Origin of the sequence: Brevibacillus sp. AF8 (assembly GCF_021270385.1) — a bacterium.
GTDB lineage: Bacteria > Bacillota > Bacilli > Brevibacillales > Brevibacillaceae > Brevibacillus.
The window spans coordinates 1-57,671 of record NZ_JAGQDN010000013.1; the positions used below are offsets into that span (position 1 = coordinate 1).

At 48.8% G+C, this 57,671-nt stretch carries 55 protein-coding genes (1 of these 55 running past the window's edge); 47 read left to right on the forward strand and 8 right to left on the reverse strand.

What is annotated here, in order from left to right:
- The first annotated feature begins 459 nt into the window (after positions 1–459).
- The 4 genes from KB186_RS17040 (at position 460) to KB186_RS17055 (ending at position 2,603) form a co-directional block, all read left to right on the forward strand.
- Positions 460–1,128, forward strand: coding sequence for an MBL fold metallo-hydrolase (locus KB186_RS17040; protein ID WP_232774040.1), 669 nt, complete (start codon positions 460–462; stop codon positions 1,126–1,128).
- 237 nt (positions 1,129–1,365) lie between these two features.
- Positions 1,366–1,788 (forward strand): DoxX family protein, encoded by a 423-nt coding sequence (locus KB186_RS17045; protein WP_232774041.1) that lies wholly within the window; start codon positions 1,366–1,368, stop codon positions 1,786–1,788.
- Between the two features lie 66 nt (positions 1,789–1,854).
- A complete protein-coding gene (locus KB186_RS17050; protein WP_173609851.1) occupies positions 1,855–2,184 on the forward strand; it encodes an ArsR/SmtB family transcription factor in 330 nt (109 codons plus the stop codon).
- Positions 2,181–2,603: an SRPBCC family protein gene (locus KB186_RS17055; protein WP_173609852.1), complete on the forward strand. Its 423-nt coding sequence runs from the start codon at positions 2,181–2,183 to the stop codon at positions 2,601–2,603. Before KB186_RS17050 ends, KB186_RS17055 begins: the two co-directional genes overlap by 4 nt.
- 73 nt (positions 2,604–2,676) lie before the next feature.
- Here KB186_RS17055 and KB186_RS17060 read toward each other — a convergent pair whose 3' ends face one another.
- Both KB186_RS17060 and KB186_RS17065 read right to left on the reverse strand, forming a co-directional pair.
- Entirely contained in the window at positions 2,677–3,954 is a 1,278-nt protein-coding gene (locus tag KB186_RS17060) for an erythromycin esterase family protein (protein ID WP_232774042.1), read from the reverse strand.
- 181 nt (positions 3,955–4,135) lie between these two features.
- Entirely contained in the window at positions 4,136–4,714 is a 579-nt protein-coding gene (locus tag KB186_RS17065) for a GNAT family N-acetyltransferase (RefSeq protein ID WP_173609854.1), read from the reverse strand.
- A 117-nt stretch (positions 4,715–4,831) separates the two neighbouring features.
- Between KB186_RS17065 and pdxR (KB186_RS17070) the strand changes: the two genes are divergently transcribed.
- The 8 genes from pdxR (KB186_RS17070) (at position 4,832) to KB186_RS17105 (ending at position 12,694) form a co-directional block, all read left to right on the forward strand.
- Entirely contained in the window at positions 4,832–6,253 is a 1,422-nt protein-coding gene (gene pdxR, locus KB186_RS17070) for a MocR-like pyridoxine biosynthesis transcription factor PdxR (protein ID WP_232774043.1), read from the forward strand.
- A gap of 90 nt (positions 6,254–6,343) precedes the next feature.
- Positions 6,344–6,928, forward strand: a complete 585-nt coding sequence (locus KB186_RS17075) for a TetR/AcrR family transcriptional regulator (RefSeq protein ID WP_173609856.1) — start codon at positions 6,344–6,346, stop codon at positions 6,926–6,928.
- The gene (locus KB186_RS17080) at positions 6,928–7,290 is read left to right on the forward strand and encodes a DMT family transporter (RefSeq protein ID WP_048034755.1); all 363 of its coding nucleotides are present in this window, start codon (positions 6,928–6,930) and stop codon (positions 7,288–7,290) included. The genes KB186_RS17075 and KB186_RS17080 overlap by 1 nt, the downstream gene beginning before the upstream one ends.
- Entirely contained in the window at positions 7,287–7,709 is a 423-nt protein-coding gene (locus KB186_RS17085; RefSeq protein ID WP_173609857.1) for a YvaD family protein, read from the forward strand. The genes KB186_RS17080 and KB186_RS17085 overlap by 4 nt, the downstream gene beginning before the upstream one ends.
- Before the next feature lie 216 nt (positions 7,710–7,925).
- Entirely contained in the window at positions 7,926–8,756 is an 831-nt protein-coding gene (locus KB186_RS17090) for an MIP/aquaporin family protein (RefSeq protein ID WP_173609858.1), read from the forward strand.
- Positions 8,757–8,808: 52 nt separating this feature from the next.
- The gene (glpK, locus tag KB186_RS17095) at positions 8,809–10,308 is read left to right on the forward strand and encodes a glycerol kinase GlpK (protein ID WP_173609859.1); all 1,500 of its coding nucleotides are present in this window, start codon (positions 8,809–8,811) and stop codon (positions 10,306–10,308) included.
- Positions 10,309–10,455: 147 nt separating this feature from the next.
- Positions 10,456–12,126: a glycerol-3-phosphate dehydrogenase/oxidase gene (locus KB186_RS17100; RefSeq protein WP_173609860.1), complete on the forward strand. Its 1,671-nt coding sequence runs from the start codon at positions 10,456–10,458 to the stop codon at positions 12,124–12,126.
- Between the two features lie 13 nt (positions 12,127–12,139).
- The gene (locus tag KB186_RS17105) at positions 12,140–12,694 is read left to right on the forward strand and encodes a glycerol-3-phosphate responsive antiterminator (protein WP_173609861.1); all 555 of its coding nucleotides are present in this window, start codon (positions 12,140–12,142) and stop codon (positions 12,692–12,694) included.
- Between the two features lie 521 nt (positions 12,695–13,215).
- On the opposite strand, the gene pdxR (KB186_RS17110) is transcribed toward KB186_RS17105, so the two are convergent.
- Positions 13,216–14,649: a MocR-like pyridoxine biosynthesis transcription factor PdxR gene (pdxR, locus tag KB186_RS17110; RefSeq protein ID WP_173609862.1), complete on the reverse strand. Its 1,434-nt coding sequence runs from the start codon at positions 14,647–14,649 to the stop codon at positions 13,216–13,218.
- Positions 14,650–14,776: 127 nt separating this feature from the next.
- On the opposite strand from pdxR (KB186_RS17110), the gene KB186_RS17115 reads away from it, so the two are divergent.
- Positions 14,777–15,742: a proline dehydrogenase family protein gene (locus tag KB186_RS17115; protein ID WP_173609863.1), complete on the forward strand. Its 966-nt coding sequence runs from the start codon at positions 14,777–14,779 to the stop codon at positions 15,740–15,742.
- A gap of 43 nt (positions 15,743–15,785) precedes the next feature.
- Here KB186_RS17115 and KB186_RS17120 read toward each other — a convergent pair whose 3' ends face one another.
- Positions 15,786–16,790, reverse strand: coding sequence for a hypothetical protein (locus KB186_RS17120; protein ID WP_173609864.1), 1,005 nt, complete (start codon positions 16,788–16,790; stop codon positions 15,786–15,788).
- A 203-nt stretch (positions 16,791–16,993) separates the two neighbouring features.
- Here KB186_RS17120 and KB186_RS17125 point away from each other — a divergent pair, with 203 nt between their 5' ends.
- From KB186_RS17125 to KB186_RS17160, 8 genes are read left to right on the forward strand one after another with little or no spacing between them, the layout of a single operon-like run.
- Positions 16,994–19,369, forward strand: coding sequence for a DUF7408 domain-containing protein (locus tag KB186_RS17125; protein ID WP_229088170.1), 2,376 nt, complete (start codon positions 16,994–16,996; stop codon positions 19,367–19,369).
- Complete coding sequence (locus tag KB186_RS17130; RefSeq protein ID WP_173609866.1) at positions 19,366–20,292, forward strand: ABC transporter ATP-binding protein; 927 nt, start codon at positions 19,366–19,368, stop codon at positions 20,290–20,292. The genes KB186_RS17125 and KB186_RS17130 overlap by 4 nt, the downstream gene beginning before the upstream one ends.
- Positions 20,289–21,149 (forward strand): ABC transporter permease, encoded by an 861-nt coding sequence (locus KB186_RS17135; protein WP_173609867.1) that lies wholly within the window; start codon positions 20,289–20,291, stop codon positions 21,147–21,149. Before KB186_RS17130 ends, KB186_RS17135 begins: the two co-directional genes overlap by 4 nt.
- 3 nt (positions 21,150–21,152) lie before the next feature.
- Complete coding sequence (locus KB186_RS17140; RefSeq protein WP_173609868.1) at positions 21,153–22,868, forward strand: hypothetical protein; 1,716 nt, start codon at positions 21,153–21,155, stop codon at positions 22,866–22,868.
- 30 nt (positions 22,869–22,898) lie between these two features.
- The gene (locus tag KB186_RS17145; protein ID WP_173609869.1) at positions 22,899–23,882 is read left to right on the forward strand and encodes an AAA family ATPase; all 984 of its coding nucleotides are present in this window, start codon (positions 22,899–22,901) and stop codon (positions 23,880–23,882) included.
- Positions 23,879–24,760, forward strand: coding sequence for a DUF58 domain-containing protein (locus KB186_RS17150; protein ID WP_173609870.1), 882 nt, complete (start codon positions 23,879–23,881; stop codon positions 24,758–24,760). The genes KB186_RS17145 and KB186_RS17150 overlap by 4 nt, the downstream gene beginning before the upstream one ends.
- A 16-nt stretch (positions 24,761–24,776) precedes the next feature.
- Positions 24,777–26,651, forward strand: coding sequence for a vWA domain-containing protein (locus KB186_RS17155; RefSeq protein WP_221867792.1), 1,875 nt, complete (start codon positions 24,777–24,779; stop codon positions 26,649–26,651).
- A complete protein-coding gene (locus KB186_RS17160; protein ID WP_232774044.1) occupies positions 26,641–29,484 on the forward strand; it encodes a VWA domain-containing protein in 2,844 nt (947 codons plus the stop codon). The genes KB186_RS17155 and KB186_RS17160 overlap by 11 nt, the downstream gene beginning before the upstream one ends.
- A gap of 57 nt (positions 29,485–29,541) precedes the next feature.
- Here KB186_RS17160 and KB186_RS17165 read toward each other — a convergent pair whose 3' ends face one another.
- A complete protein-coding gene (locus KB186_RS17165) occupies positions 29,542–31,671 on the reverse strand; it encodes a multicopper oxidase family protein (protein WP_232774045.1) in 2,130 nt (709 codons plus the stop codon).
- A gap of 292 nt (positions 31,672–31,963) precedes the next feature.
- On the opposite strand from KB186_RS17165, the gene KB186_RS17170 reads away from it, so the two are divergent.
- The gene (locus KB186_RS17170) at positions 31,964–32,728 is read left to right on the forward strand and encodes a class I SAM-dependent methyltransferase (protein WP_232774046.1); all 765 of its coding nucleotides are present in this window, start codon (positions 31,964–31,966) and stop codon (positions 32,726–32,728) included.
- Positions 32,729–32,841: 113 nt separating this feature from the next.
- Entirely contained in the window at positions 32,842–34,566 is a 1,725-nt protein-coding gene (locus KB186_RS17175) for a methyl-accepting chemotaxis protein (protein WP_221867795.1), read from the forward strand.
- A 323-nt stretch (positions 34,567–34,889) separates the two neighbouring features.
- On the opposite strand, the gene KB186_RS17180 is transcribed toward KB186_RS17175, so the two are convergent.
- Positions 34,890–36,029: an ABC transporter permease gene (locus tag KB186_RS17180; protein WP_173609876.1), complete on the reverse strand. Its 1,140-nt coding sequence runs from the start codon at positions 36,027–36,029 to the stop codon at positions 34,890–34,892.
- A complete protein-coding gene (locus KB186_RS17185; RefSeq protein WP_173609877.1) occupies positions 36,026–36,769 on the reverse strand; it encodes an ABC transporter ATP-binding protein in 744 nt (247 codons plus the stop codon). The genes KB186_RS17180 and KB186_RS17185 overlap by 4 nt, the downstream gene beginning before the upstream one ends.
- Positions 36,770–36,987: 218 nt before the next feature.
- On the opposite strand from KB186_RS17185, the gene KB186_RS17190 reads away from it, so the two are divergent.
- From KB186_RS17190 to KB186_RS17215, 6 genes are all read left to right on the forward strand, one after another.
- Complete coding sequence (locus KB186_RS17190) at positions 36,988–37,407, forward strand: hypothetical protein (RefSeq protein ID WP_173609878.1); 420 nt, start codon at positions 36,988–36,990, stop codon at positions 37,405–37,407.
- Between the two features lie 109 nt (positions 37,408–37,516).
- Positions 37,517–38,161: a SurA N-terminal domain-containing protein gene (locus KB186_RS17195; RefSeq protein ID WP_173609879.1), complete on the forward strand. Its 645-nt coding sequence runs from the start codon at positions 37,517–37,519 to the stop codon at positions 38,159–38,161.
- A 142-nt stretch (positions 38,162–38,303) separates the two neighbouring features.
- Positions 38,304–39,812: a spore germination protein gene (locus KB186_RS17200; protein ID WP_173609880.1), complete on the forward strand. Its 1,509-nt coding sequence runs from the start codon at positions 38,304–38,306 to the stop codon at positions 39,810–39,812.
- A 35-nt stretch (positions 39,813–39,847) separates the two neighbouring features.
- Entirely contained in the window at positions 39,848–41,029 is a 1,182-nt protein-coding gene (locus KB186_RS17205; RefSeq protein WP_173609881.1) for a Ger(x)C family spore germination protein, read from the forward strand.
- A 28-nt stretch (positions 41,030–41,057) separates the two neighbouring features.
- Positions 41,058–41,285, forward strand: a complete 228-nt coding sequence (locus tag KB186_RS17210; RefSeq protein ID WP_173609882.1) for a hypothetical protein — start codon at positions 41,058–41,060, stop codon at positions 41,283–41,285.
- A gap of 47 nt (positions 41,286–41,332) precedes the next feature.
- Positions 41,333–41,683, forward strand: a complete 351-nt coding sequence (locus tag KB186_RS17215; protein ID WP_173609883.1) for a hypothetical protein — start codon at positions 41,333–41,335, stop codon at positions 41,681–41,683.
- Between the two features lie 55 nt (positions 41,684–41,738).
- Here the strand turns inward: KB186_RS17215 and KB186_RS17220 are convergent, their stop codons facing one another.
- A complete protein-coding gene (locus KB186_RS17220; RefSeq protein ID WP_173609884.1) occupies positions 41,739–42,575 on the reverse strand; it encodes an oxidoreductase in 837 nt (278 codons plus the stop codon).
- Positions 42,576–42,911: 336 nt separating this feature from the next.
- Here KB186_RS17220 and coxB point away from each other — a divergent pair, with 336 nt between their 5' ends.
- The 18 genes from coxB to KB186_RS17310 form a co-directional block, all read left to right on the forward strand.
- Positions 42,912–43,940 (forward strand): cytochrome c oxidase subunit II, encoded by a 1,029-nt coding sequence (gene coxB, locus KB186_RS17225; protein WP_173609885.1) that lies wholly within the window; start codon positions 42,912–42,914, stop codon positions 43,938–43,940.
- 71 nt (positions 43,941–44,011) lie between these two features.
- A complete protein-coding gene (ctaD, locus tag KB186_RS17230) occupies positions 44,012–45,856 on the forward strand; it encodes a cytochrome c oxidase subunit I (RefSeq protein WP_173609886.1) in 1,845 nt (614 codons plus the stop codon).
- Complete coding sequence (locus tag KB186_RS17235) at positions 45,856–46,482, forward strand: cytochrome c oxidase subunit 3 (RefSeq protein WP_173609887.1); 627 nt, start codon at positions 45,856–45,858, stop codon at positions 46,480–46,482. The genes ctaD and KB186_RS17235 overlap by 1 nt, the downstream gene beginning before the upstream one ends.
- A gap of 3 nt (positions 46,483–46,485) precedes the next feature.
- A complete protein-coding gene (locus tag KB186_RS17240; RefSeq protein WP_007723383.1) occupies positions 46,486–46,803 on the forward strand; it encodes a cytochrome C oxidase subunit IV family protein in 318 nt (105 codons plus the stop codon).
- A gap of 361 nt (positions 46,804–47,164) precedes the next feature.
- The gene (locus KB186_RS17245) at positions 47,165–47,749 is read left to right on the forward strand and encodes a TetR/AcrR family transcriptional regulator (protein ID WP_173609888.1); all 585 of its coding nucleotides are present in this window, start codon (positions 47,165–47,167) and stop codon (positions 47,747–47,749) included.
- Between the two features lie 161 nt (positions 47,750–47,910).
- Positions 47,911–48,375 carry a nuclear transport factor 2 family protein gene (locus KB186_RS17250; RefSeq protein ID WP_173609889.1) on the forward strand — a complete coding sequence of 155 codons (465 nt, stop codon included), beginning with the start codon at positions 47,911–47,913 and terminating at the stop codon, positions 48,373–48,375.
- 22 nt (positions 48,376–48,397) lie between these two features.
- Positions 48,398–49,252: an NmrA family NAD(P)-binding protein gene (locus tag KB186_RS17255; RefSeq protein ID WP_173609890.1), complete on the forward strand. Its 855-nt coding sequence runs from the start codon at positions 48,398–48,400 to the stop codon at positions 49,250–49,252.
- Positions 49,253–49,602: 350 nt separating this feature from the next.
- Positions 49,603–49,902 carry an EthD family reductase gene (locus KB186_RS17260; RefSeq protein WP_106785970.1) on the forward strand — a complete coding sequence of 100 codons (300 nt, stop codon included), beginning with the start codon at positions 49,603–49,605 and terminating at the stop codon, positions 49,900–49,902.
- Positions 49,903–49,904: 2 nt separating this feature from the next.
- Entirely contained in the window at positions 49,905–50,366 is a 462-nt protein-coding gene (locus KB186_RS17265) for a PaaI family thioesterase (protein ID WP_173609891.1), read from the forward strand.
- Between the two features lie 92 nt (positions 50,367–50,458).
- Positions 50,459–50,860 carry a PaaI family thioesterase gene (locus KB186_RS17270; protein WP_016741459.1) on the forward strand — a complete coding sequence of 134 codons (402 nt, stop codon included), beginning with the start codon at positions 50,459–50,461 and terminating at the stop codon, positions 50,858–50,860.
- Positions 50,860–51,645, forward strand: coding sequence for an enoyl-CoA hydratase-related protein (locus tag KB186_RS17275; protein ID WP_232774047.1), 786 nt, complete (start codon positions 50,860–50,862; stop codon positions 51,643–51,645). Before KB186_RS17270 ends, KB186_RS17275 begins: the two co-directional genes overlap by 1 nt.
- Positions 51,646–51,701: 56 nt before the next feature.
- Positions 51,702–53,030, forward strand: coding sequence for a phenylacetate--CoA ligase PaaK (paaK, locus tag KB186_RS17280; protein WP_232774048.1), 1,329 nt, complete (start codon positions 51,702–51,704; stop codon positions 53,028–53,030).
- Positions 53,031–53,063: 33 nt separating this feature from the next.
- On the forward strand, positions 53,064–53,837 hold the full coding sequence (locus KB186_RS17285; protein WP_221867804.1) for an enoyl-CoA hydratase-related protein: 774 nt from the start codon (positions 53,064–53,066) through the stop codon (positions 53,835–53,837).
- A gap of 9 nt (positions 53,838–53,846) precedes the next feature.
- Positions 53,847–54,626 (forward strand): enoyl-CoA hydratase-related protein, encoded by a 780-nt coding sequence (locus tag KB186_RS17290; RefSeq protein ID WP_232774049.1) that lies wholly within the window; start codon positions 53,847–53,849, stop codon positions 54,624–54,626.
- A gap of 22 nt (positions 54,627–54,648) precedes the next feature.
- On the forward strand, positions 54,649–55,506 hold the full coding sequence (locus KB186_RS17295) for a 3-hydroxyacyl-CoA dehydrogenase family protein (RefSeq protein WP_173609896.1): 858 nt from the start codon (positions 54,649–54,651) through the stop codon (positions 55,504–55,506).
- Positions 55,490–56,245: a 3-hydroxyacyl-CoA dehydrogenase family protein gene (locus KB186_RS17300; RefSeq protein WP_173609897.1), complete on the forward strand. Its 756-nt coding sequence runs from the start codon at positions 55,490–55,492 to the stop codon at positions 56,243–56,245. The genes KB186_RS17295 and KB186_RS17300 overlap by 17 nt, the downstream gene beginning before the upstream one ends.
- Entirely contained in the window at positions 56,242–57,441 is a 1,200-nt protein-coding gene (locus tag KB186_RS17305) for a thiolase family protein (protein ID WP_232774050.1), read from the forward strand. The genes KB186_RS17300 and KB186_RS17305 overlap by 4 nt, the downstream gene beginning before the upstream one ends.
- 33 nt (positions 57,442–57,474) lie before the next feature.
- Positions 57,475–57,671: the 5' portion of a thiolase family protein gene (locus tag KB186_RS17310; RefSeq protein ID WP_232774051.1), read on the forward strand. 1,003 nt of this gene lie beyond the right edge of the window; 197 of the gene's 1,200 nt are visible here — the first part of the coding sequence; the start codon lies at positions 57,475–57,477; its stop codon lies off the right edge, out of view.

The window sequence follows — 57,671 nt, forward strand, 5'->3', positions numbered from 1 at the left end:
CTGGAACAATACCAAAAAGAAATCCCCCAAAAAGGGGGTTTCTCTTCAGTCTGAAGCCATTCCTTTAAGGAATGGCTTTTTTTTATGATCGGTTCGAAACAAGCACGTTCCCAGTATTCACCGGAAGACTAAAGCGATAAATTCAACGATTCTTTAAACTAACGAGGAGTGGCTTCAGGGCGGCTTCAAGTGCCAATATAGCACCCGAAGAATGACCGTAAGATAAGCCGTACCTCTAGCGGCATCGATCATGGCTTCCATGTCTTCAACTTCATGTTCAAGAGCGTAAGGTATTCGCCTCGCGAGCGCCCGCTGCTTAATCTGACCGAAGTTCGTTTCTTTTGGATTGCTATCTCGAGCACTTTATACAGAAGAGTTTACAGATGTTGACAAAAACGGAACCAACATAATAATATAAAATTACGTAAAAATCAAATTTTACGAATGGTGGTCTGATTAATGAAAATTTCAAACGGAGTAGAAATGCTTCATCTAGATTTTCATGGGAATATCATTCATCCCGTTCTTTTGTGGGATCAAGACATGGCTGTTTTAATAGACACCGGATTCCCAGGACAAATGGAAGATTTACGCGTGGCCATGGAAAAGACAGGGGTACCGTTCAACAAACTAAAAGCTGTGATTTTGACGCATCAGGATGTGGATCATATCGGTAGTCTTCCAGAGATTTTGCAGGAGTATGGGGATCAGGTTCACGTGTATGCACACGAACTAGATAAGCCGTATATTCAAGGGGAATTCCCACTTTTAAAAGACGGGCACCTTGAGAATCCTCCAAAAGGCAGAGTGGACTATACCGTGAGCGACGGTCAGGAACTGCCGTTTTGCGGCGGGATTCGCGTCATCCATACTCCTGGGCATACTCCCGGTCATATCAGCCTGTATGTAAAGCAAAGCAAGACCCTCATTGCCGGTGATTCGATGTACAGTGTAAATGGGTTTCTCGAAGGTATTCATGTCCCGACCACACCAGATATGAATGCAGCTAGACTCTCGTTGAAAAAGTATGTAGACCTCGACATTTCATCTGTGATTTGTTACCACGGGGGACTTAGCACTGGAAATGTGAAGGATAAGCTCGTAGAACTTAGTCAAGGGTTACGTTAACAGGCAGTTATCCAGAATCGAGTGACAATCACCAAGCTCCGGCATGAACGCGCCGGGGCTTTTTAGCATGCAGTCAGGGGACAAATACACTGGCTTTGGTAAAGAACGTTATTGACAGGACACCAAATGGTGTCGTATTATCAAAGTGACACTATTTGGTGTCCAATTAGGAATTAGTCATTGGAAAGTTTGGAATTTGAATAAGTTTCATTTGAAACCATTATGAGGGGGAAACATATGGGTCTAAGTAACGGTGTGGAAACAATCGCGAAAGCAGAAACCAATCCCCGAGGAAAAATGATTGCCTATTGGTCAGTCACATTACTACTCGCAGTAGCTGTTATGCTAAGTGGTATTGGACAGCTGATGCAATTTGGGGGAAACATCGAGTTAGTGACGAATCTTGGTTACCCGCTATACATTTTGACCATTCTCGGGATTTGGAAAGTGCTTGGAGCCATTGCTCTCATCATCCCAGGTTTTCCTCGGCTTAAAGAATGGGTTCACGCTGGTATCTTCTTTTTAATGACTGGTGCGGCTTTATCTCATGCGCTGGCGAACGATTATGGAGCGTACGGGTTTTACATGATCCTTCCGCTTTCATACGCTACGCTGAATATCGCGTCGTGGGCGCTACGTCCGATGAGCCGCAAACTTTAGGGAGGTTACAGAAATTAACGGCTGTCCCCACCATACTACAGAAAATCAGATTTTGGAGGGAGTGTTGTGAGCGAGAACAACCCGTTACGGGATGTGTTTGATGCGATTGCAGATCCAACCAGGCGTAGACTGATTCGCCTGTTAGCAGAGGCAGAGGAGATGCCGCTTCATGAATTAACGGCACAGTTTCAAATGGGGCGTACAGCGGTATCCAAGCATTTGACAATCCTGAAAGAGGCCGGACTGGTACTTGACCGAAAAGTCGGCAGAGAAACGCGATTTAGGCTAAACGCCGCTCCACTTAGAGAAATTCAAGATTGGTTGGCTTTCTATACCCAGTTCTGGAATACGAATATGTTGCGCTTAAACCAATTTTTAGAGGAGGAAGAAGAATGAGTTTAACATTATCCCTGGATTTTCAGTACAAGACATCGATGGAGAAGCTCTGGTCCGCTTTAACCGATGCAAACAAGCTTGCCAAGTGGATGGTTAACATCCATACCGGACAGGCGATGGAAAATAATTTTAAGCCCGTCATCGGACATCACTTTCAGTTTCGCACTCAGCCGACCGAATATTGGGATGGAATTGTTGACGGCGAAGTGCTTATCGTGGAAGAACCACACCGGTTGTCCTATACGTGGTGCAGTGGAGGAGAAAAGCACACGGTCACCTGGACGTTGCAGGATTTAGGGGACGGAAAGGTTAACCTTCATCTCGAACAAACCGGAATCTCAAATGCTCAAGCACTGGGTGGAGCCAAGTATGGCTGGAGCAATTGGTGCGGTCAGCTTGAAAAGGTATTGGAGCAATAATCGCATACCCACAATAAAAGGCAGCCAGTTTCATTGGCTGCCGTAATTTTTTAACCAGGCAAATCTCCACCCGTTAATCCGTTATCATAACCGAAGGAGTAGCCGTTCGCACGAAGATGATCGCATCAAAAGCTTTTGCTGGAACCATCTGCAACGTATACGTCTTCTCCATTTTTCCGTACCATCCACTAAAAACATCACCAATTGCACTGATGGACTGGGCTTTATTCAGATAGGTGTAAAAATCCTGATGCTGCTTTGCTTTGGCAAAATCAAGGAATCCATCCGCCATGTTTGTCTGTGCAAACAGAACAGCCAGCCGATCTTTGCCACTATTTTTTACAGTAAATGCTTTGCGCTCATTGGTAGTGGTGTCCTTTGCAAGGAAGGTGCTTTCGTAGAATTCACTTCCGATTGCGTAATAGTGGTCCCCCATGGCTTTTGCGAGATGTGCCCCCATGCAGGTTGTCATTCCTGCGGTAGTGGAGGTCTTTTCAATGTGTCCATTATGTCCGGCGATGAACATGTTATTGCGACCGTAATGTTTCTTTTCAAAGGATAAAATCCACATTGCTTTGTCCGCCATATAGCGATCACGGGTGTTGCCATAGTTCGTGTTTGTTCCGCGCAATGTGGCGTTTTGCTTGATGGATTCTGCGAAGGCAGTAGCCAGCTCATATTCTTTCGTAGAGCTTTTCGCGATGTAAACAGATTGGTTTTGTTTCATCTGCTCCATCAAGCTTTTTATGTGAGTGAGCGCTTCCTGTACGAGGGCGATCTTTTGATCATACACCGTCTGATCATTCAGATTCGTAAGCAGCTTCTCGTACTTGGTGGCGAGTGTCGGATCAACTTTTTTCAAATAGGAGAATAGCCCGCTTTTGTTATGGTGATAGCGTTGCATGTCAAAGCCATAAAAATGAATTTGATCTTTGGCATCCCGTTGGTCATTAAAGGTGCGCATCCAAGAGAGAAGGGCGGCCATTTCTTCTGTATGGTAAATCGTAAATCCGATGGCTTTTGCGGCATCCTGTGCAGTTCCGCTTCCGCCTAAAATGTATTCATTGACCTTTTGCCCACCGCCAAAATCACCTTCAATGGCAAATACGCGATAACCTTGTTTTTCTACCAAATGCTTAAAAATATCTAGCTTCAGCGTAGTGAATTGCTTGTTGCCATGCGTAGCTTCTCCAAACCCGATGATGGTTTTTGCAGGAAGCTCCATTTTTGAAACAGGGACAAGCGTAGATTGTAAAGACTGTTGCAAGGTGTTGGCTGATGCAGATTGGAAACCCGTCAATACACTCAGCACGATGGACAAGCCTAGGGCGACCAGGAGTTTTCTTTTCATATCAATCTCTCTTTCTTGAAGGGATTACTGGGATACGGGTGGATTTTCTTACCATTTAAATAATTATACTCCTTCCTGGCCATATTTACCTACAGTGAATCCTTTTCTGTGGAGACCAAGCCGAAATGTAAAAACGCACCTGGGTTGGATTATCGGTATCCCCCGGTGCGTTTTTCAATTGCTATTTCAAATACTTCGCCCGATACTCATCTGCCAGCATGGACATGAGAATGGAGTCGTGATAGGCATGGTTGTAATAAAGCGCTTGTCGCTGTACGCCTTCCCGCTGGAAGCCGAGCTTTTCATACGTATGGATGGCGCGTTCGTTAAAGGCGAATACATTTAGCTCGATGCGGTGCAGATTGAGGATGCCAAAACCATAATCGAGCATCAGCAAAAGGGCTTCACTTCCGTAGCCTTTTCCTTGATAGGCACTCTGATCAATAGAAATTCGGATAAAAGCGTTGCGATTATTCGGATCGATATCGCCAATTTGGACGTCGCCAATCACCTGATCATTTTCACGCAGGCAGATCAATAAGAGGACACTGGAAGAGTCCTGGCCTTTGTTTGCGATGTACTGGTGGATTTGCTCACGCGTGAAATGCTTTTGGGTACCGGTCAGCATACGCGTTTCCTTGTTGAACAAGGAGCGGAAGTATAATTCGGTATCTTCTGTGCCAATCGGTCGCAAAAAGACGCGTTCTCCTTCCAAAAAGCGAACCGCTGCATTTGTATTTTCTTGTCGTGACATAGACATAGTCGGTGTCCTCCCTGTTCGTTCAAAACTTCTTTTTCTTAGGATAACGAGCAAGTGTATACTTGAAAATATGCAGTTTTGTAAAAATGAAAAGGACAGATGGAGGGGGAAATCGAGATGCTCTTGACCCCAAACTGGCAGGAAAGCGACAACGAGCCGCAATACGTACAGCTTTATGCTTATTTGAAAAAGGAGATCGTCGCAGGACGCTTGGCGGTGAGTAGCAAACTGCCGTCCGTTCGCAAGCTGGCTGACCTGCTGGGCTTAAGCACAACACCTGTTGAAATGGCATACCAGCAGCTACTGGCGGAAGGTTTTATCCAAAGCAAACCGCGCAGTGGGTACTATGTGGAGAAATTGCCTGATCCTGAGGTGAAGCCGGGTGCTGGTGCGAGCATTCAAGCCGTCCAGCGGCCTATACTGCGTGACGAGCGGGAATACGTCTATGACTTTCATCTCTCCCGCAATGATTTTTCGTTATTTCCAACCTTGATTTGGCGGCGTTTGTACAATGAGACACTTCACATAGAGCAGCAGGAGAATCTTTTTTATGGAGACCCACAAGGCGAGGCTGGACTCAGGAGCCAAATCGCCGACTACTTGCGCAGGTATCGGGGTGTCGCTTGTTCACCGAATCAAGTGGTGATTGGGGCGGACCAGTTTGGCTTGCTGTCCCTGATCTGTCTGATGGTAAAGCCACAGTTCCAACGCATCGGCGTAGAAAATCCGGGGTATTTGCTGTTTGCCAATACGTTTCGCCAGCACGGCTACGACGTGGTGCCGATCTCACTTGAAGAGGACGGAATTAACGTCAGTGACCTTTATGAGTCAGAGGTTCGGTTGGCTGCCGTTTCTTCTGCTCATCAATACCCACGTGGGATGATCATGCCTATATCCAAGCGACTGCAATTGCTCGAATGGGCCAAAAGTGTGGGAGGGTACATCATCGAAGACGATTACGACGGAGAGTTTCGTTACCATGGCAGACCGATTCCGTCCATGCAAGGCTTGCTCCCAGATGCGAGTGTTATTTATATGGGAAGCTTTGCGCAGGTGTTGGCGCCAGCGATGGGCATTTGGTACATGGTCTTGCCAGAATCTCTGCTGGATACGTACTATAGCCTGCTGCGCGAGACACTGCTGGAACCATCCTCATCCCGTCTGCATCAGCGGACGATGGAAGCTTTTATGGAAAAAGGATATTTCGAAAAGCATGTTCGCAAAATGCGCAAGCTGTACCGCAAAAAGCATGATGCGCTGCTGTTGGCTGTGCACAAGCATTTTGGCGAAAGAGCGACAGTCATCGGAGCTGATGCGGGCTTTCATGTCCTGTTGCGGGTACACAGTGAGCGAAGCGAAGAGGAGTTGAAAAAGCTGGCGATTCAGGCAGGCGTGAGAGCCTCGTCGGCATCGTTTACATGGCTGGTACCACCCAATCCCCTGCCAAAAGAGTTTTTCCTCGGCTTCGCGGGCATTCCATTGGAAAAAATCGATCCCGGTATCAAGGCACTGAGCCAAGCGTGGTTTGACGGTTATTGACAAGGCAAGCGTACACCGTTATGCTAAAAGTACGTTTTGGAAAATATGAAAAACAAAATATTTTCCTTGTTTTCGAAAGGGGATAAGAACATGCAGGAGCGAATCCTCCAATGCGCTTATCATGAGATTGAGACCAAGGGCGTCCGTTTCACTATGTCCGATTTAGCTCGGCGCGCAGGTGTTAGCACCAAGACGTTATATACGAGCTTTCCATCCAAAGAAGCCTTGATCACTAAAGTCATTGAAGAAAACATCGAGGATTTGCGTAAAGCAGAAGATCGGATTTTGCATGATCCTGACCTCGATTTGGTAGAAAAAATGCGACAGCTCCTGGCTCTGGTTCCGAACAACTTCTCGCGAACCGACCTGCGCGTGTGGTACGAGCTGAAGCGCTACTATCCCGAGCAATGGAAGCTGATCGACGAGTTCAATCAACAGGAGTGGGAGCATGTTCGGATCATTCTGGAGCAAGGCGTAGAGGAGGGCGTGTTTCGTCGTATCCGGCTCCCGATCTTGATTCAGATGTATACCGGGACGCTCAACCAACTGATTGATCAACAGTTAGCGAACCAGCATCATATGACGATTGGCGATGCACTGGATGCGGTCATCGACATTTTACTAGGCGGTATCGTAGATTCTTCATCTTCAAACAAGGAAGCAGGAGGAACATAATGAGTTGGGTTTATCTATTAATGGCTATTTTACTAGAGGTGGCTGGAACAACATCGATGAAGCTGTCTGACGGACTGAGCAAGCCTGTCCCTAGTGTGATGATGTTTATCTTTTATATTTTGTGCTTCTCGTCGCTGAGCTTGGCGCTCAAGGAAATGGAGGTCGGGACTGCCTATGCTATCTGGTCAGGTCTCGGCACGGCGATCATTGCGGTTATTGGTGTGGTGATCTTCAAGGATGCCTTCACTGTCAAAAAAGTAATTGCTGTCGGACTGATCATCGTGGGCTGTGTGCTGTTGAATCTGGGGGACAGCTCTCACGCACAATCTTCTAAAGATACAGGAGTAGCAGAGGCGAAATGAGTGAGAAAAATGTAAGGACAATGCTAGTGTTCTTCTGGGTCACCGATGTGGCTTTTGTCGTGTACTGGTTCATTACATTTTTGGAGCTTCTCCCTGTAGAATACTTGTATCAGGATTACTACGACCCCAATTTGCTCGCATGGAACCTGTCCTTTTTTCCATTGGATATTTTCATTTCCATCACGGGCTTTGCCAGTCTGTATGCTTATCGCAGAGGGCGGCACATCTGGAAGCCGCTCGCCATGCTGTCACTCGTTTTGACGTCCTGTTCGGGTTTGCAGGCAATCGCTTTTTGGGCGTTCAAGGCAGATTTTGATTGGTCCTGGTGGATTCCGAACCTGTACCTGTTGATTTACCCATTATTCTTTTTGCCGAGCTTGATGCGAGAACTGGCAAAAGTGAAGGAAAGGAATTCTTGACAAATTTTAAGCCGTGGCTATATAGTAGGTCTTAAGTTAATAGCGCTGTGGAGATTGGGAGATCAGCTAATATTTGCAAAATGAGAGCATTCGCTCTTGGGTTGCGGGTATTAGCTTTTTTATTTTCTCTCCAGTCAAACCACAAAGGAGTTGGCGAATTGTAAGCGCTTTACGGAAGTCGGTTTACAATTTTTCCAAAAAGGGGGAGGATGGGGCATGTCCATTTATGTAGGGGAACTGATCGGGACAATGATCTTGATCATTTTGGGGGCAGGTGTTTGCGCCGGACAGAACTTGAAAAAGGCGTATTCCCAAAACGGCGGTTGGATTGTGATTACGCTAGGTTGGGGGCTGGCAGTTGCTTGCGGAGCTTATGCAGTAGGAAGCATTAGCGGAGCGCATCTGAACCCGGCACTTACCATTGCACTGGCTAGCATCGGTCAATTTCCGTGGGAGCAAGTGCCAGGCTATATAGCGGCTCAACTGATTGGGGCGTTTATGGGAGCGACATTCGTCTGGATCTTTTATTACCCGCATTGGCGTGAGACGGATGATGCAGGAGCCAAACTGGGGATATTTGCAACAGGTCCCGCGATTCCCAATACAGTCGCAAATCTCTTCAGCGAAATTTTAGGTACGTTTTTCTTGGTGCTCGGTCTACTGGCGATCGGAGCGAATAAATTTGCAGAAGGACTTAATCCGTTTATTGTTGGTTTCCTGATTGTTGCAATCGGTTTGTCTCTTGGCGGTACTACTGGTTATGCGATTAATCCGGCCCGTGACTTAGGACCTCGTCTCGCCCATGCTCTCTTGCCCATCCACGGCAAAGGAAAGTCCAACTGGCGCTATGCATGGATTCCTGTTGTTGGACCTATCATTGGAGCTGTAAGTGGAGCATTTTTTTACAAATGGACGTTTACAGACCACTCGCTGACAGGTGTAATAGCATTAGCGGCTTTCATGGTGATTGCTATCGTGGTCGGCATGACAACCAAAAAATCAATCGGCAGCAAGGAGCGAATCGCATCCGAAAGTGCGCGTTCCTAGACATACAGGAAAGAATGAATGCGATTCCAAATGAGTGAAGGAGGAAGTTGTCATGGACAATAAATATATGCTTTCCCTCGATCAGGGAACCACGAGCTCTCGCGCTATTTTATTCGATAAATCAGGTGCTATTATCGGCGTTGCCCAGAAGGAATTCACGCAAATCTATCCGAAGCCGGGTTGGGTAGAGCACAATGCCGAGGAAATCTGGGAATCACAGCTGGATGTTTTGAAAGCGGTTTTACTGGAGAATCATGTGAAACCGGAAGAAATCGCAGGAATCGGGATTACCAATCAGCGGGAAACAACCGTGGTATGGGATAAGCACACAGGAAAGCCCATCCACAATGCGATTGTATGGCAAAGCAGACAGTCCATCGATATTTGCAACCAGTTGAAAGAGCAAGGTCATGAGCAAACCGTTCGTGAAAAGACAGGACTGTTGATAGACGCTTACTTTTCTGGCACAAAGGTAAAATGGCTGCTCGATCATGTGGAGGGAGCACGGGAAAGAGCAGAGAAAGGCGACCTCTTGTTTGGAACCATTGATACGTGGCTGATTTGGAAGCTGACCAATGGTCTGGTGCATGTGACCGACTATTCCAATGCTTCACGCACGTTGATGTTTAATATTCATTCCCTAGAGTGGGATGACGAGCTGTTGAGCATGCTGCAAATTCCGAAAGCCATGCTGCCAGCTGTCCGTCCTTCCAGCGAAATGTACGGCTACACAGACGAGAAGCTTTTCGAATTCCAGATTCCGATTGCCGGGATTGCCGGAGACCAGCAGGCTGCGCTGTTTGGGCAGGCGTGCTTTGCGGAAGGGCAGGCCAAAAACACATACGGAACAGGTTGCTTCATGCTGATGAATACCGGAGAAAAGGCAGTTGCATCCAAAAACGGGTTGTTGACAACCATTGCCTGGGGAGTGGATGGCAAGGTAGAGTACGCCCTGGAAGGCAGTATTTTTGTGGCTGGTGCGGCGATTCAATGGCTGCGCGACGGACTCAAGCTGATCGAAAAATCATCGGATTCGGAAAAGCACGCACTCGCTGTTGACAGTACAGATGGTGTTTATATGGTTCCGGCCTTTGTTGGCTTGGGAGCGCCTTATTGGGATATGGAAGCTAGAGGCGCGATCTTCGGCTTGACCCGCGGAACGACGGAAGATCATTTGATTCGGGCAGCGCTGGAGTCTTTGGCTTATCAGACACGGGATGTGCTTGAAGCGATGGAGGCTGATTCCGGCATCAGGCTGCAAAAGCTGGCGGTAGATGGTGGAGCCGTGGCAAACAACTTTTTGATGCAGTTCCAGTCCGACATCCTGAATTCAGAGGTAGAGCGTCCGCGTGTCAATGAAACGACCGCACTGGGAGCAGCTTACCTGGCAGGGCTTGCCGTCGGGTATTGGGGCAGCAAAGAAGATATTGTGAATAACAAAGTGGTGGAGCGCTCCTTCTCACCAGATATGGCAGAGGAAGTGCGCCAAGAGCTGTACGCAGGTTGGAAGCAAGCTGTTACGGCAACGATGGGTTACAAGATTAGGCATTGATTTTTGCATAAAAGAGGTCTAAAGTTAGAGATAAGTTAATCATGCTGTGGAGACTACGGAGACAGCCAGTATCAGAAGGGCAATGACATTGCATTGCTTCTTTTGGATATTGGCTGTCTTTTTCTTTTAGAGAGGATGAGGAGAACGATGAACGATCAACATGCATTATCTTCAAGTCAACGCCAGGCTTGTCTGGATAAAATGGCAAACAAGCAACTCGATCTTTTGGTAATTGGCGGTGGGGTGACAGGAGCGGGTATTGCCCTCGATGCAGCCACGAGAGGTCTTAGCGTTGGACTCGTGGAAAAACAGGACTTCGCTGCGGGCACCAGCAGTCGCTCTACCAAGCTCGTTCATGGAGGATTGCGCTATTTGAAGCAGGGCGATGTGCAGCTGGTGCGGGAAGTAGGCCGGGAGCGAGCTATTTTGTATCGCAATGCGCCACATATCGTCATCCCGGAAAAAATGATTTTGCCAATCGTGAAAAATGGTACCTATGGCAAGTTGGCAACCTCTATTGGTTTATATGTGTACGATGTGTTGGCTGGAGTCGAAAGAAAAGAACGACGCATCATGCTGAACAAGCAGAAAACCGTGGAGGCAGAACCGCTTTTGCGCCGAGATATTCTCAAGGGCGGCGGGCTCTATTTCGAATATCGGACAGATGATGCTAGACTTACCGTTGAGGTCATGAAAACAGCAAGCTCGCACGGAGCGCTCTGTGTGAACTATACTGAAGCCATTGGCTTTATTTATGAGAACGGCAAGGTCATCGGAATTCGCGCGAAGGATTTGCTTACAGGTGCGGAGTACAATCTCCATGCCAAAAAAATCGTCAACGCAGCAGGTCCTTGGGTGGATCAGCTTCGAGAAAAAGACCACTCCTTGTACGGCAAGCGCCTCCACCTGACAAAAGGTGTCCATCTGGTCGTGCCATATAACAGGTTGCCGCTGAAACAGGCCGTTTATTTCGATGTATCCGATGGACGCATGCTGTTTGCCATTCCGCGCAATAACAGTACGTATATCGGTACAACTGACACGAATTACAAAGGTGTACTGGAGCGGCCAACGGTGACGAAAGAAGACATGGAGTATGTATTGAATGCCGCGAACGAGATGTTCCCTTCTGTGAAGCTGACGGAACAGGATGTCAGCTCCAGTTGGGCAGGGCTCAGACCGCTGATCCATGAAGATGGCAAGTCCCCATCCGAACTGTCACGCAAGGACGAGATCTTCTATTCCAAAAGCGGGCTGATTACGATTGCAGGTGGAAAATTGACGGGCTTCCGCAAGATGGCCGAGCGCATTGTCGATGTAGTGGTCAAGCAGTTGACCGAAGAAGAGGGCAGAGCATTTGGAGCTTGTCGGACAGACAAAATCGTCCTCTCTGGCGGAAAATTTGACTCAGCAGCCAAGATTCCTGTATTTGTGAAAGCACAGGCAGAGCGGCTGAGCCAATGGGGAATCACCGAGGAGCAAATCCGCGTTCTGGTTGGGAAATATGGAAGCAACAGTGAGCAAATCGTAACGATGTGCCAGGAGCTTTTGACACAAAATGATCAAAATGTGTCTCCAATCGAAGCACTGTTGAAAGCAGAACTGCGCTACGCTGTAGAGGAAGAAATGGTTATGACCATGAGCGATTTTTTGATTCGTCGCAGTGGCAGACTATTCTTCGAGAGGGATACACTGGAGCCTGTGTATCGAATGGTTGGAGAAGAGCTCGCTCATGAGCTGCAATGGTCGGATGAGAGAAAAGAACATGAAATAAAAGCGTTTGAAGAGGAATATCATCTTGCGAAAACATTTCAATAGGGGTGATTCGTGATTGGCAAACCAGATCAATCAAGTCATACTTCCAGCAGCCCGGACATTAAAAGAATTTGATGAACTCATGGAGAGCTGCTACGAGCGCATTATTTTGCTGAATGCCCATGTAGCGCAAGTAAAGCCACTGGGAAAACGGGCTAGAGCGTTCGGGAAAAAACTGCTGATCCATGCTGATCTCATTGACGGCTTGAAGTCTGATGAATACGCGATGGAGTTTCTTGCGCAAGAAGCACAGCCCGAAGGAATCATCACCACACGGAACAGTGCTATTCTTGCTGCCAAGAAAAAAGGACTCATTTCCATCCAACGACTTTTTCTCATTGATACGATGGCATTAGATAGCAGCCTTACCCAGTTGGAGAGAACCAAGCCGGATTACGTCGAGGTTTTGCCAGGAATCATTCCCCACCTGATCGAAGAAATTACTGAACGAACCAAAATTCCAGTTATCGCTGGAGGATTTATTCGCACGATGGATGATGTTGATCGCGCCATTCAAGCGGGTGCAACTTCTGTAACCACTTCCCGCAGAGAGCTGTGGACGAAATCATAAGGGCACATCAGGGCAGTCAAAAGCCGGTCATTCCTGTTTGTAGGAATACCGGTTTTTTGGTGTTTGTCCGTCAAGAAAATAGGTAGATGACGATGATAGGGGAGATAGGTAGATACCCTTTTATTTGGATAACGGTCAGTAGTCTATGCGGATGAACGTCACCGTGCATATACACATATAGTCAGCAAAAATAAGAGGAAAGAAGGCGGTTGCGTGAATTATCAAAGCTCTCAATGGCAATCCTCGTATTCTTCGCGGGAAGGACATTCTTCTTATTACCCTTGGCAAAGAGATCGGGAACGGCCACCAGGATGGGATCGTGGAGGAGGATGGCAGAGACCTTACCGGAGTTGGGAGTTTGACCACAGACGGAGATGCCCGGATCACTGTCGTTGGTGCCCTCCTGGCTGCTGCAGACGCTTTCGCTAACAGATAAGTAGTAGAATTAGAGCCAAATCTTGAGATGGATTCGAGAGATTTGGCTCTTCTTTTGGGGAATTGAGAAGGAAAGAGGGTGGAAATTATGGAGAATCTGCAAGCATTCTCGTTAAAACAGCCCTAATCCTCTCGACCCCTTCTTCGATCTGTGCTTCATTGGTATTGCCGTATCCGAGAATGATTTTATCTGTATGATTGCCTTTGACAATGGCGTGCTCCTCGACCGGGTAGACACGCACTCCGGCTTGCTCCAGCGCAGCCAGGACGACAGGTGTGAAGTGAACCGTGGGAAAAGCAGCTACGATGTGCAGTCCAGCGGCCTCCCCCCAAATGCGAATGCCATCACCAAAAGCCAGTTGAAGAGCATCAATCAAGCATTGACGGCGTTTTTTGTACAGCTTTTTTACCTGATTCACGTATTTCTCTAGATGCCCCTCCTCGATAAAAACCCCGAGGGCAAGCTGATCAATCGAAGGGGCGTGCAAATCGGATAGCCATTTTGCCTGCTGATAGGAGGCTACCAATGCTTTTGGCAGGACGAGGTATCCCTGGCGCAGTCCGGGAGAAAGGATTTTGCTAAAGGAACCGATGTAGATAACACGCTCCGAGGCAAGTCCCTGAATGGAGCTGATAGGAGCAGTTTCGTAACGAAACTCGCTGTCGTAATCATCCTCGACAATGTAGCAGTCAGCTTCCCGTGCATAACGAATGAGTTGAAGTCTTCGCTGGATGGGCATGGTGCCGCCTAGCGGGAACTGATGGGAAGGCGTGACAAATACGAAGCGGGGGCGATGGGCAGACAATGACGGTAGCTGTTCCATATCCATCCCGTAGGTATCTGTCGGAACAGGCAGTAAACGAGCGCCTGTCCTGGTGAAAATACTTTGGATATCGTGCGTGATCGGGTCCTCGATGACTACGTGACTATCAGGACGCAGAAGCACATTGGCAATCAGGGTGAGCGCCTGAGTAGCCCCGGATGTCATAATGATTTGCTCGGGGTCGCATTGCACGCCGCGCGTTCGATACAAATAGCGACATAAAATCGTGCGCAGCTCCGTACGTCCCTCGGGACGATTATAGCCAAAGACTGACAGCGGTGCTTCCTGACAGACACGCTGGACAGTTTTGCCCCAGAGATTGCGAGGAAAACGCTCCAGAGCAGGAACACCAGAACGAAAATCGATTAGCTTGCTCTCGTCTTCGTTGAAATGCTGGTTCACTTTCGGCAACCCAGCCCCAGCCCCTGTCATCCGGGCGTGCTGTTCCAAATAAATGCCCGAGGCAATGAAATACCCGGAGCCACGTCTGCTCTCGATGTAGCCCTCGGCTAGTAGCTGCTCGTACGCCTCTAGTACCACATTGCGAGAGAGGTGCAGTTCGCTTGCTACTTTTCGGGTAGATGGAAGCTTGAAGCCGGCTGCAAGTTCTCCGCTCAAAATCTTTGTGCGCAATTCAGAATAAATTTGTCTGATTAACGGAATCGGTTTCTCTCGGTCAATGGTTATCCAGAGCAAGCTGTGTGAGCCTCCTTACGCAACTGGTCCTCTCGAAATTGTGGGAAACTGGACCTAATCCATACAAGCGTACCATGGTAGGGTGATAGAAGAGAAGAGATATGCCACTGCCAAAGGAGAGAGAAGGATGACACCAGAAGAGAGAAGAACCGCAGACATTTTGCGTACAATCGCCCGTGATGAACGAATCAAGGAAGCGGTCAGAACATCGCCCTTGCTATATCCGTTGCTTTTGACTGCTGCGAAACGTTATGTGACAGGCGAAACGCGTGCGGATGCAATAAAAATAGCCCAACGCCTGGAAAAATTGGGCTACCGTCTATCAATGGAACACATTGGTGAAAATACGCTGGATTCGCAGATTGTACATGAAGCGCAGCGGGAGTTTCTTGCGCTAACTACGGATTGCTCCCAACTACATACACCAGTCGGAATCTCCTTTGATCTGTCCCATCTCGGCTTGTTACTGGATAAAGAACTGGCGTTTGCCCACGTAGAAGAGTTGGCAGAGCGGGCGAGACATAGCGGTCACTATTTGATGATCAGCATGGAGGAGTCGACGAAAACAGAGGCGATCATTAGCATGTATGAGCGCTTGGCACAGCGACATGAAAATGTGGGCATTACGATTCAAGCACATTTGCACCGCTCGCTGGATGATGTGAAACGGGTGCTCGGACTCCCGGGGAAAATTCGTTTGGTTAAAGGCGCATTCAAGGAACCTCAGGAAATCGCATTGGGGCGTTCAGTGGAGTTGAACGAACGATACCTGGAGCTGGCTGATATGTGTGTACGAGCTGGGCGTGAATGCTCACTCGCTACGCACGACCAAGCGATTGTAGACGCCCTAGATGGTCGAGACTATTTGCATCGACCGAATGTAGAGGTCGAGCTGTTATACGGGGTTCGCCCTGATCTGGCTCATGTTTTGCGAGAAAAAGGGGTTACAGTGCGCTTGTACCTCACATATGGGACAGAGTGGTACTTATACTTGTGTCATCGACTGGCAGAGCATCCGCCTCATGTGCATCAGGCGATAGCCGATATGTTTGATACGTCGAGACTTCAGGATGTAGGGTATGGCATGTCATAGAAGGATTACGAAAAAACGTCAGAGCATGATCCTGACGTTTTTTCTATTTTTCATTCTGTCTTGCCTTCACACAAATTCCCCAGCCAAACTGCTCTTGATTCATGATTTCTGCCCGAACCGTGTTTACCCCTGCGTGGAGGCGAACAGATACTTGGTCGTACTTGCTTCGAATTCGTCCGTCACTCGCTGGTGGATTCCATCTCCACACGCCCTGATGCACTTCCTCTTCATTCACCCAAAGTCGCAGATGATCGCTGAAGCCAAAATGGAGTTGAGTCACAGTCTCATGGGGAACCGTAATCGTGCTTTTGGCTTGTACAGTCATCCCAGGCTTTGCTGGGAAGAGTCGATTGAAATTGAGTGTCCCATTTTCTTCGACGACTGCACTTGTCCAATCTGTCAAGACAACAGACTGATCACTAGCGATGTACGGCTTTGAAATGAGCCATTCCGTTAGATAACCCTCCGCTGCGAGCTGTTGGCGATCCGTCTTGGTAGGCAAGTCATCGGCCGGGACGATTTCTGTTACCGATAGATTCCGAATGTAGGCAGGCAAGTAGTTCCAGAAGCCGATTTTCTCAAGTGAAGTTCCATGCTGTAGATGGGAAATGAACAATTGAGGCGCAGGGTCTTCTCCCAAATATACGGCAGCTTGGTTTGCTTGAACCTCCACAGCAAGCGTCTTCCATTCCCCAATTGTGTAAGACAACGGCTTTTGATACTGAGGGCCATTATAAATTTGCCACGTCATAGACCCATTCATGATCGGATCATACTGAATTTCTTCCGGGGCGAGGTAGATTAGCTCATAATTATGCGAATCTCGTGCACCAAAAACGAGTCCGACAAAGCCTACCTGCTTGGGGATGGCGACTTCCGCTTGCAGTCGAAAGCAGGGATAGGGAACGGCCTGACGCAGGAAAACAGGAGATCCCATCCCCTCCAAGTACAGCGCTTCCCGGTCTCCCCATATACCTTGGCTTGCCTGTGAGTCCCCGAGATCAAATTCATGCAAATCATCTCGCAAATTCCAAGAAAACGTAGACACTTACATTTCACCACTCTTCCTTGTTCATGCCTTTTATGTTTTAGATATGATTTACCACAGGCTGTGAAAAATCCTTTCGCCTTTGTCGATTCATCGATTTCATTTTTAAAAAATTGTAGCTATTTGTCTGGAAATAACGTCAATAACTGTATGAGAAGAAAAGATAGGAATAAAAAAGAATGGTCCGTGGAGGTTTTGAACAAATGAAAACGGCGCAGTGTAAGCGATGGCTCCTGGCCTTCTGTGCGTTCCTCCTGTTGGTAGCAGGTGTTCCTTTAGGATTAACGGGGACAGCCTTGGCAGAGGGAAGCATTCAGCTGGGAGTAACAGTCGGAATTGAAGGAAAGTACAGGGAGATGGGGATGGTTCCCGTTGTGGTCACGGTGAGAAATGGAGGGGCGGATATCGAAGGAGATCTTTATGTCGCCACGGGGGAACGGGGAGACAGTCGCTTCGAAGTTGCCAATTATCAGCCGGTTTCAATTGCAAGCGGAGTGACCAAGCAGGTAACCATTCTCGTTCCTGGATCAGAGCTGGATAGCCGTTCTTTTGTAGCTTTGATGCAAAATAATAAGATCATTGCGCAAACTCCGGTAACAGGCGTTTCATACAGCGAAGATACATTGATGATTGGCGTGCTGGCAGAAAATCCCGACACAGCTAATTTCCTTGGTGTACTGCCGAAAGGCTCCATTCATAACCCAGTCCAGCTCTTGACGATGAAGGCAGACAATATGCCAGTGACAGGTACACAGCTACAGATGCTTAATATGCTCGTGATCAACAATTTTGCTTTGGATTCATTGAATGAACAGCAGATTAAAGCGATTCGGGATTGGACGAATTCTGGCGGGATGATGATTTTAGCCGGAGGAGCGCAGTACAAGAAAGCCGGAGGCGTTTTGAGTGACTTGTCGCCAGTAGAAGTGACTGGAGTGTCGAGCGTACAGACACTTTCCAGTCTAAAAGCGGATAAGACCAACCTGATTGCACTGACATCCCCCTTTACTGTAAGCAATGGGACAGTGAAGGCAGGGAAAGTTCTGTACAGCGAAGGAAATATTCCGCTGATGGTCGTACATAACGTGGGAGCCGGAAAAGTGTTGTATGTCGCCTATGATTTGGCGGCCGAACCAGTAGCCAGTTGGGCTGGAAACAGTCGCTTTTGGGCAGATACATTAGTAAAGGCTTTTGGTTCTTTCATCAACACTTCAAATAGGAGCATGATCGACAACGTATGGCCGCTTCACGATGCTGCTGATCGCGTCCCATCCTTGAAAATTCCGGAGGTTGGCTGGTTCGCAGTATTTTTCGGAATTTATGCCCTGGTTGTCGGGCCAGTTCTTTTCTATATTTTGCGGAGAGGCCGCAAGCAAAGCTACATGTGGGTGATTGTCCCTGCCCTTTCGGTGCTGGCGGGAATCGGAATCTTCTCGATTGGTGCCATCCAGCGGGGGGTGGGTGTAAAGCTGCATCAGGTAGGTTATGTTGAACTGCAAAACAACGGACAGGCGAATGCAGTGAGCGTAACCGCATTATTCGTACCGAGTAATGACGACTATCGATTGACTATAAAGGGAGAGGGCATAACCCAACCCGTCACTGAAGGAGACTATATCGATCAAATTCCGAGAACGTGGATTTCCATACAGCCAGATCAGACCCATATTGATTTCCGCGATGTAGAATTTTGGTCGATGCGCAAGGTTGCGACGGAGCAATCCTTATCGGACGTAGGAAAAATAGAATCGAACCTATCGTATGAAAACGGCGCACTGAAAGGAACCGTGACGAACCATACGAAGTACTCGCTAAGAGACGTGACGATCTCGACAGGAATGCAGGTACAAGAGTTTCCACAGTTGGCGGCTGGCAGCAGTATCGAAGTGAACTTGCCGTTTGCCCCTCAACAACAAGCAAGGCGGAATCAACATCGGATGAATATGGGACATGCGCTGCCGCAGTATATGCAATCGAATGGCAATGAAAGAGAAACGCGTGAGCAACTCATCGTGGAAATGCTGGACATGATGGACAGACGTAGTGGTCCGTCTGAAGTAGTAAAACTCGTGGGCTGGACCGATGCGCAAGTTGCTGAGGCTGTCGTACCAAACGAAAATACGGAGAACAGCAGCATTGCGATGGTCACTTCGACGCTGCAAGTGAATCCATCCAAGGACGGACACATTTATTATCCGACGGGATCATTTGATGTGACGATGTCAGGCAGCTCAGTGCCAGTAGATGACTTCGGAGATGGCTTTAGGCTCCCTGCTGGGGATATTACCTTTGACATCAATTTGAATCAGGAAGGACAGGAGCTTGCCATCAGCAATTTGTATCTGTACACCTGGTCAGAGGACAATACGACATTTGGAAAAGAGGTTTACAACTGGAAGACCAAAGCTTTTGAACCATTTGAAAAAGCATTCATGAACAACGTCATGACAAGCGATAAGACCACTACTTATGTTTCGGGCGACGGCATTGTCCGCATCAAATTTGCCCACCAGTTTGAGGATGATCGCCACATTGGGGTTCCAAGTGTCAGTGTGGAAGGGAAGGTGAGCAAGAAGTGATCCAGATCCAAAATTTGCGCAAGCGCTACGGCAAAATGGAAGCATTAAAAGGACTTTCACTCGAAATTGACAAGGGTACCGTTTTTGGTTTTGTCGGTCCGAACGGAGCAGGAAAATCCACGACGATGTCCATTTTGGCGACTTTATTGGAGCCAACCAGTGGGAAAGCATACGTAGGTGGCTACGAAGTGACCAAGCATCCAAAGGAAGTACGCAAGCTGATCGGCTACATGCCTGACTTTTTTGGTGTCTACGACAATTTGACAGCAGAAGAGTACCTCGATTTTTACGGTGCGAATTACGATATTCCGGCAGCAGAGCGAAAACAAATCATTCCACAGTTACTAGAGCTGGTGAATCTCACGCACAAGCGAGATGCCTTCGTCGACTCGTTGTCGCGGGGGATGAAGCAGCGCCTTGGATTGGCCCGCTCGCTGGTTCACAACCCGGAAGTGCTCATTTTGGACGAACCTGCTTCTGGCTTGGACCCTCGTGCACGCATTGAGCTGCGGGAGATTTTGAAGGAACTGCGGGACATGGGCAAAACGATTATCATTAGCTCGCACATATTACCTGAGCTAGCAGAGATGTGCGACGTCATCGGGATTGTGGAGGAAGGCAATCTGGTTGCCTTTGGACGAGTTGATGAGATTTACTCGAAAATGCAAGAACAGCGGGTATTGCGCATCCGCCTGTTGGATCGGGTTGAGGAAGCAATGACGCGCCTGCGTGAAATGCCCGTCATTACCAGGGTGACACGTGAAGGGAACTGGGTCGTTGCAGGCTTTTCAGGCAATGACGAAGAACAGGTGGAGCTGCTGCGGGAGCTTGCGGTGTCAGGCTATCCTGTTGCCGCGTTTAATGAGGCAGTAGGTGATTTGGAAGAAATCTTCCTGGAAATTACGAAAGGGGTGGGCTCATGAGCGACTTGAGACGATTTCACAACCCTGTCTTGTTCAATGAATGGAAAATGCGGATGCGGACCAATCGGTCACCGTGGATCATCCTGCTCTATTTGCTCGTTTTGGGCGCAATGACGCTCACGATAATTTTCTTTATGACAAATGGTGGCAGCTACTACAACCCGAATGATACACGCGAGCTGTTCATGATGCTGTCTGTGTTTCAGCTCGGGATGATCTGCTTCGTCGTGCCGGGACTGACGGCAGGTGTGATTTCCGGTGAACGCGAACGCCAGACGTTAAGTGTGCTGTTGACCACGAATGTCAGCGCCACACGATTGATTTTAGGCAAATGGCTGGCGTCACTCAGCTTCATGACCTTCCTGGTCATTGCGACCATCCCGCTCTATGCCATCGTCTTTTTGTATGGAGGAATTTCACCTGCACAAGTGATCAAGGTGTTTGGCTTTTACGTCATTACGATGTTTGGTATCGGCAGTATTGGTGTGCTCATGTCCACGCTGATCAAACGGACTGGGATCGCTACGGTTGTCACTTATGCCGTGGTATTCGGATGTGCGATAGGGTCGAGCATACTGGCGGAAATTATCAAAGAGTTCATTCGGTACCAGCGTCGGTCCGGTAGCATGTCATCCGTGCCTATGCCAGACTGGCCACATCTCCTGCATAATTTTAACCCGTTGTTTGCGATGTTGAACATTTTTGAGGAAGGGCCGCAGATCAGGATTGGGAATGTGGACCCGTACGCGGTTTACTGCCTGTTTTTCGGGATTATTACACTGTTCTGCCTGTTACTCTCCATCTATCTCATTCAGCCAGTGAAACCGAGATTTCGCAAAGTAAAAGAGGAGCAATAAGCCATGTTCACCTCGAGAGCGAACGACGAGCTGAAGTCACTGCTTGCACCCATTCGAAAGCAACTGGGCTTGCGTGTATGGATACAGCAGCTAACGGTCTATGGTTTGTGGGGGATGGGGGCGAGTCTGGTGCTTCTTCTCCTTGCCCGCATCTGGCCGATTCCGTTTTACCAATGGATTGTGATCATGCTGCCAGTGCTTGTTGTCATCACAGGTCTGGTGCGTGCGCTTTGGATGCGCCCTACCTGGCTCCAATGTGCACAAGTGGCAGACGGTAATGGTTTGGCCCAGCGAGTTGTCACAGCATGGGAGAATCAGGAGAATCAGTCGATGGTAGCCGGTATGCAGAGGGAAGACGCCCTGCAGCATCTGCGTAAAAATTTGCCGCAAATCGTAGAGAGCGTCCGCATTTGGTCGTTGGTCCAACGAAAGGTGTATGTTACCAGCAGTTTGTTATTGGTGTGCCTGGTGCTGTTTCTTTGGCCGAATCCCCAAGACTTGCGACTGGCCCAGATGGCAGAGGAAAAGAAAGCAATCGCGCAGGTCGAGGAAGAAGTAGAGGCAATCAAGCAGGACGTGAAAAAGAATACAGGCTTAACCGACGCGCAGAAAAAGCAGCTGGACGAAATGCTGGAGCAGGCAAAAAAGGCTCTGGCAAAAGCAGGCGACCCGGCAGAACGTCAAAATGCATTGCGCGCTGCGGAAAAACAATTGGAGAAGGTCAGAGATGCCGAGCAGCGCAAAGAAAAAGCATTGCAAGCACTCCAGCGCAGCTTGGGTAATCAAGAAGGGACACAAGCCTTGGCTGGGGCGATGGAAGCGAAAGATAGACAAGCGATGGCCAAGGCTCTGGCACAAATGGCAAAAGCCATGGAAAGCATGCCGCAAAAAGAGCGGGAAGGGATCGCCCGTGAACTCGCTAGCGCAGCAGAGCAATTGAAAAAAGAGGCAGAGTCTGCCGACTCGAAGGAGCTGGAGGATATCGCCAAACAATTGGCGCAGGCAGCCCAGCAAACAGCCCAAGGACAAGTGCCTCAAGCGATGACTGCGCTCGAGAACAGCCTGATGCAAGCCATGACGGGTATCCAGCAATCTCAGCAAGCCATGCTCGCTGCTATACATGCCGCGTCCTCGCTCAATCAGTCGCAAATGACGCTTGCCAGTGCAGGCGCACAAGCAGGAAATGCTGGAGCGAGTGGGGCTGGGACAGGAACGGCAGCAACAGGACAGGCGACTCCAGCATCTGGGTCATCCGGGAATCAGCCAGGTGCCGCAACTCCGGGAACAGGTGCCAATCCAAATCAAGGGGCGAACCCGGCAAACCAGCCTGGGAATGGAAACAATGGCTCGGGGCAAGGGAATGGCAACGGCAACGGAAATGGCAATGGAAGCGGCAATGGTAATGGCTCTGGCGGTCAAGGAAGCGGTCAAGGCGGCGGGGCCGGGTTAGGAAAAGGCAGACACGAGCTCGTTACCGTTCCGGCAGATCGCATAGGTGGAGAAAACGGACCTGTTGATACAGTCGGAGGCTCACTCGGTTCAGGCCCATCTCAGTCGCAGCAAAGCGGAAACACACAAGTCTCCTCCGGTGGGACGCTGCCGTACGAGGAAGTGTACGGCCAGTATGAGCAATTTGCCCGCGAAAGTATGGAAAAAAGCAGTATTCCCGGCGATTATCAACAGATCGTGAAGGATTATTTCAGCAAAATAGAGCCTTAGATCATTCAACAACAGGAAGGAGACACGGCGATGGCGCAGCAAACGCTAGAGGACTGCTTGCAGCGAGTAGAGCTTGTCAGGCAGGAAATTGGAAAGGTATTGGTAGGACAAAAAGAGGTGGTCGAGCAGCTTCTGTGGGCCGTGTTTGCAGGAGGACATGCGCTTTTGGAAGGCGTACCCGGATTGGGCAAAACGCTCCTTGTTCGGACACTGTCCCAAGCCTTCGAGCTGTCGTTTCAGCGGATTCAGTTCACACCGGACCTGATGCCGACAGACATTACTGGAACGAACATCCTGTTGGTCGACGAGAAGGGGCAGCAGTCCTTCCAATTCCAACATGGGCCGATCTTCGCTCACGTCGTGCTGGCTGACGAAATCAACCGGGCGACGCCAAAGACGCAAAGTGCCCTGTTGGAGGCCATGCAGGAGCGAACCGTTTCAGCCGGCGGAGTGACTCGTCCGCTACCAGAGCCGTTCTTCGTTCTCGCGACACAGAACCCGCTGGAGCAGGAAGGGACATACCCGTTGCCAGAAGCACAAATGGACCGCTTTTTATTGAAGATAGACGTGCCGTACCCGACAGAAGAAGAACTGAAAATGATCGTTCGGCAAACGACTACGAGCCAAGTGATCACCGTGGAAAAAGTGGCTTCAGCCGAACAAATTGCTGACATACAACAGGCCGCACGAGAAGTGCTGGTTGCCGATGCGGTACTTGATTACGCCGTGAAGCTGCTTTTAGCGACGCATCCGGGTCAGCAGGCGATTGCTTCGGTGAACAAATATGTGCGCAACGGTGCGGGTCCACGTGGTGTGCAGGCGATTGTCTCCTTGGCAAAGGTACGTGCGTTATTGGCCGGGCGATACAATCTGGCGTACGAGGACGTGACAGCAGTTGCTCTGCCAGCGTTGCGCCACCGCATTTTCCTCAATTTTGAAGGAGAGGCAAACGGCATCCGACCGGACCGCGTCATCATGGATATTTTGGATGAACTGGGGACGCAGAAGGCATGAATCAACACCTGCTTGATCCATCATGGCTCGCCAGACTGGAGCGAATGCAGATGGCTAGTCGCAAAGCGGTCAGCGGCAGCCAGGCAGGAAAGCGAAGGGCGAGACAGCTGGGCAGTTCCATGGAGTTCGCAGATTTTCGGGCGTATGTCCCCGGTGATGATTTGCGGCAGCTCGATTGGAATGCGTATGCCCGTTCAGGCAAGCTGTTTTTGAAAAAGTACTTGGATGAAACAGAGCTGCATGTGAACTTGTACATCGATTGCAGTCGTTCGATGAGCTACGGGCACCCGAATAAAATGGCCCGTGCTATCGAGATTGCCGCGGCTCTTGGCTATTTGTCCCTGTGCCATCTCGATCATGTGTCGGTCTATGCTTTTGACAGCAGCATTACGGCAGCACTTACCGGTCTGCAAGGAAAGAGCCAGGCGCATCGCCTGCTCAGCTTCCTGTCTTCCCTGCAAGAAGGGGGAGCAGGTGATATACAAACGGCAATGCGCCAGCCCGGTGCTGTGAGCGGCAAAGCTGGTACATCCATCGTGCTGTCGGACTTTTTGTTCGAGTCAGGCTATACGGAAGGCATCGCGTATTTGCAGGCGGCCAGACAAGAGGTCACGCTTGTCCAGGTGCTCTCCAAAGAAGAGCTTGCGCCCGAGTATGCAGGAGAGCTGCGGTTGATCGATTCAGAGACGGGGCAGGCAAAAGAAGTATCCCTGACCAGCCTTTTGATGGAAGAGTACCACAAGAGCTTGCGAGATTATCAACAACAACTGTCCGCGTTTGCTTATGGAAGAGGGATCGCCTTCGTGTCTGTAGAGGCGGAACAATCGCTGGAATCGATTGTCTTCCATGTCTTTCGTCAGGCCGGCTTGATTCGCTAGAGAGGAGAGAGACAACATGCAGTGGATGGGTTTGGGCAACTTGTGGTTTGCGCTGATGATCCCGGCCATCATCGTCCTCTACCTGCTCAAGCGAAAAGTAGAGGATCGTGTCATACCAAGTACACTCCTGTGGCAGCGCACGTTGCAAAACTGGGAAGCGGTGAAACCATGGGAAAGGCTGCGGCGCAACCTGCTTTTGCTGCTGCAACTGCTCGCTGCGTGCTTGCTCGTGCTGGCTTTGGTACGACCGGCTGTGCCCACTGAGGGAATCACATCCGACCATACCATTTTGGTCGTGGATACATCAGGGAGCATGATGGCCAAGGAAGGAAACGAGACGCGGCTGGAACGAGCCGTTTCACAGGCAAAAGCACTCGTAGAGAAGCTGGGAAGCAGCCAGACGATGACCCTCATTGAGGCAGGGCGTGAGCCGAATGTTTTGGTTTCCAAAAGTGCAGAAAAAGAGCCGCTCTTGCAAGCCATCGAAAAGCTTGCGCCTTTTTCCGGGACATCCGATCAAATCGCAGCCTTGTCTTTGGCAGGAGCCATTGCAGAGAATGAACCAGGCAGTGGAGTGGTTTGGATGGGGGACGGAAGCGGGGAACGCAAGCTGGATGGAGGCGCAGTCCCTGCTTTTTCCGGGAGCTTTCAGTTCATGCAGATGGGGAGCACCCGCGAGAATACCGCAATCGGTGTTTTTGTGACCCAGCCTACGGAAAAAGGGGTAGAGGGACTGCTGCGGGTGGACAATCATGGCAGTATGACGGCGAAAGGAAAAGTAACGGTTTTCGATGAGCAAGATAAGCTGCTGGATACCGATTCTTTTGCGGTGGGGGCAGGTAGCTCCCAGACATTTTCGTTTCAGAGGCTGGCGGTGTCTCGCGTCTATCGTGCAGTCATCGAACCGGAGCAGGATGGACTTTCCCAGGATAATGTCAAGTGGAGTGTTCCATTCGCTACAGGGAAAGGAAAAGCAGCGTTGTATTCGCCAGAGGGCAATCGCTTCCTCCATCAAGTATTGCAGACAGTCGGAAGTCTTGAGGTGGAAACGATTCAGCAGGCACCGGATGCAGCGGCGGCTGCGCGTGACCTGTGGGTTTTTGACGGAGTCGTACCAGACGAGCTGCCAAAAGGAAACATTTTATTGATTGCCCCGAACAAGAAAACAAAGTGGTTGCCGCTCGCTGGAGAAAAAGAACTGGATCAACAGCCAAGGCCAGTTTCCCCCGATGACCCGCTGCTCAATCACGTAGATTGGCGAGACGTGCACGTTGCCAAAGGATACGCATTGGACGAGATGCCTGGTATGAAGCCATTGGTACGCGCGGGCGATGTCGATTTGGTCAGAGCGGGGATCATAGACGGTCGGCGAGTGGTCATCATCGGATTTGATTTGCATGCATCGGACTTCCCGTTGCGTCCTGCTTTTCCGATCTTCATGCAAAATGTCGTCAACTGGCTGTCTCCTGGTCAGACAGCCCCAATCCCAATGGCCCATCCGGGAGAGGTCTTGACCATCCCACTCTCACCGGGAGCGACAACACGTACCTTGACGTATCCGAATGGACACCAGCAGTCTCTTACAGAGGACGCCACGTCCAAAACGATGCAGCTACCGGAGCTGACCGGATTGTATCGTCTTGACGAAGGGGTAGATACAGGCACCAAAAGTACGTATTTTCCTGCCCAAATGAATGAGGGAGAATCGAACATTACGCCAAAGTCTTTGAGCGTTGCCCGGAAGAATGCCGAAGAGCAAAAGGAGAGTGAGGAAGCGACAGCGACTGGCACAACAGGAGGACTGGGAACGAAGGAGTTGACCTATTGGTTGGCGGCGTTTGCTCTCTTGGTGTTATTGGTGGAATGGAGGGTGTATCAGCGTGGGTATTAACTTTATACAGCCGCTATTCCTGTTGCTATTGCTTCCTGTTGCCTACGTGGTCATCAGCTGGTGGCGACATCAAAAGCAAATGCCAATCGGCAGAAAGGCGACAATTGCTACTATTCGCTCGCTCTTGTTCCTCCTTCTGGTTTTGGCGTTGGCAGGGACACAGCTGCTGACACCTGTTCAGGCGAAAACGATTGTGTTTGTTGTAGACCGATCTGCTTCCATGAAGGACGATCCGCGAGTTCTCTCCTTTTTGCGGGAGGCGATTGGTCAAAAGCAGGCAGCGGATAAGTATGCTGTCATTGCAGTAGGGGCGGAGGCGGCGGTCGATCAACCGTTGACGATACGCCAAGAAGTACAGCCCTTGGGCGTGGATGTCAACAGGAATGCAACCAATTTGGCAGAAGGAATCCGATTGGCGTCTGCCATGATCCCTACCAATGCCAGAGGAAAAGTCGTCTTGTTGACAGATGGTCTGGAAACAAACGGAGATGCGGCACGGCAGACGAGACTGGCGAGGGAGCGAGGAATCGCAGTGGAGGCTGTTTCCTTGCAGCAGCCAAACGGGGATGAGGTCGTTCTTACATCTGTACAGGTGCCGCAAAGACTGTACGCGGGAGAGGAATACGGCATCACCGTTGATGTGGAGAGTACGATAGCGACCGAGGCAACCCTTCGCCTGTATGAAGGCAATCGCGAGGCGGGCCAGCAAACGGTACAGATCGGCAAGGGCAACAACCGCTTCGTTTTTTCGCAAAAAGCGATGCAGCAGGGGTTCCATCGTTATCGCGTGGAAATTGAACCGCGACAAGATACCGTAGCAGCGAATAATCAAGCTACAGCCTATACGCAGGTAGCCGGGGCACCAGTCGTACTCGTAGCCGAAGGGCATCCGGGTGCCGCTACCAACCTCATTCAAGCGCTGGAAGCGGGCAATACCAAGGTAGAGCTACGCGATCTCGCATTGCTGCCAAAGGAGCTTGAGGGTTACAAGCAGTTTGCCTCCATTGTACTGGCAGATGTGCCCGCTACCAGCATGACTGATGCGGATATGGAACGCATGCGGACTGCTGTACGTGATTTGGGCATTGGTTTGATCATGACAGGCGGCAAAGATAGCTTCGGTATGGGTGGCTGGTTCCAGACACCAATCGAAGAGGCCTTACCTGTTCACATGGATTTAAAAGGGAAGGAACAGCTCCCTTCGCTCGGACTTCAGCTGGTCATCGACAAGTCGGGCAGTATGAGCTCCGATGCCAGAGGTGCGGATAAGATGGCACTGGCTAGGGAAGCCGCCATACGAGCGACAACCATGATGAATGCCCAAGACACCATCGGGGTGATCGCATTTGACGACACGCCATGGGATGTCGTGGCTCCACAATCTGTCACGAAGCTGGATGAAATCCAACAGCAGATCAGCAGAATTCAAGCGGATGGCGGGACCGATATTTTCCCTGCCTTACAGCTGGGCTACGAACGTGTAAAAGCAATGAACACGCAGCGTAAGCACGTGATCTTGCTCACAGATGGGCAGTCTGGGCTCAACGATGATTACCAGGGACTGCTACAGCAAATGACAGCTGAAAATATTACCGTTTCAACAGTGGCGCTGGGTGATGATTCGGATAGGTCGTTGCTTGAGATGATTGCCGAGTTAGGAAAAGGCAGATATTACTTTGCCAGCGATGCCGAATCCATCCCGAAAATATTCAGTAAAGAAACAGCGCTAGCCAGTCGCACGTTTATTGTGGAGAAGCCCCAAGTACCAGGCTATACAGGGGTGGGAGCTTGGCCTGCGCTGAAGCAAGCTTTGCCTCCGGTGCGTGCGTATATTGCAACAACACCGAAGCAAACAGCCGAATCATCCTTGATGAGTGCTGACGATGATCCGATTCTCACCCGTTGGCAGTACGGTCTGGGGCGTTCTGTCGCCTGGACGAGTGATCTGGAAGGGAAGTGGTCACCGGACTGGGTGGCTTGGGGAGGAAACAGCCGTCTGTGGAACGAAATCGTGGCATGGACTTTCCCACAAATTACAGAAGGTGCTTGGAAGACGACCACGAGCGTGAACGGCGCAAAAGGCAATGTGAGGGTAACGATGCCAGCTGGTGGAAGCCTGCCTCAAGAGATGGAGGCAGTCGTTCTCGATCAAGAGATGAAGCGAGAGATCATCAAGCTTAAGCCGGTTGCGCCAGGCGTCATGGAGGGTGAATTCGAGACGGCTGATCCGGGCACGTACATGATTCAGATCTCTCAAAAAAATCAAGGCCGAGTCACGGCGAGCCAAACGACAGGCTTGACTGTTTCCTATTCACCCGAATACGGAATACATGCCGATGGTGACAAGCGACTTCAAGAGTGGCTAAGTGCCGGTGGAGGGAATCAGATCACCAAACCGGAAGAAGCTTTTGGTGGCACGCTTCCCGCTAAATGGGACACACAGTCAATCAGTGAGTGGTTACTCATGTTGGCGGCGTTGCTACTGCCGATCGATATCGCTGTTCGTCGTCTGCAGTTGCCGGATCAATGGTGGGCAAGGCTGTCTAGTCTATGGAGATTGCGCACGTCCACTTCTGCCGATTCTGAACAACAGGCAGTATTGTCTCGCCTCGGTGAGAAGCGCTCCATGACAAGACGGACACGCGAAGAGCGGACAGATGACCAGAAAGTCGTATCTGCTCCTATCATTCATCCGGTAGGGACGGCCGAAAATCGGGTGAAGCCAGCAGCAGTCAAACACGAGCAGGCCAAAGAGAAACAGGAGAAGCAAACACAGCCTGACGAAACGCTAAACAGACTATTAGCGGCCAAGAACCGAAAAAAGTCTCAGTAATAGATAAAAAGAAACCAGCAGCCTGGCGAATTATCGCTACGGACTGCTGGTTTCTTTTTAGAGATGCTCTTCATATACGAGCGGGATTGCGATACCAAAAGCAGATTCATCTTTAGGAAGGCTCCCTTCCATCGATATGCCAGGATTATTCGCGCGGAAAGCAACTTCATAGGTTTCACCTGGCGCTATCTGGAGAGTGTCCGTCCACCATGGACTTCCTGTAACTTTTTTGCCGTCCCGGCTCAAGATGAGCATGTGATGACCGTGCAGATACAGTGATTGATCCTGAAAGCTGCGGTTGACGAAGGTCAGCTTTATGAGATCACCCTCTTCAAGCATCATCCGTGTTTCAGGAAGCAAGTCGCCATTTACAGTCGACAATCGCTCGAATTTACCGTCATAAAACCCGTACTGATCATCAATGAGCAGTTGATACTCCCGATTAAAATGGGAAGAGAGATCAAAAGGAAGGGCAGTCGGACTGCCGTAACGTGCAGGGTCAAAGACGGAAAGCTCTGCGTGTAACAAGGGTACAGCATCTTTGGACCCGTCTGGACTTAAGAGCAGCCCTTTGTCATGCTGGTTTACAGCTGGAGCAAATAGCACGGGACGATTCGGCATCGTAAACTGAATGTCGTATCGACCGCCTGACCCAGGCTGCAATGCTTGATTGGCAATCAGATTCGGTTCGTTGACCTCGGTTCCGTCAATCGCTACTACCTGAAAAGGAGTTCCTTGCAGCAAGTAGGTGACAGGAGCATTTTCGGCGTTTATAAAGCGAAGGCGAACCGTTGTGCCAGGAGTAACCGTTTCGATTTTTCGTGTATCTGAGCCGTTTAACGTCGTGCCTGCCTTTACGTCCTTGTGATGAATTAGGGCGATGTCCCGGATGGGTACGCCTGTAGTGGCGGCATCGGCTGATTCGATCACAAGGGCACCGAATAACCCATTCACTACTTGCCCGGGAATTTGCTGATGAGAATGATACCAATACGTTCCTGTTTGTTCTGCGCGAAAACGAAAAACAGATTTTTCTCCTTTTGCAATGCGATTATCGCTAGCGGGAGTCTGCATGCCATGCCAGTGGATGTTTACCCCTTCGGAGATATCCTTGTTCAGCAGGGTGATTTCGACGAGTTCACCTTGCTTCATACGCAGCTCAGGTCCAGGATATTTTCCATTCAGGGTCCATGCTTCTACGGTTTGGCCTGATGCTTGTCGGATGGTTGTTTTCTGTGCAGTCAGCGAAAACGTTCGATCAGGGTTTTCTTGTTTTGATTTCGTTGATACATCGCCACTTTTCGATTTCCCTGTAGCAGGCATCGAATGTGCACTTGCCTTTACAGGGAAATCGAAATCGGGGAGAGTGTGATCGTCCTGATTCTCGCCTTCCAAAGATGAATGATTGGGAAGGCGGCTCGCTATCATCGCTTGATTTCCCCAGACCGTCGCAAGTAAAGCAGTCATCAGAAGAAACGCGGCAAAACGGATAAAGCGGAACAGACGGCGTGGTTTTACCCAGTTTTCCGCAGTGGAGTGGTATTGATGCTGCCAAGATTGCTGAATCCAAAGAAGGGAGACACCGGCTAATAATACACCCCAAGCGAGAAACAAAATGGACGGCTCCAACGTAACAGCAGGAAAAAAGACTTGTAGGAAGAGTGCAATCAGACAGCCCAAGACGCTAGCTTGCAACGGAACGAGCAATTCGGGGCAAGATGCGTCTCCTCGCCACTCTGCATCCAACGTGTCGTCTAGGTCAGGGGAGTTTGTTTTTACAGGCCTAACCTTTTTCTCTTGTAACAAAATTCGGGTATCATCCGTATCTACTTCTGACTGCCTCGACTCTTTGCCCCCTTTCCCGGCCAACTCCCACAGTCGTGGAAAAGTAGAGAGCAGGCTGCATAACAATGGAACAAAAATAAAAGGTAAAAAGCCAAGCAGCGTATCCTTTATGTAAAGCCAGCCAAAGGCTTCAAACAAAACCCACGTCATCACCAAATGACCTGCAAATACAAAAAGGGCCGACCATGAAAAACATAAGGTGATGCGAGCACTGTTTATGAAAGCCCGTTTCGTCGGACGGAAAACGAGTTGGTTTGCCATGATTGTCGGGACCAGCATGACGATGAGAAGGACCAGAAACAATCCTTGATGAATCCCGGCAAGCACTTCAAAATCAGCCATGATCAGTTCCTCCTGTTTACCTGTTCGATACTAATGATATAGAGAAACGGCTGATGACCAAACGTACCGGGGCAGTATTTTCACTCCGTCTTAAGTCGGAGAAGTACACTTGATCTACATACAGGATATCCATTACAATTTTGGTATTCTTTTTTGTTTTGTCAGAATATTGGGAAGGGGACTTTATCTCATGTCCTTTGATTTTGTACAAACGTAACAACGCGCTCGGGCTCCTCCTGCCTCGTCTGGTTTGGACGCGAACAGACTGGTATAAACGAGAGGAGAAGCAGACATGGAAAATAAGGATTGGATCAAAAGCTTTCAAGAGGAAGTGGAGGCACCATTCGCTGGGTGGGATTTTGCCAGATTGACTGCGACAGGCAGGATGCGGGATGCACCACTTGGATGGAACTATGTAAACATCGTGAAAAAGAACATGCAAGGGATTCGCTCTATGCTGGAAATGGGGACAGGTGGTGGAGAACTGTTTTCTAAACTTGCGCCATTCCCTCAGGAGACGTTTGCGACAGAAGGCTATGAGCCGAATGTAGCGGTGGCAAAAGCCAATCTGGAGCCCTTGGGTGTTCGTGTGTTTCCGGTAGACGGAGAAGAAATATTGCCTTTTGAGGATCAGTCACTCGACTTGATTATCAATCGGCATGAAGCTTATTTGCCGTCTGAAATGAAGCGCCTGTTGAAGCCAGGGGGCACATTTGTTACCCAGCAAGTAGGCGGTCAAGACAATCTCGAGCTGAATCGATTGCTGGGCGCTCCAATTCCGCCAGATTACTTGCACTGGAATCTTGCCTATGCAGTCAACGAACTGGAGGAAGCTGGTCTTACGATTGTGGAGCAAAAAGAGGAAATGAGCTTTTCCCGTTTCTACGACATTGGTGCCATTGTTTACTACTTGAAGGCTATCGAATGGCAGATTCGCGACTTTACTGTAGAAAAGTACGCTCAAGCCTTGCTCGATCTGCACCAGAAAATCGAAGCGGTCGGGTACATCGATATTCCTACCCATCGATTTCTCATGATTGTCCAACAAAAGTCCTAATTAAATCACTACCGATTGTCGATAAGACTGGTAGGGAGTGTTTAGGAAAAGCACCCTTTTTGGGTGCTTTTTTTATACACATATCGTAACCGGCGAAGGAGAAGTGAGGCAGGATGAGTAAGAGCTTGGCAACACGGGTCGTTGCTCTTGTAGCGGTGATCATTGCCGTCATGATGGCAATTAATATTATCATGATTTACGAAAACAGCGTAACCACTGTTGAAAAGACACTCTCGCGCTCAAGCATCAACACAGCATTGCATATCTCCCAAGGGCTTGATTCAGAGAAGATAGCGAAATTTATATCTCAGCCACAAGAATCTGACGACTACTGGTCAATCCGAAATTTGTTGCTTGAGTACACCGAAAAAACAGGTGCCCTTTATGTTTATATTCTTCATACAGACGGTGAAAAAGTAAAGATTATGGTGGATGGAACGGCGAAAGGAGCTGAGGGAGCAGCTACAATCGGTCAAGAGACGACCTCTACCGGCATGGCTGATATTGCTCCTGCTCTGGCAGGCGGTTCGAACAGCACGCCAATCGTCAAAGACCCTGTGTACGGGGACTACCTAAGTGCATTCGTACCGATTGAAGATCCATCTGGTCAAGTAATTGCTGTGCTAGGTGTAGATACTGCGGCAGACAAAGTAGAGTTGATTAATGATCAGGTTTTGGATGAAACCATGCCACGCATCATTATCGCTATGATTGTCGTAACGATCATTTCTTTGGTTGCTGTATTCTTCCTGATCAAAAAGATGCTTCGTCCACTGCAAGTTGTACAAGAGGCGTCTATGCGGATTGCTTCCGGTGATCTCACGTCTACAGAGATTTCTGTTTCCAACAAAAAAGACGAGATTGGCCGAATTGTCGTTGCTTTTGGTGAGATGACGGCACAACTGCGTCAAATCATTGGTGGAGTAAAAGAGACAACGGAGCATATCGACAGCATGGCGAATTCCATTCGGGAAGGTGCCCACTCTGTCCGCGAGCAAAACAAAAACATCGTGGTCACCAGCCAAGAGATTGCCCAAGGGAATGAGCAGACAGCAACCGCGATGGAGATGACAGTGCAAACGGTTCAAGAATTCTTGAGCGAGCTGTCTGAATTGAATACGGCGATTGACGAGATGGATGCAGTATCCAATCGTGTGTCTGATATCGGAGAGAGCAGCTATAAAGTATTGCAAGAGTTTTTGGCAGATGGAACCGAAACGAACAAACAATTTCATGAAGTGCAAAATACGATGGCGATTCTCGAAGAAAAATCGAGCCGAATTAACGACGTGATTGAAACGATTCAGCAAATCGCCGGACAAACCAATCTGCTGGCGCTGAATGCAGCCATCGAGAGCGCGCGTGCTGGCGAAGCGGGCAGAGGTTTCGCTGTGGTAGCGGGGGAAGTTCGCAAGCTGGCTGAACAGACAGGTGCGGCAACTCATGTCATTCAGGAGAGCATCAAAGACATTCAAGATCAGGTAAGACAAGCGACGGAAAAGACAAATGCGACACTGGATCGCTACAATGCGGGTACAGAGCGTTTGGATTCCGTCACACAAGGCATTACGGCGCTGTCTGACATGACGCATACCTTGAAGACGTCGCTAGCGAATGTGATGGCAAGTGTAGAGACGATGAAGCACGGTCAGAACAAGGTGAATGAATCCGTGTTGACGGTTACTGCCATCTCGGAACAAACAGCAGCAGCCACCGAAGAAGTATCTGCTACGATGCATGAGGTCAGTGGAAACGTTGATCAGTTCGTGTCTGAAACGGAGCAGGTGACAAACAGCATTCAGGAGTTGCGCAGCAAGGTGGATACGTTCCGACTGTAGATGAATTACTTTATCAATAAATAAAAAACAGCTCTTCTACTGGCAGGATGATGCCGGGAAGAGCTGTTTTTTTGTGGCTGTAGTGGGGGAAGAAGCGCATTTCCAGTCTACGCTTCGGCCTCCGCCCCACAAGGGGTGAAGACTGTCCGCTCCGGTCTGAATGGCGGGAGCCGCTTCAAAAGTAGAAGTTTCGATGAGGAATTCGCAGAGTTGAAGCTAAAAGCACTCCCTCCATTCAGCCCTCCGCTTTGTCGGGCTCCAGAGGCGCTTGGACTGGAAATGCGCTTCTTCCACGCGGCTTTTCATGTAACGGCAAGCTTACACTACAAAATTCCAATGAGGAAAAGCACTAAACCGTGTACCCCTAAAAGAACCATACGCAACCAGCTAAAAGCCTGTTTCAACTGACCATCCCGAATCGGAAAGATTGAATACCCGTTGCGCTTTTGCTGATGCCGCCAAAGGCTACCAATCTGGCTGGCAGTCATGAAGAGAAAGAGCAGACCGGCAATGATTTTCGCATACGGGCCGGGCAATATGAGAACGACGAAGCTTGACAGCAGGAGGAGTCTGAAATAAATGCCCGCAAAGTCACCAGAGCGAATAAACTTTTTGGTAAACAAATGATGTCCTGCTGTTGATTGACGATAAGGCAGCAGCTTCGTCAGGGTAATAAGCCACGAGCGTGACTTCACTTGGTGCTGCACGGCAGGGACATCCCTGAAGTTGTTCACAAACTGATAAAAGCGGTGACGCAAGCCGCTTTCGATGGCCAGCAGGCGATACCATTGTAGAGAATGTTTTTTCTTGTAGGTCAACATTCGTGAATGGAGCCAGATCAAAAGCGCAGCGCAGATCAGAACGCCAAATGGGATAGGACCTACGCGCAAGAAATGTCCTTCACTTAATACCCAAGCGAGGAGGATGTACGAAAAGACAAATCGAGCCAGTGTGTAGAATCCGATCTTCTTCTGATCTGGCACACGTAAGAACGTCCAATTGCTGTAAATATTCCAGCCCTTCAAGAGCAAGGGAATGCCCCAATAAACCCACAGCTGCACGCCTTGAGCGCCTACTACCCCTGTATACATAGGCATGAGCAGGAGCAGGACGATAAACACTACCATGCTCTGGATCGCAAAATTGTAAACAAGCGCCTTGCGGAAATAGCGATCCAGTCTTACTTCATGCGGAGTCAAAAAAAGCAAATCCGCTTCCAACAAAAACGTGCGCAGGGGGCTTCTCACCACGACGATTGCAATCACGAGCGCCATGGCATACGGTAAAGGGAACCAGGCTGGAATCATCGCGATGATGCTGCGGTAGTAGAAGGCGAGCAACCCCATCAAAAAGATTCCGACGAACGCCAAACCGCCATTCGCCATGTACTGGGCATACCGAATGAATTCTACGGAAAAGGCATGGAACCGTTTGCGAAATAATTGATCTACGTCTATTTTCACTGGCCGTCATCCTCTACAATATGCAAGTATATGTCGTCCAAGGAGCTATCCGGGAGCCCTGTTATACGCCGAAGCTCCTCAAGCGTTCCTTGGGCTCTAATCTCGCCTTTGTGCAAAATAATGAATCGGTCACAATGCTTCTCGGCGGTCGCCAAAATATGGGTAGACATCAGAATGCCAGCCCCCTGCTCCTTGCAACGGTTCAACCACGTGAGAAGAGAACGAATCCCCAGAGGGTCCAGACCCAGGATCGGTTCATCCACGATGTACAGAGGCGGTTGTACGAGCAACGCCATCATAATCATGAGCTTTTGGCGCATCCCTTTGGAAAACTGCTGAGGAAATCGGTCTTTCATTTCCTCCATGCGGAATTCTTTTAAGAGAGGACGTGCCCGTTCATAAAAAACTTCCTGATCCAGTCCGTGACTCATGGCCATTAACTCGATATGCTCCCATAGCGTAAGCTCTTCGTAATAAATGGGAGACTCGGGAATATACCCGTAAGACAAACGATAGTTTTCGGGGTCGGATTGAAAGGTCTTCCCTGCAATGCTGATTTCACCTGCGGTGGGCTCCAAGAGTCCTAAAATATGCTTGATTGTCGTGCTTTTGCCTGCGCCATTCAGCCCGATTAGGGCCACGATTTCTTTTTCGCGTATGTGAAAGGAGACGTCTTTGATTACAGCGTGGTTGTAAGAGTACCCACCCGTTACCCCTTTTACCTCCAACAAGGTTGTCATGGTATCCTCCTTAATGAATAAACGGTTTTGTCCCCGTTTATTTGAGAGAAATGCTAGATAGTCTTTCATCTATTTTAGCTGAATTCAGGATTTGGAAATACATTTGTTTGCCGCCTTTTTTTACACGAGACTGAACAAAGCGGGATAACCGTACAAGCAATGCTCCTCTCCGCTACATAAACAAGTAGTATAAAGGACGGACGGGGGAGGTGGAATCTATGACAGCGGGACCATATGAAAATCAGAAAGATATAGATCAGCATATCCAACGTATCTATTTGAAATTAGACAAATTCGAAGAACGAATCGATCAGCTTGAGGGACAAATGATAGTCGTCACGAAGTGGTTGGAACGAATTGAACATCGGTTGGGACGCATGGAGGATGTGCGTTATGATGTACTGCAAGTTTTGAACAAGCTGCAGACTGAGTTAGAAACGAAAGCAGAGAAGACGGAAAAAGACAAAGACATTATCTTGCAACTACTGTCAAACGAAAATCGGGACAAGGAAGCACTTGCTCAGTTTATGGAAGTAGAAAAAGACAGAAAACAAGAACGCTTTTTACAGGTTTGGGCAGTTTTAGGTCCTGTCATCGCCTCCGTTCTCTCCTCTTTTTTTACCCGATTTTTTATGTAGCGCATAATATGTTTAGAATGTGGAAAAGTTGTGTAATACGCTTTCCATTTTTCTACCATAACTTCTTTCTATACTTGGAGGGCAGATTATAGAAAGAGAGGATATCCAAGTGAAGAAGTTTGATATTTCCATGCTTTCGGTTGCCATATTATTAACGGGGTTAGCTGTATTAGGTTTTTATCAATCATGGGCAAAAGGCAATGACCCTGTATTGGTAACGGCTGGCGATACCTCGATTACACAAAATCAGCTTTACGGTGAAATGAAGAAAACGTACGGAAAACAAACGATACATGAACTTGTTGCGGAAGCGTTAATCAAGCAGGAAGCCAAGGCGCAAAACGTCGCGGTGACGCAAGAAGATATGAATAAAGAGATTGATTCGATGAAACAACAGGTAGGTTCACCTGAGGCATTCCAGAACTACTTGAAGAGTATGGGAATGACCGAGGCCCAGCTGCGGGATAAGTTGAACGTGCTCATGACACGGGATAAGTTGTTGGATAAAGCATTCCCGGTTACCGAGGAGCAAATCAAAACCTACTACAATACAAATAAAGCACAGCTGGGGTCACCGACACCTGAGTTTGATAAAGTTAAAGATCATATCAAGATGATGCTGACTGACCAAAATCGCAGTCAGAACTACGGCACCTGGTTAAATACGCTTCAGGAAAAACACAAAGTAGATTGGCACGACCCGTCCTTTGACGATGCTGCAGTGCCAGGGGAAGCACAAACACCTGCTCCATAGTGTAGAACATATACCAAAAGACCTTGTCCTCTTACATGAGTGCGAGGTCTTTTTCTGTGAAAACGGTCATGAACGTTTTGTTTAGTAATGAGAGCAATCGGAGAAACTGTGTTCATAATTGCCGATGTGAGGAGCAATCCGAATGGCTCAGATTGGTTGCAGCCTAGACGACAACGTTCACTATATAAAAGAATCGCTCGGATACAGCAATGACATCGTGATTCGAGAGGTAGTCCTAGATAGCCTGGAACCTGTTCGGGCAGCTGTCATGTATGCGGACGGTATGGTTGATTCGTATCTGGTACAAGCCGTATTAATCGACAGCCTCTTATACAAAATGCGCCTGAAGGAATGGGAAGGAATACGCGAAGACGCGTTTGTACCCTTTTTAAAAGAATCCATCCTGACTGTAGGGGATATGGGGGATTTATACGATTTTCCCACCTTGTTTACAGCTTTGTTGTCTGGCTGTGTCATCATTCTCGTGGATGGCTGCTCGCAAGGAATTCATATTGGTTTGCAGGAGTGGAAGGATAGAGGGGTCACCGAGCCGTCATCGCAAACAGTCATTCGTGGTCCACGAGAAAGCTTCACGGAGACACTTCGCACCAATATTACGCTACTGCGGAGACGGATTTCCAGTGAAAAGCTATGGATTGAAATTAACAGAATCGGCGAAGAAACCAAGACAGAAGTCGCGATTGTGTATATGAAAGGGATTGTGGAAGAAGGTGTTGTAGAAGAGGTCCGTAATAGACTGGATCGAATCAGCATCGATGGCATCATGGAAAGCGGCATGATTGAGGAGCTGATCCAGGACGAAGCTTACACACCTTTCCCCACTATCTCTAACTCGGAGCGCCCTGATGTAGTGGCCGCAAATCTATTAGAGGGGCGCGTAGCGATTCTTGTAGATGGGACTCCATTTGTTTTGACCGTGCCCTCTCTCTTCGTGGAATTTTTCCATTCAGCGGAAGACTACTATCAGCGCTTTGATTTTAGTACGTTGATTCGCATGCTGCGATTTGCTTGTTTTTTAATAGCCTTGCTGGCTCCCTCCCTCTATATCGCCATTACGACCTTTCACCAAGAGATGCTCCCGACACAGCTTCTGATCAGCTTGGCGGCACAGCGAGAAGGAGTACCCTTTCCAGCCTTCATTGAGGCGATCATGATGGAAGTCGCTTTTGAGATATTGCGAGAGGCTGGAATCCGCATGCCACGTGCAGTAGGGCAAGCCATTTCTATCGTGGGAACGCTCGTCATTGGACAAGCAGCGGTGGAAGCGGGGATTGTATCGGCAGCGATGGTCATTGTGGTCTCGATTACCGCGATATCCAGCTTTATTTTCCCGGCGAGCAATATGTCGATTACCGTGAGGATTCTTCGTTTTCCCCTGATGGTGCTGGCTGCTTCTTTTGGCATATACGGAATCATTGTAGGGATGCTGGCCTTGGTGCTGCATTTATGCAGTCTGCGCTCGTTTGGCGTACCGTATATGGAATCGTTTGCTCCGTTTTCCCTGAAAGAGCAAAGAGACACGATTTTTCGCTTACCTCGCTGGGCCTTGGACAAACGGCCTGAATCGATTACCAAAAACAATTTGCGCCGCCAATCTAAAGGGATAAAGCCATTACCACCGCAGAAGTAAGAGGTTTTCCACAGCATGGAAAGGAGTGGGCACCAGTGAAAGGGATAAAAGTTCTTCTCTGCATCGTGCTCGTTATTATCCTAGCTGGTTGTTGGGATCGAAAAGAACTGAACGATTTGGCGATTGCGGTTGGGATCGGCATTGATAAAGTGCAAGGAGGCTATCAAGTTTCGGTTCAAGTAGTAGACCCTGCAGAGGTCGCGGCCAACAAGGGAAAGCCTGGACGTGCGCCTGTTACACTCTTTACCATGAAGGCTCCAACGATTTTTGAGGCTGTGCGGAAAATGACTACGATCTCTCCCCGGAAAATTTATATGGCTCACACGCGGATGCTCATATTTGGCGAGGAGGTCGCGAGAGAAGGGATCGCTCCTGTCGTCGATTTTGTCTCGCGAGACCATGAATTTCGGACTGACTTTTATATTGCCATCGCCAGAGGAACGACGGCACGCAACATCCTGAGAGTGATCACACCGCTTGAGCAAATCCCTTCTACAGAAATGTTTGCTTCTTTGGAGACATCCTCCAAAGTATGGGCACCAACCGCAGCGGTTACGATGGATCAATTAATTACTGACTTTACCATCAAAGGGAAACAAGCGGTGTTGACAGGCGTGCGACTAACCGGATCTGCAAGGGAGGGTGACCAACGGAAGAATGTCGAGCAAATAGATACCCCCGTGCTTCTTCAATATACGACATTGGCTACTTTCCGGGGGGACAAGATGATCAACTGGCTGAGTGAAGCGGACAGCAAAGCCTATAGTTACATTACAGGCAAAGTAAAAAGCACCGTCGGGAGTATGCCTTGCAAGGGGGGAGGGCTCTTGACAATGGAAGTCATGCACGCTGACGCAAAAATCGAGGCTACCATGAAAAATGGCGCGCCTGAAGTCATCGTTCATATCGGTTTGGAAAATGATATTGGTGAAGTGCAATGCAAGCTCGATCTGACAGAGGAGAATACGATCAAGGAGCTGGAAAAAGAGGCGGAAAAATCAATGGAAGCATTGGCGACAAAAGCAATTGCCAATGCCAAGAAGCATGGAGTAGACATATATGGATTCGGAGAAGCGATTCATCGAACGTACCCGAAAGTATGGAAGAAGATAGGGGCGAATTGGGAAAAGGAATTTGCCAAGCTGCCTGTACATGTGGTTGCTGATGTGAAAATCAGACGTTTAGGAACCATCAATAATGCCTTTGAAGAAAAGTGATTGTGTGACAGGGGCAGAGGGAGTTTGTATGTCGACATTTGCTGTCATCGTTGTATCTATAATGGTTTGTGCATATGAGCTGCCCCGATTGATTCGGAAGCGGCAGCGCAAAGAGATTGCTGTCTTTCTCGGGTTGCTTGTCATCAGTGTTGGCTTGTACGCAGGAGCCGAGAAAGGGGTTGTCCCCAATCCTGTATATTGGGTGGAAATGGTTTACAAGCCTGTATACGACGGTGTCATGACATGGCTAAAGTAAACAAGGGGCATACTGAGTACACCCCCAGTAAAGGAGAGTAAATAGACGTGGACGGTCTTTTGATGAAGCTCCTCGTTAGTCCGTTGTTGGTCGTTTTGGCAGATGCTCTCTTTCCAGAAGTGAATTTCGCTAATCTATATCAGTCTGTTGGAGTCGGATTTGTCTTGGCAGTCGCCGGATATTTTTTGGATAGGGCGATCCTTACGGCAGGGAGTCTTTGGCTTACGACGATGTTTGACTTGATTATCGGCTTTTTGATCGTTTATGGAAGTATTGTGTTTTTCCCGACGGCTCAAATCGCTGCAATCGGGGCCGGGTTTGTTGCGATATTTTATGGCGTAGCAGAATATATCCAGCATGTTTGGCTGATACGCACAGGACGAACGGAAAGTGTATAGTTGTTTAACGTGCAAACACACTCCTTGGGGGTGTGTTTTGTTTATGAAAAAATCATTATGATCGCTTTGTCACGATTCGCTCAATCCATGACCACGGAAGCCAATTTTTTGCGGCGATCGTAAGTGCCACGCCCCGGCCAACCGGGTAGCGAAATCGCGGGTTGGGAGTGGTGGCTGCATGGACGATCGTTGAAATGACTGCGTCGGGAGCAGGTGCCTTTTCTATGATTGATTCTACGTGACGCATCAGTTGTTTCATTTGGGAGGCGTAAGGAGAGTCTTCATCAAGCTGTTGGTCTTGCATTCCTTTCTCCCAGATTGCTGTACGAAATGAGCCGGGCTCAACAAGGACAACTTGGACTTGAAAGGGCAGCATTTCAAGGCGAAGCGATTCACTGAAGCCTTCGACTGCATGCTTGGATGCGGCATAGGGCGAGAGACCGGGGAAACCAAATCGGCCACTGATGCTGCTTACGTTAATAATACGCCCAGCTTGTTGCTGCCGCATGTAAGGCAAGACTGCCCGAGTGACCTCGATCAGCCCGAATACATTTACATCAAACTGTTTGCGCCATTGTTCGGAAGAGACTTCCTCAGCAAAGCCGCCCAACGCGTAACCAGCATTGTTCACCAACAGATCAATGCGCCCATGCCGTGCAATGATGGAGGTGATTGCATCCTGAATTTGTTCCGGATGCGTAACATCAAGGGAAATGACTTCCAGATGATCAGGCTCTATTAGCAAGCTTGCCAATTTGTCAAGAGGGTCTCTTTTTGTGAGATCACGCATAGCAGCAATTACCTGAAAACCAGCCTTGACTAAAGCGACTGATGCGTGCTTACCAAAGCCACTTGAGGTACCAGTGACTAGTGCAATTGGTCTTTTTTGCATGGAATTCTCCTTTTAATTGTATGTGTTGTCATAATTTAACTGCAATGTTCACAAAATTGTTCATAAATTTGTTAACAAAATCATAACAAATAGCCTTTGTATTAAGGAAAATTTATGTATACTTAAATGGTTACCACGCTTGGGTAGAAGTGTGCAATACTGCCCCTTACTTTCCTGTTTGTTTCTGGAATGGCTGCTAATACCTTTCAAGTTTGGGCATTATAGTTGTAAATGGTATTGTATGCGATTTCTTCAAGCAGATAGAAAAGTACGAAAACTTCTAGTTGTAGGCGTGGCTAGAACGTTACCAACACGAAGAAAGAGGGGTTCATTGGTATGAAGGGTTGGCAACAGTATTGGCGTCAGTTTTCCCTGTTTGCTCTGCTGGCGCTAGTGTTAACCGGGTGTGGCAAAGATGAGCTCTCAGCGCTCAAGCCCTCTGGTCCGGTAGCTGCTATGCAGTTTGACCTGATGAAGCTGTCCTCCGCTATCATGATCGGCGTCTTCATTGTCGTTATGACGATCTTTACGTACGTCCTTATCCGTTATCGTAAGCGTCCCGGACAGCAAGGCATTCCTAAGCAGGTCGAAGGAAATCATGCACTTGAAATTCTTTGGACGGTAATTCCTTTCTTGCTCCTTATCATCATGGCGATTCCGACTGTTACTACCGGTTTCGCACTGCACAAGGAGTACCCAAAAGAGGAAGCAGTTCAAGTAAAGGTTACTGCTCACCAATTCTGGTGGGAATTCGAGTATCCTGATCTTGGAGTAGCGACTGCACAAGACTTGGTATTGCCAGTTGGCAAAAAGATTCAATTCGTATTATCAGCGTCTGATGTTAAGCACGCATTCTGGATTCCTGCATTGGGCGGTAAAATCGATACGAACCCAGGGCAAGAAAACAAAATGTGGTTGCAGGCAGACAAAGCAGGCATTTACTACGGTAAATGTGCGGAGCTCTGTGGAGCATCCCATGCCTTGATGGACTTCAAGGTAGAAGTAATGGAACAAGCAGATTTTGACACTTGGGTAGCTAACATGAAGGGTGTTCAGGCAAAAGAACCTGTAACAGCAACTTCTCCACTGGCTGCAGAAGGTCAACAAATCTTCGATAAGAGCTGTTTGGGATGTCACGCTGTGGCAGGTAAAGGCGGTAAGATGGGGCCAAACCTGACTAACTTTGCAGATCGCGAACGTGTAGCAGGTATCAAAGCACATACGCCGGAAAACATTGCAGAGTGGCTGAAAGATCCGCAAAAAATCAAGCCGGGCAACAAAATGCCTAACCTCAACCTCGATGACACCCAAGTGAAAGCGCTTGTTGAGTACATGGAGACATTGAGCGTAAGCGAGAAAAAGTAAAGTAAAACCTCATAAAACTTATTGCATTGACAATCGTCATAGGCAGTGACGCTTAAAAAGGAGGTAAACCCGTGTCTGCACATGCTTCTCATGCACCAAATCGCTCGGGGCTGTGGGATTATCTTACGACAGTGGACCATAAGAAGATTGCGATCCTGTATCTGATTGCTGGTGGGATTTTCTTCTTGGCCGGTGGTTTGGAAGCCCTGCTGATTCGTTTGCAGTTGATGTACCCAGAGATTGAATTCGTTGGTGCCAAGACGTTTAACGAATTAATTACGATGCACGGCACTACGATGATTTTCTTGGCGGTTATGCCGATCATTTTTGCTTTGATGAATGCGATTGTTCCCCTTCAAATCGGTGCACGCGACGTAGCATTCCCGTTTGTTAACGCACTCGGATTCTGGCTATTTTTCTTCGGGGGAGTGCTACTGAACACAAGCTGGTTCTTGGGTGGCGCACCTGATGCTGGTTGGACATCGTATACAACTTTGGCTTTGAATCAATACAGTGGAAGAGGCGTAGACTTCTACGTGCTCGGTTTGCAAATTGCCGGTCTTGGAACGCTGATTGGTGGTATTAACTTCCTGGTTACCATCATCAACATGCGTGCTCCAGGTATGACATTCATGCGTATGCCAATGTTCACCTGGGCGTCCTTTATTACATCCGGTTTGATCCTCTTTGCATTCCCTGCGATTACGGTTGGTTTGGTTCTGTTGATGTTTGACCGCTTGTTCGGCGGAAACTTTTTCAACCCTGACGCAGGTGGTAACGTTGTTATCTGGGAGCACTTGTTCTGGATCTTCGGTCACCCCGAAGTATACATTTTGATTCTCCCGGCATTCGGTATCATTTCTGAAGTAGTTTCTACATTCTCAAGAAAGCGTCTGTTTGGTTACAGCTCCATGGTATTTGCAACTGCGCTGATCGGTTTCTTGGGCTTCATGGTGTGGGCTCACCACATGTTCACAACAGGTTTGGGTGCAATTGCCAACACGCTGTTTGGACTTGCAACCATGTTGATTGCTGTGCCTACAGGTATCAAAATCTTTAACTGGCTGTTGACCATGTGGGGCGGTCAAATCCGCTTCCCTACCGCAAACCTGTTTGCAGTAGGATTTATCCCAACGTTTACAATCGGTGGTATGACAGGGGTTATGCTTGCGGTTCCGCCGGCTGACTACCAATACCATGACAGTTATTTCGTAGTTGCTCACTTCCACTACGTAATCGTAGGGGGTCTCGTATTCGGTCTCTTCTCTGGTCTTTACTACTGGTGGCCGAAAATGTTCGGTAAAATGCTGAACGAAACAATCGGTAAATGGAACTTCTGGACGTTTTTCATTGGTTTCCACCTTACCTTCTTCCCGCAACACTTCCTGGGTCTGATGGGGATGCCGCGCCGCGTCTTTACTTACCTCAAAGATCAGAACCTGGATATGGGGAACTTTATCAGTACGATTGGTGCATTTGGTATGACGATCGGTACCATCCTATTCTTGATCAACGTAGTCGTCGCAGCGAAAAGCTCAAAACGCGCTCCTGCCGATCCATGGGATGGACGTTCTCTCGAATGGGCGATTCCTTCGCCGCCGCCGGAGTACAACTTCGTTCAAACGCCTCTCGTTCGCGGTTTGGATGCGTTGTGGGTCGAGAAAATGGCTGGTAACAAGGGCATGACGCCTGCAGAGCCAATTGGCGACATTCATATGCCATCGCCTTCGTTCTTGCCATTCCTGATGTCTCTCGGATTGTTCGTGGCAGGCTATGGCTTTATCTACCACAACTATGTGGTCGTAGTAATTGGAGTGCTCGCTACATTCGCTTGCATGTTTACCCGTTCAGTGAAAGACGATCCAGGTTATCACATTCATGAAGATGAACTCGAAGAGAAAGGGGTAAAGGCTTAATGGCTAACCATCACGCACATGCAGTATTGCCTGACGAACCGGAAAAAGCCACCCTTGAAGGTAAGAATAAGGTTCTTGGCTTCTGGCTCTTCCTCGGTGGAGAGACAGTTCTCTTCGGTTCCTTGTTTGCAACATTTATCGCTCTTCGTGATCAAGCAAATGGTGGACCAACGTCCCAAGCGTTGTTTGACATGAATCTCGTTGCAGTGGCCACACTTCTCTTGCTTACCAGCTCGATGACAAGTGTTATGGCAACACTGGCCCTGCACAAGAAAGACCTCAAGAAGATTCAGCTATGGCTGACTATCACAGTAATACTCGGTCTCGGCTTCCTTGCTTTGGAGATTTACGAGTTCGTACACTATGTGAATGAAGGACTGAAAATGTCAACGAGTGCATTTGCATCTGCCTTCTACACATTGGTTGGATTCCACGGAGCTCACGTAGCGTTCGGGATTTGCTGGATCACCCTTTTACAACTATCTGCGACGAAAAAGGGCCTGACGGTAGTAACTGCACCGAAGTTCTACCTGGCATGTCTGTACTGGCACTTTATCGACGTTGTATGGGTATTCATCTTTACCGTGGTATATCTCATGGGTATGATCGGTGGAAAGGTGGGATAATCTATGGGAGCACAAGCTCATAATGAAGAGGTACGCAAACCGAAAGTGAAGCACGAGGGTCCGAAAAGACACCTTGTTGCTTTCATCGGATCTCTCGTATTGACCGCACTGGCATTCATTGCTGTGGCGTATGAAGCAATTCCATCAGGTTTTACCGTACCATTCATCGTAGCACTGGCCTTTGTTCAAGCGTTCTTCCAGTTGTATGTCTGGATGCACATGGATCAAAAAGGTCATGAGTTTGCACGGATCAGTATTTTCGCAGGGTTATTCGTAATCCTGTTGGCAATTTTCGTCTTTATTTTCTGGGTTTGGATCTAGGAAGTGGAGCGAATAGAAGAGGACAGACATTGGGTCTGTCCTCTTTTTTTGTGTATTTGTTTTATTAAGTGGCTCGGCCTATGCCCCCCATAGGCCAACTGTCCGCTCCGGAAAAAATGGCGGGAGCGCTTCAAACGTAGAAGTTTCAATGAAGTAGTTCATAGGTGAAGCTGAAATTCCCCGCCATTTTTTCGAAGCTAGGTCGGGTTCCAGAGGCGCTTGGACTGGAAATTCGCTTCTTCCCACGAGGCTATTGGCGAAGGAATACAACAATAAATATTTTTGACTAAACGATCCGAAAAAAATCTTGACTAAACAGTCCGGAAAAGATAATCTAAACGCAGAAGGGAGTATTCATAACATGGCAAGAAGCAAGGAATTCGATACGACGCTTGTCCTGCATAAGGCAATGGAAGTATTTGGGCACTATGGCTATGAAGGTGCGTCTCTGCAAAATTTGTTGGATGGATTAGGGATCGCCCGTCAAAGCCTGTATGATACGTATGGCACGAAAAGAGATCTCTTTCTATTAGCCGTAAAGCATTACGCGAGCGAGAAGACGACTGCCGTTATTTCGCATCTGGAGCGGCCGGGTTCAGTGAAGGAAAGCATTGCGGAGATTTTCCGCGAAATCGTAACTGTACTCAAGGATGAGAGTCGCTGCAAGGAATGTTTCATTTTGCTTAGTGCGATTGATCAAGTACCACATGATACGGAAATTGCAGATTTTTTTAAAGACGATATGGCACGATTAGAAGAAGCATTTTATACTGCACTGGTCCGCGCGAAAGAACAAGGCGAACTGGGTCATCGTGAGAAAAATTTGCGTGCACTTGCACAGTATTTGAATCATGCACGATACGCTTTAACCCAAGCAGCTAAGTTAAGTACGAATCCAGAAGTGTTAGACCATATTTTAACCGTTACCCTGTCCACGCTTGATTGATAATGGAGCGACTGTAGACGCTTCATTCTATTTTTACACATATTAGACTGATCGATCTGGAAAGGAGGTGAGTGTTTTTTTTGTTTCGATTATAGACTGATCGATCTAAAAATAACTGGAATGTGGATAAATAATAACAAAGGATTAGTGAGGTGCTACCTATGACTGACGCTACTACAAAACTCAGCCAGGAGGCAGAAGAAGTTGTGAAAAACTTCCTCTTGTTTATGCTGGAGCAGGATATGGATCAATGGATTGAACTTTGGGATGACAACGCTGTTTTTGAGTTCCCGTATGCTCCCCAAAATTATCCCTCAAAAATTGAAGGGAAGTCAGCGATTTATAACTATATCAAGGATTTTCCGCAAAAGATGGACCTATTTACATTCAGTGTTCCCCACATTCATCATGCAGCAGCGTCAAACCACGTCATTGTGGAATTTGAATGTGAAGGTCAAGTAATTGCTACAGGACTGCCGTACAATCAAAAATACGTGAGTGTCATCCAAATCAAAGACAAGAAAATTATCCATTACAAGGATTATTGGAATCCATTGGTGGCAATTGAGGCTTTCGGTGGCAGTATCGAATCGTTTTTGAACAGAGATCATCAGTTTGGGAACTAAGATTGGATAAGGAGCTGATCATATGGAACGTAAGGATAAGATACTGATCACAGGTGGAACAGGTACAACAGGAAGCCGTATTGCCAAAAAGCTAACAGAACTAGGCTACCATCCCCGTATAGCGAGTCGTACTAAACCATCTCTCGCCGACATCGAGTATGTACATTTTGATTGGAATGAAGTAGCAACCTTCGAGCATTCATTGAAAGATGTGAAAAAGCTATATTTGGTAGCACCAGTGGGTGTTTTTGATCCATCTCCGCTCGTACTTCCATTTCTGGATAGAGCTTTACAAGCCGGCGTGCAACGGATTGTCATGCTTAGTGCTTTGATTATTCCTGAGGATGGACCCGTGTTTGGAAGGCTCCATGAAGCAGTAAGCAAGCATAGTCCAGAGTGGGCAATATTGAAGCCTTCTTATTTCATGCAAAATTTTATTCATGGGCAACATGGAACCTCAATCAAAGAGGAGGGCAAGATTGTTACATCTACGGGAAATGGAAGGATTGGATTTGTAGACGCTGATGATATCGCCGAAGTTGGAGTTCATGCACTCATTGACGAGATTCCACATAACACCCATCATTTTATTACGGGACCAGAGGCGCTAAGCTATGCAGAAGTAGCGGCCATGATTGAATCAGCAATTGGACGTACTATCAAGCATGAACATATTAGCACGGAAGCATTGCAGGATAAGCTGGTCACAGCAGGTTTGACGATGGAATATGCAGGTTTCATGGCAGATTTGGATAAACATATTCGCAATGGTGCCGAAAACAGCGTAACCGATACGGTAGAACGAGTAACAGGGAGAAAACCACGATCCATGGCGGACTTCATATCAACCCATTCCCAACATTGGAAGCGAGACTAAGCCATTTTTTTGTGCCTATTCCGGACTGAATAGTCAATAATATTACTTCGAGAGCCTCGTTGGATTCAACGGGGTTTTTCTTATGAAGCGGATCCTCCTGCGAGCGAAGGCTTTTCCCGAAAACAGAAGTCGAAATCACCCCATCGAAGCATATTCTGTCAGCCTTTTCCCAGTCATAAAGATGAAGGGAAGGGAGGATACGATCTGGCAGAGTTTTCTCGCTTTTTGAAAAATACTTGCACCTGTCACAAAGGCTTTATATAATAAAAATATTAACATGCGTTAAAATAACGTTATATGAATTAGTCGTCACACATTGCAACTATAATCTGAGGAAAGCAGGGATCATGATGGTGAAATTGATAGCAATTTATCGCAAGCCCGAAGATATCGATGCTTTTGACAAGCATTATTTCGAGGTACATGGCCCATTGGCAGAAAAAATGCCTGGCTTAATCAAAATGGAAGTGAGCAAAATCTACGGAACACCAATGGGAGAATCCGACCTGCATCTGATGGCAGAAATGTACTTTGAATCAAAAGAAGCTTTGATGGAAGCGTTGTCATCGCCTGAAGGTCGCGCAGCAGGAAAAGACCTCCGTGGCTTCGCTGGACCCATTGTGTCCATGCATTTTGCAGAAGTAGTTTAATCATGACCACGAAAAGATTGATAGACGAACAAGCGCTCCATCAGAAGCATTACGCAGAGATTTGTGAGAAGCTAAAGCAAGATCCATTTGCCCAATTTTTGGGTATTAAGCTGATTGAGCTGGGAGAAGGAACGGCGACTGCGGAAGTCACAGTTGCCGAGCATATGCTGAATGCCCACGGCACCGCGCATGGCGCAATCATCTTCTCCCTGGCAGACTTTGTTTTTGCAGCGGCCTGTAATTCCTATGGCAAAACGTCTGTAGCACTGTCGATGAATATCGGTTTTTTGGCTGCTGCCATGAAAGGGAATCGCTTGGTGGCAACAGCGACCGAAGAGAAGAAAAACAATCGCACAGCCTGGTACCGCATCCGCGTAGAAACGGAGCATGGCTTGGTAGCGACACTGGATGCACTGGCTTACCGGAAAAATGATTACTTCGTTGAAATCGACGAAAACGAATAACTGACAGCGAAAATAAAACGGAGAAAGGATGCCAAAAGCCCGTGCTTAGGCTCCTTTCACTGTTTCAAGACGATACGAGAAGGGGGGCAAAGATGTCAGTGGAGATCCGTAATCGATTCAACCACTACCTGGGCATAGAAGTCGTGCACCGAGATGAACAGGGCTGTAAGGTAGCACTGAAAATTCGCCCCGAGCTGTTCAATAGCATCGAAGGTGTCGTACACGGAGGCGTTACGGCGACATTAGCCGATGTGGCGATGGGGCATGGGGCAGCACCTCATGTGGATGGTGTACAGCAGTGTGTGACGGTGGAGAGCAAGATTCAATACCTGCACCCTGCTCGGGGTGAGGTACTCGAGGCACAATCCCATGTATTGAAACAAGGAAAAAGCTTGATCGTGATGGAAGCACGCGTGACTTGTGATGGCAAGCTAGTGGCTTTTGCTACCGGCACGTATGCGCGAGTGAATCCGCCTGCACAAGGAGGACGTTGATGATGGAAGAGAGCGTTCGCTTTGAACGTGAAGGACATATAGGACTGATTACGCTAAATCGTCCAGATGAACTGAATGCGCTGAACTACGAAACATTGGAGCGCCTGGGAAACTTGATTGAGCAGGTGCGTTTGGATGCAAAAGAAATTCGCGTGGTCATCGTGAAGGCAGAAGGGCGAGCGTTTAGCGCAGGGGCAGATTTGAAGGAGCGTCGTACATTGACGGAACAGCAGGTGCGCCGCAATGTACGCAAAATCCGTGATGTATTTACTGCGTTGGAGAGGCTTCCGCAGCCGACCATTGCCATGATTAACGGATTTGCTTTTGGCGGTGGTTTTGAGCTGGCGTTGGCCTGTGATTTCCGCTATGCCGTCGCAGATGCCAAAATGGGGCTGACAGAGGTGAGCTTGGGCATCATTCCTGGCGCGGGTGGTACGCAGCGGTTGTCTCGCTTGATTGGACCTTCCAAGGCAAAGGAGCTGATTCTGACTGCCAGACGCATCCAAGCACCGGAAGCGTATCAAATCGGTTTTGTAAATGCTGTTGCAAAAGATACAGAGGAACTGCGTGAGCTGGCAATGGGGCTGGCCAACGAGATTTTGGCAAATGCTCCGCTGGCGGTTTATCAGGCAAAATCAGCCATTGATCGCGGAAGCAGTGTTGATTTGCAGACAGGTCTCGATATCGAAGCCATGTGCTATGAAGTGATTATTCCTACGACAGATCGTCTGGAAGCATTGGAAGCCTTTCGTGAAAAGCGAAAACCGGTTTTTAAAGGCGAGTAACATTTTCAAATAAGCACTCCTACCGAGTCATAACGCAAGGGAATGAGGGAAGCGACATGATCTTTAATACAGAAATGGAAACGCTACCAAGAGAGAAAATGACGGAACTGCAATTGAAACGCTTGAAAGAAACGGTCAAACGCGTATACGAGCGCGTCCCTTTCCACACAAAAGCATTCAATGAGGCTGGTGTGAAACCGGAAGATATCCAATCGATGGAAGACATACAGAAGCTTCCATTCATGAAAAAGACTGATTTGCGAGAAAACTATCCATTCAATCTATTTGCAGTCGAAATGAAAGAAGTAGCACGTATTCACGGTTCTTCCGGGACGAAAGGAAAACCTACAGTTGTTGGCTACACAAAAAGAGACTTGGAGAATTGGGCCGAGATCGTGGCGCGCGCCATTTGCTGTGCGGGTGGAGAGCCGGGAGACATTTTCCATAACGCGTATGGCTACGGACTTTTTACAGGCGGCTTGGGTCTGCACAATGGCATCGAGCACATGGGCGCAGTCGCAGTGCCAGTATCCGGTGGGAATACCTCCCGTCAAATTACGTTGATCGAGGACTTCAAGCCACGTGGCATTGCAGCAACGCCATCCTACGTCCTTAACATCGTAGAAGAGATGAAAAAGCAAGGAATCGATCCACGTGAGACGAGTGTCAAATACGGGATTTTTGGTGCGGAGCCGTGGTCGGAAGAAATGCGCGTGCAACTGGAACATGAGCTCGACATTAAAGCGGTGGATATTTACGGGCTGAGCGAAGTGATGGGGCCAGGCGTTTCCATTGAATGTCATGAGGTCCAGGATGGTCTGCATATCGCAGAAGACCATTTTTACGCAGAAATTATCGATCCGAATACCGGGGAAGTGCTCCCATACGGACAAGAAGGCGAGCTCGTATTTACGTCACTGACGAAAGAAGCATTCCCGGTTGTCCGTTATCGCACAGGTGATATCGCTTCCCTCAATCCTGAGCCCTGTAAGTGCGGACGGACAACCATGCGGATGTCGCGCATCAAAGGGCGCGTAGATGACATGCTCATTATTCGCGGGGTCAATGTGTTCCCGACAGAGATCGAGTCCGTTTTGCTTACGTTCAACCAATTGGCTCCACACTACCAGGTCGTCATCGAACGCGACGGTGCCCTCGACCGATTTGAGGTGCACTGCGAGCTGACACCAGCATATGCAAAAGAGCTCAGTGGAAATGACAGCTCTGCTCTCTCGTTATTAGTAAAAGAAATTTGCCATCACATCAAAAATACGTTGGGTGTGTCCGTGGTACTGCGGGTGCAACCGCCAAATTTCTTGACGCGCAGCGAAGGCAAAGCGATACGAGTCGTGGATAACCGAAACAAATCACAGGCAGCTATGTAAACCAGCTCCTGTAAAAAAAGGGTGTGACAGTTCATGGCCTATGAATATATTAGCGTAGCCAGTGAAGATGGTGTCGGTATCATTACGTTGAATCGACCGAAGATTCTAAACGCACTGAATTTGCAGCTCGTCGATGAATTGGTTGACCAGCTGGAGCAAATGGACCGCGACCCGGATATTCGGGTGATCATCCTGACTGGCAACGCGAGGGCGTTCGCAGCGGGTGCTGACATTAATGAAATGGCGGAAGCATCAGCCATCGACATCATGAAGCGCAATCAGTTTGCGGTTTGGGATCGCATCTCACTCATCTCCAAGCCGATTATTGGTGCCGTCAGCGGCTTTGTGCTCGGTGGTGGCTGTGAATTAATGATGAACTGCGACATTGTGATCGCTTCGGAGACAGCCGTCATTGGTCAACCGGAAATCAAGCTGGGAGTCATGCCTGGGGCTGGTGGTACACAGCGTCTGACGCGTGTGGTAGGTGAGCGAAAAGCACTGGAGATGCTGCTCACAGGTGAACCGATTTCGGCCAAAGAAGCGTTGAAATACGGCCTGGTCAATCGGGTAGTGCCAGTGGAGGCGTACTATCAGGAAGCACTCAAGCTGGCGAAGCAAATCGCCCAACAGCCGCCGCTCGCGGTACAGGTCATCAAAAAAGCCGTGTACAAAGCTGGTGATCTCCCCCTTCAAGAGGGATTGGATTACGAGCGAAACAGCTTTTATCTTCTTTTGGCAAGCGAAGATCGAAAAGAAGGCATGCAAGCGTTTCTGGAGAAGCGCAAACCCCGTTTTACGGGATTTTAGGAGGCGGCCATGTACGAAACGATTCTTTATGAAGTGTCAGAAGGCGTAGCAGTGTTGACGTTGAACCGTCCGGACAAATTCAATGCGTTTACAGCCGTCATGAACAAGGAAATCACGGATGCATTAAAGCAAGCCCAGAAAGATGCGGACGTGTGTTGTATCGTTCTTACCGGAGCTGGGCGGGCGTTCAATGCGGGTCAGGATCTTGGTGACGTTTCTGGAGAAGGAGATGTGGATTACGGTGGTTTCTTGCGGGATCGCTATAATCCCATGATCCTCCAGTTTCAAAAAACAGAGAAGCCAATCATCGCAGCGGTAAACGGGGTAGCGGCTGGTGCCGGCATGAGTGTTGCGCTGGCGTGCGATATTCGTCTGGCTTCGGAAAAGGCATCCTTCGTCAATGCTTTTGTCAACATCGGGCTCGTTCCTGATTCAGGAGGCTGCTACTTCTTGCCGCGCATCGTCGGGATCGGCAAGGCGTTGGAACTGGCGATGACGGGGGAAAAGGTTTCCGCTGAGGAAGCACTGCGAATTGGATTGGTCAATCAGGTGTACCCAGCGGAGAGCTTCATGGAAGATGCGTTGGCGTATGCGCGCAAGCTTGCGTTACTGCCGACGAAGGGAATTGGTTTGATCAAGCGCACGATGTACAAAGGGCTTGAGCTGGGGTTGGAAGAGACCTTGGAATATGAAGCTTTTGCACAAGAAGCGGCTGGCAGCACAGCGGATCATAAAGAAGGGGTCACCGCTTTCATGGAAAAACGTGCGCCTCGTTTTACAGGCCGTTAGAGGCGAAGGGAGGCAAGCCCAAGTGAGTACGAAAACAGTAGGCGTCATCGGGGCGGGAACAATGGGAGCGGGAATCGCTCTCGTCTGTGCTCGCAAAGGACATCAGGTCATGCTGCTGGATGCAAATCAGGCGGTGCTGGACAAAGCGCTTGTCTATTTGGAATCGATCCTGACAAAAGACGTGGAGAAAAACAAAATCAGTGAACAAGAAATGACAGAGACGCTAGAGCTGGTCCATCTCGTATCGGAAATGGAGCAGTTGGCCGATTGCGATATCGTCATCGAAGCAGTGCCAGAGCGTCTTGATTTGAAAAAAAGCATTTTCAGCCAGCTTTCTGGGATTTGCAGAGAGGATGCCCTTTTACTAACGAATACTTCCTCTATCTCAATAACGGAGATTGCAGGAGGGCTTTCGCATCCCGAGCGCATTCTCGGATTTCATTTTTTCAATCCGGCACCCGTTATGCCTTTGGTTGAGGTAATTCGCGGGAAAAAATCGAGCGAGGAAAATGTGGAGGTGGCGTATCGATTTGCGCAAGAGTTGGGCAAGGTGCCTGTTCTGGTGACGGACACTCCTGGCTTTATCGTCAATCGCATCGCACGTCCTTATTATAATGAAGCATTGCGCATCCTGGGCGATCATGTGGCAGGTGTGGAGCAGATTGATCGGATTATGAAGCTGGCTGGCGGATTCAAAATGGGACCGTTTGAGCTGCAAGACATGATTGGCATCGACATCAATTTTGCCACCACCAAATCGGTCTATACCGACTTCTTCCATGAAGGACGATTTAAGCCTAGCCGGATTCAGCAACAAATGGTTCAATCCGGCAGCCTGGGCAGAAAGACGGGGGAAGGCTTCTATGACTACAACAAATAAAGCTGTATTGCTCGTGGGCACAAGCCCGCTGTACGCAGAGTTGAATGATTTGATGGTGGAAAGAGGCTATCAGGTGCTTACGCTTGCAGAAGCGATGGCGGAACCTGAGCTGGTTGAATTGGCTATAGAGGTAAATAGCATCGATATGCAGGCGAAGAAGAGGCAAATACGCGAGCTGGATGACCTATTGCCACCAAACGTACCGATCATCACGACTTCGCTCGCGATTACAGCGACAGAAGTAGCGTCCTGGACACAGCATCCTGAACGCGTTTGCGGATTTGGAACGCTCGTGCCCTTGGTTGAACGGGAGCTGATCGAGATTGCCCCTGCCTTGCAAACGGAGCTGGAAACGATTCAAGCAACGGAAGGCTTCTTTCAATCGCTCGGGAAAGCGACAGAAAACGTAAACGACGAGGTAGGTCTCGTGTTCCCACGCATTTTAACACTCATTATCAACGAGGCTGCCTTTACTCTGATGGAAAAAGCAGCAACCGCTACTGATATCGATATCGCAATGAAAAAAGGCACCAACTACCCATACGGCCCTCTCGAATGGGCAGATCGCATCGGGTTGGATGAGATTTTTGCGATATCGAGAGGCTTGCAACGCGACCTGGCCGAGGAACGCTATCGCACAGCGCCGCTATTACGCAAGCTGGTGCTGGCGGGGCGAGTCGGTGTACGCAGTGGGCAAGGCTTTTACACGTACGAGGACAAAGTGGGTGTAGAGGCATGAGCTTGATTAACAAGGAGGTGTACGTAGCAGCAGCAGTACGTACACCAATCGGCAAGCTGGGTGGAAGTCTGAAAAACACCCCTATCGACGACCTGACAGCCATTGTCTTGAATGGAGCGCTTGCGAAGGCAGGACAATCCGGTGAGATTGTGGATGGGGTCATCATGGGTAACGTCATATCGGCTGGACCGTTTATTAACATTGCACGCGTTGGTTTGTTGAAAGCAGGGCTTCCTGACACCATACCTGGATTGACTGTGAATCGGGTGTGTGCATCCGGGCTAGAGGCAGTCAATTTGGCTGCACAGTCCATCCAGGCAGGACATAGTCAGGTCATGCTGGCGGGCGGTGTAGAGAATTTGACTCGTTCACCGTACATCATGGAAAAATTCGAGCAGCCGTATCAACGCGGCGGACAGACGCTGATCGAGTCTTTTGGCGGACCACGTTCTGCTCCTGTCTCGCTCTATGGCGATCTGACCATGGGTGATACAGCGGAAAACGTGGCGGAGCAATTCGGCATCAGTCGAGAGGATCAGGATCGTTTTGCAGCAGAGAGTCAGTCTCGGGCTGTCAACGCGATAGATGCAGGTCTGTTCCGCGACGAGATTATTCCCATCACGTTAAAAGGAAAAAAAGGGGAAGAGACGCTGTTTGATACCGATGAATTCCCAAGAAGAGATTCTGGTGTGGAGTCATTGTCCAAGCTGCGACCTGCCTTCCGAAAAGAGGGTAGCGTTACAGCAGGCAACTCCTCCGGTATCAATGATGGCGCAGCGACTTTGCTCTTGATGAACGAAGAAATGCTGCAAAAGACAGGCGTCGCTCCTTTGGGGCGCATTGTTCATTTCGTCAGTGCTGGTGTTGATCCGCGCATCATGGGCATTGGTCCGGTCGCTGCGATTCGCAAGCTGCTTGCCGAAACGAACATGACCGTAGAGCAAATCGACCTGTTTGAGTTAAATGAAGCTTTTGCTTCCCAGTCACTTGCTTGCATACGTGAGCTGGGGCTGGATCCTTTGAAAACCAATGTAAACGGTGGAGCAATCGCCTTGGGTCATCCGCTCGGAATGAGCGGTGCCCGCTTGGCAGGTACGATTCTTTTCGAGCTGAGACGTCGCCAAAAGAAATACGGAATCGTGTCGTTGTGCATAGGCGGTGGTCAAGGATTGGCCACGTTAGTAGAAGCGCTATAGAAAAAAGCCCTCGTGCATGAGAGGAGTGGAAGAATGAGTACACCTGTCATTATAGATGCTGTGCGCACGCCAATCGGCCGTATTGGTGGTGCGTTGAAGGATGTGCGCCCGGATGACCTGGGCGCATTGGTGATTCAAAAGTTGCTGGAACGAAACGCCATCGATCCGAAGGCGATAGATGATGTCATCATGGGCTGTGCCAATCAGGCTGGGGAAGACAACCGCAACGT

What these genes read in the sequence shown, in the direction of transcription:
- KB186_RS17185 (WP_173609877.1), bottom strand. Translation starts at nt 36,769, where the DNA reads ATGACAACCTTGTTGGAGGTAAAAGGGGTAACGGGTGGGTACTCTTAC.
- KB186_RS17170 (WP_232774046.1), top strand. Translation starts at nt 31,964, where the DNA reads ATGGAAAATAAGGATTGGATCAAAAGCTTTCAAGAGGAAGTGGAGGCA.
- KB186_RS17235 (WP_173609887.1), top strand. Translation starts at nt 45,856, where the DNA reads ATGGCTAACCATCACGCACATGCAGTATTGCCTGACGAACCGGAAAAA.
- coxB (WP_173609885.1), top strand. Translation starts at nt 42,912, where the DNA reads ATGAAGGGTTGGCAACAGTATTGGCGTCAGTTTTCCCTGTTTGCTCTG.
- KB186_RS17100 (WP_173609860.1), top strand. Translation starts at nt 10,456, where the DNA reads ATGAACGATCAACATGCATTATCTTCAAGTCAACGCCAGGCTTGTCTG.
- KB186_RS17065 (WP_173609854.1), bottom strand. Translation starts at nt 4,714, where the DNA reads ATGTCTATGTCACGACAAGAAAATACAAATGCAGCGGTTCGCTTTTTG.
- KB186_RS17255 (WP_173609890.1), top strand. Translation starts at nt 48,398, where the DNA reads ATGGAACGTAAGGATAAGATACTGATCACAGGTGGAACAGGTACAACA.
- KB186_RS17260 (WP_106785970.1), top strand. Translation starts at nt 49,603, where the DNA reads ATGGTGAAATTGATAGCAATTTATCGCAAGCCCGAAGATATCGATGCT.
- KB186_RS17145 (WP_173609869.1), top strand. Translation starts at nt 22,899, where the DNA reads ATGGCGCAGCAAACGCTAGAGGACTGCTTGCAGCGAGTAGAGCTTGTC.
- KB186_RS17140 (WP_173609868.1), top strand. Translation starts at nt 21,153, where the DNA reads ATGTTCACCTCGAGAGCGAACGACGAGCTGAAGTCACTGCTTGCACCC.
- KB186_RS17240 (WP_007723383.1), top strand. Translation starts at nt 46,486, where the DNA reads ATGGGAGCACAAGCTCATAATGAAGAGGTACGCAAACCGAAAGTGAAG.
- KB186_RS17115 (WP_173609863.1), top strand. Translation starts at nt 14,777, where the DNA reads ATGACACCAGAAGAGAGAAGAACCGCAGACATTTTGCGTACAATCGCC.
- KB186_RS17300 (WP_173609897.1), top strand. Translation starts at nt 55,490, where the DNA reads ATGACTACAACAAATAAAGCTGTATTGCTCGTGGGCACAAGCCCGCTG.
- KB186_RS17200 (WP_173609880.1), top strand. Translation starts at nt 38,304, where the DNA reads ATGGCTCAGATTGGTTGCAGCCTAGACGACAACGTTCACTATATAAAA.
- KB186_RS17045 (WP_232774041.1), top strand. Translation starts at nt 1,366, where the DNA reads ATGGGTCTAAGTAACGGTGTGGAAACAATCGCGAAAGCAGAAACCAAT.
- KB186_RS17055 (WP_173609852.1), top strand. Translation starts at nt 2,181, where the DNA reads ATGAGTTTAACATTATCCCTGGATTTTCAGTACAAGACATCGATGGAG.
- KB186_RS17150 (WP_173609870.1), top strand. Translation starts at nt 23,879, where the DNA reads ATGAATCAACACCTGCTTGATCCATCATGGCTCGCCAGACTGGAGCGA.
- paaK (WP_232774048.1), top strand. Translation starts at nt 51,702, where the DNA reads ATGATCTTTAATACAGAAATGGAAACGCTACCAAGAGAGAAAATGACG.
- KB186_RS17085 (WP_173609857.1), top strand. Translation starts at nt 7,287, where the DNA reads ATGAGTGAGAAAAATGTAAGGACAATGCTAGTGTTCTTCTGGGTCACC.
- KB186_RS17060 (WP_232774042.1), bottom strand. Translation starts at nt 3,954, where the DNA reads ATGAAAAGAAAACTCCTGGTCGCCCTAGGCTTGTCCATCGTGCTGAGT.
- KB186_RS17210 (WP_173609882.1), top strand. Translation starts at nt 41,058, where the DNA reads ATGTCGACATTTGCTGTCATCGTTGTATCTATAATGGTTTGTGCATAT.
- KB186_RS17190 (WP_173609878.1), top strand. Translation starts at nt 36,988, where the DNA reads ATGACAGCGGGACCATATGAAAATCAGAAAGATATAGATCAGCATATC.
- KB186_RS17075 (WP_173609856.1), top strand. Translation starts at nt 6,344, where the DNA reads ATGCAGGAGCGAATCCTCCAATGCGCTTATCATGAGATTGAGACCAAG.
- KB186_RS17090 (WP_173609858.1), top strand. Translation starts at nt 7,926, where the DNA reads ATGTCCATTTATGTAGGGGAACTGATCGGGACAATGATCTTGATCATT.
- KB186_RS17220 (WP_173609884.1), bottom strand. Translation starts at nt 42,575, where the DNA reads ATGCAAAAAAGACCAATTGCACTAGTCACTGGTACCTCAAGTGGCTTT.
- KB186_RS17275 (WP_232774047.1), top strand. Translation starts at nt 50,860, where the DNA reads ATGATGGAAGAGAGCGTTCGCTTTGAACGTGAAGGACATATAGGACTG.
- KB186_RS17265 (WP_173609891.1), top strand. Translation starts at nt 49,905, where the DNA reads ATGACCACGAAAAGATTGATAGACGAACAAGCGCTCCATCAGAAGCAT.
- KB186_RS17305 (WP_232774050.1), top strand. Translation starts at nt 56,242, where the DNA reads ATGAGCTTGATTAACAAGGAGGTGTACGTAGCAGCAGCAGTACGTACA.
- glpK (WP_173609859.1), top strand. Translation starts at nt 8,809, where the DNA reads ATGGACAATAAATATATGCTTTCCCTCGATCAGGGAACCACGAGCTCT.
- KB186_RS17165 (WP_232774045.1), bottom strand. Translation starts at nt 31,671, where the DNA reads ATGGCTGATTTTGAAGTGCTTGCCGGGATTCATCAAGGATTGTTTCTG.
- KB186_RS17270 (WP_016741459.1), top strand. Translation starts at nt 50,459, where the DNA reads ATGTCAGTGGAGATCCGTAATCGATTCAACCACTACCTGGGCATAGAA.
- KB186_RS17245 (WP_173609888.1), top strand. Translation starts at nt 47,165, where the DNA reads ATGGCAAGAAGCAAGGAATTCGATACGACGCTTGTCCTGCATAAGGCA.
- KB186_RS17250 (WP_173609889.1), top strand. Translation starts at nt 47,911, where the DNA reads ATGACTGACGCTACTACAAAACTCAGCCAGGAGGCAGAAGAAGTTGTG.
- KB186_RS17290 (WP_232774049.1), top strand. Translation starts at nt 53,847, where the DNA reads ATGTACGAAACGATTCTTTATGAAGTGTCAGAAGGCGTAGCAGTGTTG.
- pdxR (WP_232774043.1), top strand. Translation starts at nt 4,832, where the DNA reads ATGCTCTTGACCCCAAACTGGCAGGAAAGCGACAACGAGCCGCAATAC.
- KB186_RS17135 (WP_173609867.1), top strand. Translation starts at nt 20,289, where the DNA reads ATGAGCGACTTGAGACGATTTCACAACCCTGTCTTGTTCAATGAATGG.
- KB186_RS17175 (WP_221867795.1), top strand. Translation starts at nt 32,842, where the DNA reads ATGAGTAAGAGCTTGGCAACACGGGTCGTTGCTCTTGTAGCGGTGATC.
- KB186_RS17155 (WP_221867792.1), top strand. Translation starts at nt 24,777, where the DNA reads ATGCAGTGGATGGGTTTGGGCAACTTGTGGTTTGCGCTGATGATCCCG.
- KB186_RS17040 (WP_232774040.1), top strand. Translation starts at nt 460, where the DNA reads ATGAAAATTTCAAACGGAGTAGAAATGCTTCATCTAGATTTTCATGGG.
- KB186_RS17285 (WP_221867804.1), top strand. Translation starts at nt 53,064, where the DNA reads ATGGCCTATGAATATATTAGCGTAGCCAGTGAAGATGGTGTCGGTATC.
- KB186_RS17080 (WP_048034755.1), top strand. Translation starts at nt 6,928, where the DNA reads ATGAGTTGGGTTTATCTATTAATGGCTATTTTACTAGAGGTGGCTGGA.
- KB186_RS17125 (WP_229088170.1), top strand. Translation starts at nt 16,994, where the DNA reads ATGAAAACGGCGCAGTGTAAGCGATGGCTCCTGGCCTTCTGTGCGTTC.